Below are 50,973 nucleotides of genomic sequence, written 5' to 3' on the forward strand. Positions count from 1 at the left end.
GGCAGGAGCAACTACTGAAGATTATCCTCCTGGTGTGTATGTCTATTGGAGAGATGGTTTTTATTTGGCTGTAAATTATTCTTCTACCGATTATACCATGCCTATTCCGGAAACCTCTACCGTTTTTGTTGGCGAGAAAACATTGAAACCTGCAGAGGTATTGGTTTGGAATGAGTAAAGGGCTTTTCTAGCTGAATCGGATTTTATGTTCATGTAAAATACAGCTTTCTGAGAGACCCCTATCCATAGATTGCCGGCCTGGTCTTCCAAGATAGCGGTTGTTTTTGTAGTAGAAATAAACGTCGTGAACGCCGGATTTAGATCAATCAAGGTGTTTGTTTCCGGCTGATGATTTTTATTCCATAGCCTTCCGTTCCCGCATAGATGTGATTATCTGCCCTTACATAAAGGCCTAAGACGGTTAAATTGGTAGGTCAGGAGAGGGAATCAGTTCATGTCGAATGTATTAAACAACAGCTTATTGCCATATAGCCATCTTTCGAACACTATTTGTAATAGTTAACAAAATAGGCCTAAAATATTAACAAAAGCGTTCCCTGCTTATAGAGGCTTTCTGCTAGCTTTGTGTCACTTGCTACTTTATAAATCACCCGTTACAACATGTAATTTATTTTCAACGTAAATAATAGACCAAATCACTATGACCCGAAAATTCAGTTTCTATTTTGTCTGCACACTTCTTTTCGTTTTGCCCAAAGCCCTTATTGCCCAGTTCGGTTATAAAAACCCGATATTACGTGGCTTTAATCCAGATCCAAGCATTTGCCGGGTTAATGATGATTTCTATTTGGTTACGTCATCATTCGAATATTTTCCCGGATTACCGATCTATCACAGCAAGGATTTAATAAACTGGCAGCAGATAGGACACTGTCTAACACGCGAATCTCAGCTTCCCTTACATAAGGCATTTTCTTCCGGTGGGCTTTTCGCTCCATCTTTAAGGTACCATAAGGGCAAATTTTATGTAATCTGCACCAATGTATCAGGTGGTGGCAATTTTTATTGCACAGCTGATAATCCTGCCGGTCCTTGGAGCGACCCGATATGGGTGGATATAAAGAGTATTGATCCGGATATTTTTTGGGATGATGATGGCAAAACATACTTTGTGACGCAGGGTAATGAGGGAATACGGATTACGGAAATCGATATTCAGACCGGGAAAACGCTTTCACCCGAACACTTAGTTTGGGGTGGTACAGGGGGACGTTTCCCTGAGGCCCCCCACGTCTATAAAAAAGATGGTTATTATTACCTGTTACTTGGCGAGGGTGGGACAGAGTATGCTCACAGCGCAACCATAGGGCGCAGTAAATATCTCTTTGGTCCTTACGAAAACTGCCCGTTAAATCCTATCTTATCGCATAGCAATCGACTGGGACAAGGTAACCAAATACAAGGAGTAGGGCATGCTGATCTTATTCAGGCAGCCGACAGTTCATGGTGGGCAGTTTTTTTGGGCTTTAGGGTTACGAAACCTTATTCATATTATCATATATTGGGTAGAGAAACATTTCTTGCTCCGGTAGACTGGCCTAAAAACGGATGGCCACAGGTTAATGGAAACGGCACCATAAATATTGATATGCAAGTGCCAACTTTGCCGCTCCAACCGTTTGAAGAACCGGTAAGTCGAACCGAATTTGACGAACCTAAATTAGGCTACGAATGGCAATACCTTAGAAACCCTGTTTCAGCAAATTATTCACTCACCGAACGAAAAGGATTTTTACGGATAAATGCTTCGCCTTTTAAGCTTAATGAGCTGGAGTCGGTTAGTTTTATTGGCCGACGACAAACTGAACACGATTTTACGGCAGAAACTAGTTTGGAAATAGTGTCCACCAAAGAAGAAGAGGAGGCCGGTTTAACCCTTATACAAAACAATACGCATCATTACGATCTTCTGCTTAAACGTAAAGGAAAAAGATTTGCTGTACAGCTTCGCGTTGTAGTTGGCTCGCTTTCCTATCTCGCCGCAGAAGAGTTGATCGATGAACCGACGGTTCGTCTTCAAGTAGTAGGAAAACCTTTGAATTATACCTTTAGCTACTTCAATACAAAGGCCGGTAAGTTTGTGGAATTAAAAAATTTGGATACGAGGTATTTAAGTACGGAAGTTGCAGGTGGTTTTACGGGTGTTATGATCGGACTTTACGCGTCCGCTAATGGACAGAAAACTTCATCAAAGGCTTATTTTGATTATTTTGATTACCGTGTTTCAAAACCGTGAAATGATCAAAAATCAGTTATTACATAATCCTTTGCTCGCAATTTATGATTAAATTAACCATTCCATAAACACGGTTATGAACCGTCCATGTTTAAAATTCATTTTTATCACACAGGGAAATGTAAATTTATTCACGGATTTTAAATATTCAATTGTGTTCATAAGCCCGTCGGGGTTTTAACATGATAAGCTCCATCTGACCGATGGATAAAAAGACCGCTTTGCGGTTCATGAGTACCTTAAATGTAAAACACAAACGAGTAATTATTTACAGATGAAACAAAAATTAGTAAACTATCGTACTGTAGTATTTAATCTCAGCAAATGCGGTCTACCGGCAATACTGATCTGTCTGCTCATTTTTCAGGCGAAAGCACAATATCGTTTTGATAATGTACTTTATGGTGCCGCTTATTATCACGAATATATGCCGTCTGCCCGTTTGGATGAAGACATACGCATGATGAAGGAAGCCGATTTAACAGTCGTGCGGGTAGGTGAATCGACTTGGTCGTTGTTTGAGCCACAGGAAGGTGTTTTTGAGTTCGCCTGGATGGATACCATCCTCAATAAAATGCATGCCGCCGATATCAAGGTTATCCTAGGTACACCCACTTATTCCATTCCAGCGTGGATGGCCCATAAATACCCGGAGGTGTTAGCAGCACATACCGGGGGAAGAAAGGCCTATTACGGTATCCGCCAAAACATGGATATTACCAATCCCATATATCGCAAATTATCTGAAAGAGTGATCCGTAAAATGATGGAACATTTTGCCAAACATCCGGCTGTTATCGGCTTTCAGGTAGACAATGAAGTAGAAGCAAGAGGAATTAACAACCCGGGTATTTTCAGGGTTTTGTTGATTATATAAAAAAGAAATTCAACGGAGACCTTAAATTGCTGAACAAGGAATGGGGATTGAATTACTGGGGAATGAACATCAATACCTGGGACGAATTTTACCCACGTGATGGGGCGACCAACCCGTCGTATAAAAACGAATGGGAACGATACAATCGGTATCGCGTTGCGGAGTTTCTGAACTGGCAGGTTGATATCGTAAACGAGTATAAAAGAAAAGATCAATTTGTTACCCATTGTTTTATGCCGTCTTTCCAAAACATAGATCAACCGGAAAGCTTCAGGCAAATGCAATATCCAGCAATCAATGTTTACCACGACGTACAAGATGGACAAAATGGGCAATTCATTGCCTATTCAGGCGATTACATGCGTACGGTTGCGAAAGGGAATTATCTAATAACTGAAACCAATGCACAGGCTACGGGATGGGATGCCAAAAACCAAAAACCTCCATATGACGGACAACTAAGGCAAAACGTATTTGCCCATCTGGCCTCAGGTGCCAACATGGTTGAGTATTGGCATTGGCATACCCTGCATTATGGACAGGAAACTTATTGGCGCGGAATATTAGGGCAAGACCTACAGCCTAATCGAATTTATAAGGAGTTCGCTGCTACGGCCAAAGAACTCAAGCATATTGGTAAAGACCTGGTCAATCTGAAAAAGGAAAACAAGGTAGCCATTCTGTTCAGTCATGATTCTTATCACGCGTTGAGTTTTATGCCCTACACCGATAAGGACCATTATCCGTCAGGATTCGTTCATCGTGCATTATACAATCAGAATATTGAATCGGATATTGTTCCCTGTGATGAGCAGGCGGATTTTAGCAAATACAAAATGCTGGTTATTCCTCCATTGTATGTAGCGAGCGATCGTTTATTGGAGAAAATCGATGAATTTGTAAAAAATGGCGGCTATGTGGTTATGCTCTATAAAAGCGGATATACCAATGAGCATTCCGCCGTTCGCGCAACACTTGCTCCGGGACCATTGCGAAAGGCCGCTGGCTTTTATTATCAGGAATATGCCAATATTCCCGCTTTATCTCTAAAAAAGAGCGCTTTTGGATTAAGTGGAAAGGAAATAAGCGAATGGTATGAGTTTTTAATACCCGAAACGGCAAAGCCCTTGGCCTATGCCGATCATCCTTTCTATGGCAAATGGCCTGTTATAACCGAAAACAATTACGGAAAAGGAAAATTGGTATATATCGGCACCTATCCTTCACAGGAACTGCTGGAAAAAATTGTCCTACAAACGGCAAAGGATGCAGGCGTCACCACGGTCGCAAATAATTACCGCTTTCCCATTATTGTCCGTTCCGGGAAAAATCAATCAGGCAAAACGATTCATTATATATTCAATTACAGCAATAAAAGTCAAATGGTAAATAATCCTTATCCCGGTGGAAGCGAGCTCCTTTCTGGCCATCAAACCGGTAAGGAAATTGCACTCGATGCATGGGATGTGAAAGTTATCAGTGAGTAAACGGAACATTATACGAAAAAAATAGTTCGTTACAAGCTTCCGGCGATAAACTATTGGATAGGGTCAATCCGTTACCCTATCCATAGTTCTTCTCAGATATTCCTGCTCACCTCCTGAGTTTGTCTCAACTGCTCATATTAAGAGGATCATTACCATTTAAGGGAGCGCTTCATTTTTACTGATATGATTGTTTAAAGTCATTATTTTTCTGTGATCCATTTCCAATCATCTGTTTTGAAGGGCACCGCAGGAAGCCCCTCTTTATTAAATAGGTTTACATCCGGGTTATCGCTCCAAGAATAACGAACCGCTGTAGGATTTGACACTTTATCGGAGTAAACAACTATTGTATTCCCATCCACATAAGCTTTAGCCCATTCAAATTGCTTATCCGCCCCGGCAATGGTGAATCCTTCAATATATCCGTATTTATTATGCAATAATAAGCCGTTCGCTGCATTTTTATAATAGATAATCGCCTTATTCCCTTCAATTTGCATTGATTTGAACACTGGGCCGGTGTATACGATTTCTTTCTTTCCATAATCTTTATTCAACGTTATTAAGGCTAGCCGCATTCCTACATCTTGTTTATTTCGCGGATGGATGTCGTCCGCATCGCCTATATCCGTAATTACTGCTTGTCCGGTTTTTGGTAGGGCTAAGGTTCTGCTTTGTGCCTCTCGGAGTTCCGCCCATGTACTTTCTTGTGGTTTTTCGTCTTTTGCCATAAAGTTTGCCAGTTGTACCCAATAAAAAGGGAATTCGTAACCCCATTTAGCACGCCAGTCGTTAATCATAGTTGGAAATAAGGTGCAATAGTCATAGGCCCGTATGGCATTGTTTTCACCTTGGTACCATATTACGCCTTTAATTGGAAATGGTATAATTGGATTTATCATCGCATTAAAGAGTAATGATGGCTGAACATTCGGGGAGATGTAGGTAAAACCAAACTGTTTGTTTGTTACTGACTCCTTGTAATACCATTCTCTATTTAAGGGATACGCATTACCATCAATTTCTAAATACATATTATCGGCGTTGCCGTAAAATCCTCCACCTCCATAGTTATCAGTTATCCTTACCGTGACTGTATTTATGCCTTCTTTTAATGTGTTTTCAGGAATAACGTAATCTCTGTTAATTGCATGTCCATTGGTAGCGCCGATTTGAACACCATTAACCAGGTAATGTCAGCATCGTCGATTGTACCGAGATGAATGCTTGCCTGTTTCTTGATCACTTCTTTAGAGAGTTTGATATTATATTTGAACCAGATCACCCCATCAACTTCTCCTAGAACCTCTTCCCATAACTGCGGAACCCGCATCATTTTCCAGGAAGATAAATCGACAGGCTGGGTCTCCCATTTTTCTGTTGTTCCTGTTTCTTTGTTCAATGCTTGATAATAGGCGGTTTTCTTTTTTTTATTCTCCTTTGTGAATTCTTCCAGGTTACGGGTTCTAAAATCTCCATAGCGTTCTTTAAAATGTTCAGGTAATACGTTGAAAGCACTCGAACTGGTCCAGGTTTCTATATCCGTTCCTCCCCATGAGGAATTGATAATGCCGACAGGAATACCAAGTTCAACATATAATTTACGGGCAAAAAAATAAGCGACGGCTGAAAAATTGCCAACTGTGGCAGGAGAACAGCTCTGCCACATACCATTCAAGTCTGATTTCGGTTCCGGACTTAGGGCCTTTTCAACATTGAAAGCACGTATTTGTGGATAATCGGCTTTACGTATTTCCGTTGGTGCATCTTTAACATCTTTTACCGTCCATTCCATGTTAGATTGCCCTGATGCAAGCCATACCTCTCCAATAAGTATATTCTTGAGGGTGATATTACTATCTCGCCCTTTGATATGCATTAAATAGGGGCCACCATAAGGCATGGGGTCAAGTTGAAGAGACCATTCGCCTCTTTTATTGGCTTTCACCTTTTTAACCTGATTGATAAAATGAACTTCTATCTCCTCGTTATTGTCGGCCCATCCCCAAATTTTTATAGGAACATCTCTTTGCAACACCATATTTTCTGAAAATATGGCCGGTAGTCTGATTTCTGCTTTAAGAACGGATAATAAAAAAAATAAGTAACAAAAAATGAGGCTGTGTTTCTTAGACATGTGTTTTTACTTTTAGTTTGTTTTACTTTTAACTCGATGGTGTAATCAATCCGTCAAACTTTGACTTCGTTTAATTTTTTCTATTCGAAGACGTATTTCGTGGTTTCTGTCGTTATCCATTTCGGATAACGACATTTTTGAGGGAACTTCCTGACTACAGGCATATAAAGTGCACAATATAAATACGTCTATTAGCGGTTGTTTCATAATTTCTTCTTGAGTCTAAAGCATTTTATTTAAAGGTGATCAACTAATTTTTATTTGGTGATATCAACAATTCTAAAATTATCAAAGTACACATCAACATTTACATCGGCATTGTCCGACTTATTTTTGGTGAAAATGCCGAGGCCGGTATTTGCAATTGCCGCAAAACCCGCATAGTCTGTTGCTGCTGTGAATTTTGATAAAGCGATATCACAGGTTATCCATTTACCCGTTACTGCTTTGTTTGAATTTTTATCTCTGGGTAGGTAATCTACTACCATCTGATCCCCGTTACCTTTCAATTGAATTTCGAATGAGGCGGGAGCTAAAGATTCACTCATATAACATTCAAAACGAAGGACAAGATTCTCTATGGGTGTGTTGGCAGGTATGATATTGGTTGTTGGATATACGGCATCATTGGAAAGGTTGCCCCACCAATATTGCCAAGCGCCGGGCTTACCGAATATTCGGTAGCAGGTCCCGGTTGAAACGTAGGGGATCTTAGACCCGTCGGCAACTACCGCTTCATTATTGTCGCCCCAGCTATACGCACCTATATTGTCCCAGTTGAGCACCACATTTTCAACGGGATAAAATGCTTTGGGTGAATTCGAATTTCCTCCAGCAGCTGTTATCGTAACGACACCTCCTTTGCTAGGTGCTTTAGGTAATCGGAAATATAGTGTATCATTACTATTTGAAACTAGGAGATCAGATGCCGGTATTGTAAATTCACCATTGATATTGAGACTTGTTACATCAATGAAGTAATCCCCTGTAATATAAGCGAGATCGCCTATGATGGGCATATCACTGCTAAATGTTTTAATCGTCGGGGGAACAACATTGGTTGAAAACGGAATACTCACCGAGTCGGTATAACAATATACCACTAAGCGGCCATCCTGCACTCCTGGCGGTATGGCCAAATCAATGATATCGTAATCGTTGCTAACGGTGTAATCCAATACCCCAACACTGGTTCCCGTTGTACTTTCGAAAACTACTTTCTGTATTTCATAAAAATTAGCTCCGAAAATTTTTAAATTTTCGCCAGGTGTTGCCGGATATTTCAACGTTATGCGATGAATTTCGGGTGCCGGTGAATATATATGAAACGCATACTTAGCTACACCCCGATTGGTTTCGATACGGATTTCATTGGAAAGTTCCGGATTGGTGCCTGTCAATATTAAATCGCCAGGAATGGTAAAGATTGCACTGGTAGCGGTACAATAGTTAGTATTGAAACTAACTTCTTGGTCATTAATATATATCTTTTGTATACCTCCCAAGTTGTTTCCGATAACGGCGATCATTTTTCCCGGGAAAGCGCCCGTAAATGTGCTGTCTGCTTTTGTTGGATCAGTAAGCCTTACGCTATAAATTTCAGGCGTTCCACCTGGGGCGTCTTTTTTACTGCAAGCTATAAATGCCGCTATCCCAATCAAAGCGATCCATAGTAATATATGTTGATGGAAAAAATTGAACGTTTTCATCTTTTAGCATTTTATTCGTTAAAGGTATAAGGTTGAGGTTCTTCTTTTAATCGTGGGTTCTGTATCAGATCATTCTCCGGGTAGGGAAAGAAAATATTATCTTTGGTAACGACTACCGGAGTAGCAGGGGGTGTTGGTTCTTCAAAAACAAGGTTCCCGTCTTCATCCTTTGTTATAGAAGTCGTGGTCCACCCTCGTTGCTGATTGTTAAAATATTTCAGCATTTTTTCCGGTTTATAACAATACCAGCTCACCATGTCGTACCAATTGTTATATTCCATCGCGAATTCAATGCGTCTTTCGGTTATGATATCGTCCAACGTAATTGCAGTCTTTCGTCCGATTTTAGCGCGCTCGCGTACTTTGTTGAAGTATGTTAAACCCTCCCCGCCGTCCAGGCTATTATTATTGCCGAGACTTGCCTCGGCAAACGTTAAGTATACATCTGCTAAGCGCAGTATATATGTGTTAAGAGGGGAGTTCATCGATTGAACATATCCATCATTATCGTCATTAGGACCTCCCACGACACCTTTCTTAATAGACGATCCTGTTCCCGTGTAGGTGTAGCCCCCCTTGTCGATACTTATGTATGGATAATGAGCGTACTGTGTGAAATAGGTGGCATTTCTCCGCAAAGAATCAGAACGTTCGTATAATTTCAACATATCAATGGTTCCATTTAATCCCCCTCCCCAAACATTTACGCCCCCGGTTACATCTGATGAAAAGGCTAAATCGGCCAAGAGCGTATTACATACGCCCCAGTCTCCTAATGGTACCCATTGCATAGCAATTAATGATTCGGGATTGTTATTGTGTTTGTATTTAAACAAATCTTCATATTTCGGATACAAGACCAACCCGCTATTCATGCATACATCACCTGCGTATTCGCGTGCCTTTGCCAGATCTGCTTCGTCTCGTGTTCCTCCTTTTTTCCAACCGGAACGGGCTAAGTATACTTTTGCTAACATTCCTTTAGCTCCCCAGCTGTTCGCACGCCCTTTATCCCATGTCGGTGGCAGGTTCTCCACGGCATATGAGAGGTCATTAATGATAAATTGGAAGACATCCTCTTCACGATGGCGGGGCAATAAGGGGTTCTTGATCACTTCTTCATTGCTTTCAATCAGAATAACCGGCCCCCAAGTACGAAGTAAATAGAAATAAGAGATACCTCTCATCAGACGAGCTTCTGCTATTGCTAGATTTTTTTGAGCGTCCGTGACATTCTTGGCCTTATTGTTAATGGCTTCGATGGTTGCATTGGCCATTGTAATGACTCCGTAGAAAGATTTCCACGAGTCGGACAGCCCATCATCTAAGGATGTTACAGTAAACAACGTATAGGAAGGATTCATCCAAGGGTTATAAGCATCGTTTGCCCGTAGGCTGCCAATAGCAACGGCAGGCCGTTTATTATAATCAAACCAGGCCCGATTGTATAAAGGGGCGGTTGCAGCTTTGAGGGCTTCAGGCGATGTGTAAAAAGTTGCGTCAACGTAAGAACCTTCCGGTTCCCGATCAAGAAAGCTTTTACTGCATGAGACAATTAACAGCGCTGACATAAACGTTGTAAGTACATATAATCTTTTCATCTCTTTATTTTTTTATGACTGACGAGTATTCGGTATAAATAATTATCCTATTATTACGTCGCTCGATTTTGTGATACTAAGTGTATTTGCTAGAAGGTTAGGTTCAATCCAAATGTGTAAATTCTTTGAGCGGGGTAACGTGCATAATCAATACCACTGAGTAATACACTTTGGTTATACGATCCGATTTCCGGATCATATCCTTTATACTTGGTAAAAGTGTATAGGTTTTGGATATTCATGTATACTCTTAGATTTTCAACCTGTAACTTAGATAGTAGTTTATTCGGTATTGTATAACCCAAAGAGACATTTCTAATTCGTAGATAGGAACCATCCTCAACAAAACGATCACTCATGCGACTGTTGTCATTTGCGTCACTCACTGTTATGCGTTGTATCGTAGCATCTGGATTTGCAATTCTGACATTTGCGATATCCTGATCAGATCCGTCCGGATTTATTCGTTCAATAATCGCTATGCCCGTCGTTTCTTTCAGCATGCCCGAATTATTCATTGGATTGGTGAAATCTTTACGAAGTTGATTGTATATTTTATTTCCAAATACACCGTTAATAAAGATGTTTAGATCAAACCCTTTATAAGAGAAGTAATTATTGACGCCGAATAAAAATTTAGGCTGGGGGTTTCCAATAAAATCGCGGTCTTGCTCATCAATCTTCCCATCTCCGTTCAGGTCTTCGAAGATGAAGTCGCCTACCCAAATACCGTTTACATCGATGTTTTTGTCTTTAGGGAGTGCGATAGGTATTCTGTTGCCACTTTCATCTAACACAAAATTGTTGTATTGATCTTTCTTATAAAAATCGCTTTCGTCCTGAAACATGCCGATTACCTTGTAGCCATAAAACTGACCAACAGGGCCACCCACCTTGGTATAGGTAAAAGTTTCAGCACCAATCTTTCCCAATATGGTCGCAGTTTCCGTATATAAATCGGTTACTTTATTTCTATTCAGTGAGAAGTTAAGCCCCGATTTCCAGAAGAAGCCTTTTTTATTGATATTGATGGTATTCAACGTAAATTCCAACCCCTTGTTGGTCATTGATCCTGCATTCACCCAAGGGGCAGCAATCAGCCCGCTGATGTAATCGGGAAGAACTGCTTGCATAAGTAAGTTATCGATCTTCTTCAAATAACCATCGGCAATGAATTCGATCCTGTTTTTGAAAAGATTAAGATCTAAACCGATGTTATAAGCGTTAGTTTTTTCCCATTTTAAGTCAGGATTAGCAAAGTTTCCCGGATAAAAACCCGTTCCCCATATAGACGCCGCAGTCGCCATCGTTACACCATAGGCATAGGCGCTTGCCGCTTGATTTCCCACTAAACCCCAACCGAGCCTTAATTTTAAGTTATCAACCGCATTGGCATTCTTTAAAAATGATTCATTTTTCATTTTCCAAGCAGCGGCTAGAGAAGGAAAAGTTCCCCATCGGTTGTTCCGGCCAAATTTATCGGATCCGTCTCTACGGACGGTAGCTGTTACTAAGTAACGATCGCGGAATCCGTAGTTTAACCTTCCAAAATAGGATTCAATGGCTCCAGACGATCGCGAACTGCTATTTCTAGCCGTTTTTGCATCCCCCGCGTCTAACTCATGCACAGAGTTTAGAAAGTAATTGACGCGGCTCCCGGATAGCGACTCCCATCTGTTCTCTTGTGTTTCATGCCCCGCCATTATTGAAAGGTTATGCCAGTCATTGAAATTTTTCGAGTAGGTTAAATAGGTTTTGAGGTTGGTAAAGGACGAGTTACTAGCAGACCGGGAACCTGAAGATTGCTGCTTAAAAGTCCCATAGTCATATGAAGGTGTAAATTGATAGGAATTATTGTAATTGAAGCTGGTATTTCCTTCTATTCTAAGAACTAAATCTTTCAATGGGGTAATATCAGCAAAAGCGCTTATATTGGTCTGTGTACCCTTCGTGTAGTTTTCTCGTGTAAGGGCTTCTTCTACCGGATTTGCAAAATAAGTTCCATACATGTTCTCTTGTTGCGAACCCCAACTCCCGTCCGGATTTCTGGCAGGTACTTCAGGTAGTTGTCTAATAGCCAATGATATAATTCCCCAGTTGTCAATCGTATTTACATTTTCAAGTCGAGCAGTATAGGCACTCACGCCGGTGCTCAACCATTTGTTTATCTTGGAGTCGAAGTTCATCCTTAGCGAATAGCGTGTGAAATTTGATCCTAATGCAATACCTTCTTGATTGAAGTATCCTCCGGTAATAGCAAAGCGATTATTTTCTGTGCCACCGCTAGTGCTTAATTGATGGTTGTGCATCAGTGAAGTACGGAAAATTTCTTTTTGCCAATTCGTCCCTTCTCCCAAAAGAGAGGGATCCATGAACTCTTCCCTTTCGCCAAATCCGATGACGCTGCTGCGCAAATTCTGATAGGTGGCGTATTCCCTTAAGTTTAATACGTCTAAGGTCTTTGGTAATTGTTGTAATCCCAGGTATCCTTCATAAGCAACTTTTGTTTTTCCTGCTTGCCCGCGTTTGGTCGTTATCATCACAACACCGTTTGCAGCCCTTGTTCCATAAATGGCTGTAGCTGAAGCGTCTTTGAGAATTTCCATTGACATGATATCTGCGGGGTTAATTGAAGATAATGCGCTGGAATTGTCGCGCGTGTTACCATCAATAAGCACACCATCAATGACGTATAAGGGTTCATTGCCACTAAATGAGTTTGTTCCGCGAATGCTTACCGATATACCTCCGCCCGGAGCACCCGAATTTTGTGTAACGGCAACTCCGGCAACTCTTCCCTGCAAGGCCTGGTCTAAGGAAGTATTGACGGATTTGCTTATATCGTCGGCAGTAACGGTAATCACAGATCCAGTGAGATCGCTACGTTTCATCGTTCCGTATCCGACAACAACAACCTCACTTAATGCTTGTGTGTTCTCTTCTAAAGACACATCAAGAACAGGGTTCGTTACCACTAATTCTTGTGTAACATAACCTAAATAAGAAAATACCAATGTTTTACCTTGAGTGATTTCAATAGCATATTTGCCATTTTCATCGGAACGTGCACTATTAGTAGTACCCTTAACAAGCACGGATACACCAGCAAGTTTCGCTCCATTGCTTCGATTGGTTACAATTCCTGTGACACGCAGGTTGTTTGTATTTTGCGCTAACAGGGGCGTTAGGCTCAAATAAAAAAACAGATACAGGATCGTCTGTTTCCAATGCCTGATTACAGGCAAAAGACCTTTTTCAGGTAATTTGTTTAAGTTCATGGTTAATTAAGTTTATAACAGTTTTGGTTTTATTGTTACCCAAGTTGGGTCGGTAAAGTTAAATACAGGATCAAATACAGAAGGGTATAGAATGTTATAGATATGATGCGGAAATGTTAATTTTAAATTTTATCAGCTCTTGCATACACTGGTTGGATGCCAAATTTTCAAATCGGGTTCAGTACAATAAGCGTGTACTATTAATCAATTTTCTAAAGTCCTTTAAGCGCATAACGCCCAAGGTTTTTCCTTGGGCGCTGATAAATTTTAACATTTAATGGATGTTAAAATGGATATTTACCCATATTGGCACCCCACATCAAACCATAGAAGATATACGGATCAATTACCGCCATATTGTTGCGACGATCTAAAACTCCCCCTACATCCCACAAGAACGGTGTAAATCCGGCATTTTTCGCCTCTTGAGCCACGCACGCATGAAAACGGTTTCTGGATTCATCGTGCGCTTTCTGGATAGTCGGATCGCTAAAGGTCCTTCTAACAGAACAAAATTCGCCAACAATTCCCGGGATGCCCTGATCGGTAAATCTGCGCTTCATTTTACTGAATTGTTCGCGTACATAATCTTCTCCGCCCCAGTTTGCCCAACGGCCCTCATACTCACCCACCGCGTAATTTTTAAATTCCTCGCCCCAGAAATAGAACATTTTACCCCAATCTTCATCCTTCGGCATCAGACAGAAATTATAAGGAGCATAATAATGTACTTCCATGATCATTCTACCTGCTCCTGTTGGATCATGTGGCAAAGTCATCAGTTCGTCCGATAAATCAATGTTTGTGGCAGGGCCTTGGACAATTAAATTTCTATAGGTATTTCGGCCTCCGCTATTGCGTACCGCGTCAACAAATGTTTGATAATAGGAATGAAGGACGGCCATCTCTTGACTGTTTTTTACATCGGGCTCGTTACTGCTTGCAAATAGTAAATGCTCATCATAATCACGGAAATAAACGGCAATCTGCTCCCATAAGGCTTTTTGTTTTTTATTGACCGATTCTTGCATTTCGGGCGTACAATTTTTTTCTAACCATCCCTCATCCCAATGGATGTTTAATATGGCATACATATCGTTGTTTACACAATAATCGACTACCTCCTTTACACGCGCTAACCAACTTTCTTTTATTTTATAAGTTGTTTGATCCTCTAAGTATTGATTCCAGGAACAGGGAAGGCGGACAGCGTTAATTCCCGCACTTTTAACGGCCCTAATCATGGCTTCCGTAGTGAGTGGATTTCCCCAATAGGTTTCTCCGCCAATCGCTTCCAATGTATTACCGAGATTCCATCCCACATGCATCTTGGAAACTAGTTGAAAGGCATTACTACTCATTCCGCTCATATCTGGCGGTATTTGCTGCTGACGCGTTGACGCAAGTTTAGATCCTATCGCCGCTTTATTGCTTGGAGAAGCGGTTTCATGAATTTTGGCGCAAGAAAGCATTAAGAATACCGGAATAATTCCGCATAGAATTTTTCTCTTCATAAGTTAAGAAATTAGATTAAAGAATGTTTATAATTGGGAGCTTCACGATACTGTGTATAGCAATCGCTTTAAAACCATCAAGGCTCCTTTGAAACAAAAATAGTGGGAGATAACCACGAGCAGATGATGAAATGTATGCAATAGGGGATCAGTATTTCTCTGCAAGGGGATCATATGTTTCTAATTACAGGATAAAATGATTAGCTGCCGATTTACTTGATACTATTTGTTTATTTTGCGTACGCTATTTACCGAATCAGCTAACCGATGAGGAAACCGACATTTTTTTTAATAATATTTTTATTTGGATTTGTACTCACCTATGCTCAACCTTATGAGTTCGCTCACTTTGATAACAGAAATGGGCTGTCTGGTAACGAAGTGCTTAGTATATTTAAAGATAGTAGAGGCTTCGTTTGGTTCGGCACAAGTACCGGTTTAAATCGCTTTGACGGTATCGCATTTAAGACGTTTAATAGTGATGTAAACGGCACTAATAGCTATCTATATGAGAATCTGAGAAAGATTGTCGAAGACGCCAATGGCAATTTATGGCTACAGGGAAACACTTTCCTATTCTATAATTGGCGTACGGAATCATTTACGAGCAATATCGATTCTGTTTTAAACAAGATGGGATTACCTCCATATCCTATTTCCGTACAAGTGGATAAAGACAAAAATTTTTATGTAGCCTACTTCGGAAAAGGAATTTACAAATATGACGTAGGAGCAAAGAAGATATCGCTTTTTAAACAATCACCCTATGCAAAAGATCTTGTTCCATCTCCCATTACTGATATGAAAATTCAAGATTATTTTATGTGGGTATTGCACAGGGATGGTGTCTTAGAGCGGGTCAACACAAAGACGGCGGCAGTTGAGATCCGAAATACCTATATAAAAGAAAAGTTAAAAAGTTCTATCATACCCAAAAATATTTTCATAGACGCAGATAAAGACATTTGGGTATACCCTGGAATTAATGATAAAGGAGCCCTATTCTTCAATTTGAAACAAAATAATTGGACATTATTAGGCGTGGACACCAACCCTGCACTCTCTCATAGCTTCACAAGATGTATTATACAAGACTCGAAGGGTATGATTTGGATAGGCACTGATCATGGGGGGATAAATATTTATGATAAAAAACGTAAGACAATCCGTATCGTTGAAAATAATGTTTATAATAAATATTCGCTGAGTCAAAATTCGATTATCAGTCTTTATTGTGATAATGACGGTATCGTATGGGCAGGCACCTACAAAAATGGTGTGTCTTACTATCATCCCAGCATGTTTAAATTTTGGAAATCGCCTTTATATTACCTATTTATTCGAAATGCGGAAGTTTTTGATTGTAGCAGCCTTTATAAAGATCAGCAAGACAATTTATGGGTTGGTACCAATGGTAAAGGCTTGATAAAATATAACGAACAATCCGGAAGTATGCAACGTTTTCGTGCCAACTCGAACGATGAACAAAGTATATCGTCTGACATTATCACCTCGATTTTCGAGGACAGTCAAAGAACAATTTGGATTGGTACATTTTTAGGCGGCTTAAACGCATATAAGAATCGAGGTTTTAAACAATACCGATTTGATAAAAACAATCCCAATTCTTTATCCAACCAAAGTGTGTATGGTATAGCGGAAGACCATGATCATAATTTATGGATAGCTACACTTGGCGGGGGAATCAATCGTTTGAATCCTGAGCGAAAGGTGTTCACACATTATAATAGGGAGAATAGCCCACTACGTTCAGATTTCATCCTGTCAACTTTTACCGACGCTTCTAAAAAGATTTACTTCTGTTCAGACATAGGCATCTATCGGATTTACAAGAAAAATGAAATTGTTCCTTTTTTTGCCGATTCTAAGCTTCAAGACTCGGTTTCGAGAACGCCTGTACCTCAATTAATGACTGATTCCGAGGGGTTGATATGGACGGCAACTAAAAATGGAATTAACATTTATGATCCCAAGGTAAAGACGTTTCATCGCATAACCACTAACAATGGTTTGTCAAGCAACGATGTGCGATCCTTGGTGGAAGATGGTGATGGAAATATTTGGGCCGGAACAAGTAATGGACTGAATCGTATCTATTTCAACCGTAAAATGCCGGAGCTTAAACCAGCTATTATTTCTTTTGACATCAATGATGGGTTGCCAAGCTCTAGTTTTAATCCCAGTGCTGTCTTTAAAGATAAGAAGGGCATAATTTACATGGGTACTACCCAGGGCTATATAGCATTTAACCCACAAGATATCCCGGTAAACAATTTTGTTCCTACACCTAGATTCACGGATCTTTTAATAGCCGGTCAAGTGATCAAGCCCCATGTGAATTATAACGGGCGCATCATTATTAATAAATCAATAGTCGATCTAGATGAGATCATTCTTAAACATGATGAAACCAATTTCACTGTTCAGTTCTCCGGCCTCAGCTTTATCCATCCTGAAAAAAATAAATATAAATACATGTTGGAGGGCTTAGAAAAGCAATGGAGAGAGATAACGAATGGTGTTGGCGTAGCGTCATACTCCAATCTCAATGCAGGTACCTATAAGCTTAAAGTATACGCAGGTAACGAAGACAATATTTGGTCAGAAAAACCAATAATCCTAAAGATCATTGTTAGACCGCCCTTTTGGTTTTCCTGGTGGGCGTGGACTATTTATGTCGCTACCGCCGGCCTTTTAATTACATTATTCATAAAACATAAGCTGAACAAGCAAAAAGAAAAATTCGAGCACGCACAAAGGCTGTTGGAAGCAGAAAAATTACATGAGGTCGATCAACTGAAACTTAAATTTTTTACAAACATTAGCCATGAGTTTAAAACACCGCTTTCATTAATAATCAGCCCGTTGGAAAAGCTCCTAACGTCTCCTATAAGTCCAGATGAAAAGTCGACATTAAACATGATGTATAAGAATGCGCGAAGGCTTTTAGATATGGTAAATGAAATACTTGATTTTAGAAAGCTTGATCAAAATCAATTGGCCTTGAATTTATCTAAAGGAAATATTATAGAATTTGCTAAAGATATTTGCGCGTCTTTTTCTCCACTGGCTGCCGAAAAATCTATTAAACTCACCTTTACAACTTTTCAGAAAGATTTGTCGATGCAGTTTGATAGGGAAAAAATGTATATGATCATTGTAAACCTAATTTCCAATGCGTTTAAATATACACGTGAAGGACATATCGATGTCAGCATTTTTCTTTCCGAAAAAGTTAGTAATAAAGCGATAGAAAAGCAGCTCTGCTTTCAGGTGTCAGATACTGGGACGGGCATCAAACCGGAATATCTCGGTAAAATTTTTGAGCGTTTTTTTCGTATCGAGAGTGCTGAGGTACATGGTATTCCGGGTACGGGAGTAGGATTGCATCTCGTTAGCGAATTCGTAAAGCTTCATGACGGTGAAATATATGTTGAAAGCGTTGTAGGAAAAGGGTCCGTATTTACGGTATTAATTCCTATGACAAATACCACATTGGACATCTTGAAAAACCAAGATGTCATCTATCCCGGAAGCGTAAAAAATGAAACATCCTTGGATGCTATGGCTGATTTGAATAAATTGCCACAAAATAACGGCTTGCCATTACTTTTGATTATTGACGATAATCAGGATTTCTGTAGCTTCTTAACCGGTCTGTTTTGTAACGATTATCGTATTGTTACAGCTAACGATGGGGAAGAAGGCTATGGTATAGTGCTTGATCAATGGCCTGAAATGATTCTATGTGACCTAATGATGCCGAAAATGGACGGATATGAGTTTTGCAAAAAAATAAAAGAGGATATGCGTACTTCACACATCCCCGTTATATTGCTTACCGCAAAATCATCCGACGAAAACAGATATTCCGGCATTGAAGCGGGAGCAGACGACTATATTTCTAAACCATTCAACATTGAGATTCTTAAACTGAAGATCGTAAAGATTATTGAGAAGCAAAAACTATTGCAAAGCAGGTTCAAAGCAAAGGTTGATATATCCCCTGGCAAAATCGAAATTGTCTCAATGGATGAGAAATTCGTAAAGAAGGCTGTATCTATAGCGGAAGAGAATATAGGAAATCCCAACTTTTTAGTGGAGGATTTATGCAAAGAAATGGGAATGAGTAGGGTTAATTTCTATAAAAAGATAGTGGCATTGACCGATAAGACCCCATCCGAATTTATTCGATTTATTCGCTTAAAACGAGCCGCAGATTTACTCGCAAAAAGCCAGCTATATGTAAGCGAAATTTCCCTTTTGGTAGGATTTAATGAAGCCAAATATTTTAGAAAATATTTTAAGGATGAATTTGGTGTTACACCCAATGAGTATAAAAAGAATGTCTCGAAGTTGCATGGCGATTGACCATAACGGAAATACAAAATAGAGGTTTTGATACCGCTCCGTACCGTTAGATTACTAGATTATAGCCTACAATTATCTTTTCAATAGCACACCATTTAACGCTTATTTTAACCGTAAGGGGGATCTATTATGTTGCATTTTTCCCGGGTTTTCACCCGCTATTTTTTTGAAGAGGCGGTTAAAATAGGATATGTTTTCAAAGCCCAGTTGATAAGCAAGTTCTTTAATGCTAATGTGCTTCACCAGCAGCATCAGTTGTGCTTGTTCTATTTTTTTTTGATTAATATATTTTCTAGGAGTACAATGCATTTGTTTTCTGAAAAGGCGAATAAAGTGATCTGTCGTTAAACAGGAGGCCTGTGCAAGCTCCTCGATTTTTATTGGTTTATCCATGTTACTATGAATGTAGTGAATAGCTTTCAAAATGCGTTCGTCCAGATCTAAGTTCCTATCGGCGGCCCCTGTTAAAAAGCGTGATAGGATTTGTTTTAAGATGCCTTCGGTTTCCATCTCTAAGGCAGGGGGTGTATGCGTTTGTTGGCTAATATTCTTTATCAACGTTGGCGAATTATCATAATCTTTCGGATCATAAGCTTGTAGTTCAAGCTTGGGATTGATAGCTGCTAAACGTTTGATAAGGAAAATAATTAACTCATCAGCTTTGATTTCGACAGGAAAATCGAGGATGTCGAAAATACTCAGCTGTTTACCTAAAGTTTCATAGATGTGAATGTAATAAAGTGACAGCTTACCGGTGCAGCTATAACTATGTTTGGTATGAGGTGGTGTTAGGTACAAATGTCCTTCTTTTAGTGTATATGAATGATCTTCACGTACGATTTTGGCTGACCCGCTTTCGATGAAATGAATACGGGTAAAAGGACTATGTATATTTTTCCAGTTCCAATCCGCATGATGGACGGCCCGCCCGACATTCAATAAGATAAATTCTCGTTTAATCTTCTTTTCATCCATACGATCCTTATGTTTTCTAAATATAATAAGAAAAGTCGATAAAGTACAGCTTCCAATATGAATAAAGGATAAAATATGGGAACTAGGGCAAAGCTTAACGTAAAGCAAAAATCGATAAAGTGAAATAATTTGTCGATAATAGACATTGTGGATAGCCTCGATATCCTTAACTTTGAAAAGCATTGTGACACCATATTGTAAAACCATCGAAACAAATTTTTAACATTCACCTTCATACCAATAAAAATACTTAAGACAAGAAATTAATGGAAAGAAGAACCGTAATAAAAGCCCTTGGAATGGCCATTCCCTCGCTTTGGTTGAGTAAATCAATTGCTAGGTCGACCTTTAACACCTTGCATCCCCATGCACCGATTGCGAAAGTCGATTTTAAACCGGAATGGAAGTCGTTGGAACAGTATCAGGTTCCCGATTGGTTCCGTGACGCGAAATTCGGTATTTGGGCACATTGGGGCCCTCAATGTCAACCCGAAAGAGGCGACTGGTATGCAAGAGGTATGTATCAGGAAGGGAGTGATCAATATAAATACCATGTGGAGAAGTACGGTCATCCTTCTAAGTTCGGCTTTAAAGATGTAATAAACGAATGGAAAGCGGATAAATGGGATCCTGAAATGTTATTGGACCTATATAAACGTGCCGGAGCACAATATTTTGTGGCGCTAGCTAATCACCATGATAATATGGACCTTTATGATAGCAGCCATCAGCCGTGGAATTCTACCAAAATTGGTCCAAAAAAAGATTTGGTTGCGGGTTGGGCTAAGGCTGCCAAAAAACGTGGATTGCGCTTCGGCGTAAGTGTGCATGCCGCGCATGCCTGGACCTGGTATGAAACTTCCCAAAGAGCCGATAAAAATGGCCCGCTCAAAGACATCCCTTATGATGGAAAACTCACGAAGTCTGACGGAAACGGAAAATGGTGGGATGGTCTTGATCCGCAAGAGCTGTATGCGCAGAACCACCCTTTGAGCGAAAACAGCGAAGACCACAACATGATCCACCGCCAATGGAGCTGGGACGTGAGCTCGGGAGTGAGTGTTCCTTCCAAAGCTTATTGTGAAAACTTTCATGATCGGACGGTTGAGCTAATCGATAATTATGACCCTGATCTGGTTTATTTTGATGATACGGTACTTCCGCTCTGGCCAATTGATGATGCCGGACTGCGTATTGCAGCTCATTACTACAATGTCAATCAGCAAAAAAATAAAGGAAAGCTGGAGGCGGTTATCAATGGTAAAATCTTGAATGAACAGCAACGGAAATGTATGGTATGGGATATTGAGCGAGGACAAAGCGACAAAATCGAAAAAGAGCCCTGGCAAACCTGCACCTGTATAGGTGCTTGGCATTATGATAGACGAATCTATGATAATAAAAGCTATAAAAGTGCCAAAACGGTAATCCATATGCTGGCAGATGTCGTTAGTAAGAACGGTAATCTCTTGCTGAGTGTGCCGCTTCGTGGTGATGGTTCCATCGATTCGGAGGCACGGAACACAGTGGAAGGAATTGCTTCCTGGATGGGCGTTAACAGTGAGGCTATCATTGGGACAAGGCCTTGGAAGGTTTTCGGGGAAGGCCCGGCCATGGAAGGCGTTGCTCCACTGTCCGGCCCTGGTTTCAATGAGGATAAGAACAAACCGTTAACCGCCGCCGATATCCGCTTCACAACGAAGAACGGGGTAATATATGCCATTTTAATGGGATGGTCTGAAACCGGCAACGTTTTGATTAACAATTTGAGGGCAGATAGCCATAAGGTAAAGAAAGTAACCCTTCTAGGTAGAAGCAATGAACTAAAATTCGAACAAACTATAGCTGGGCTAGCAGTGACATTGCCTGAGATCGCCGAAAAGGACGAACCGGCTTATGTACTTAAGATCACTTAATATATCGTAAAAAGTTCTATATAAATTATTGGTTATTGGTGAAAGTGTGCCCCGTAAGGGGCATCTTTTGTTTTAAGATAATCAAAATCGATGCCTGTATTATAAAGCGCTCTCGTTTGTTCTGTGTGAAAAGGAGTCCGTCAAATGATCAGACCTATTCCCGTCAAGAAAACGCATTAATGCTAACGTTGGCGTTAAATAATGCCTGAATCGACTGCTTTTGTTGAAAAATGATGTTTTTTGACATCTGATTAAACATTTTTGCTAGGAATGTCAACATTTTTATAGGTTGTTCCTGAGCCTGTATAAATATTTTTGTCTTGCTGTGATCATCAAATTTAGTATAAGTCAGCCTAATAAGTCGTCGATTTTTTTGCAGAATATTTTTACCGATCGTTGAATTTTATTAGTCGGGCTTTAAAAACGCTGTTCACAATTTAACCTATGTTATAAGCTAACAATTATTTTATGGAACATCCAATTTTACAAACTTATGTTATGGGGCAATGGCGCGGACTGAAGCATTACGGTCTTGCTTTTATAGTCGCCCTTTGTATGCTACCAATCATGAATGCACAAGCGCAGCATGCGATAAAAGGAAGGGTAGTTGATGAATCCGGAAAAGGCTTTCCCGGTGCTAGTATTCAAGTAAAAGGCACTTCTATCGGAACTAAAACCAACGAAGATGGGTATTATTCCCTGAATGTACCCGATATAAATGCCGTTTTGGTTTTCTCTTATATCGGTTATGTGTCGAAAGAAGTAAAAGCAGCTGGACAAAGCTCACTAAACGTAGACCTTGCTCCAAATGCCGAAGCGCTTTCTGAAGTCGTAGTGGTAGGCTATGGTACGCAACGAAAAGAGTCAGTGACAGGTTCCGTGGCATCAATTAGCGGAAGCGATCTAAACCAGGTACCTACGCCGAATATTTCACAAGCCTTGCAAGGCCGTTTGCCAGGCGTCCAATTAGCACAAACATCCACCCGGCCAGGGGCAACAATGCAGATCCGTATCCGCGGTACCCGTTCTTTGACAGCAGATAATAATCCACTGGTTGTTTTGGATGGTATCCCGTTTCCGGGCTCACTTGGAGATATTAATCCAAATGATATTAAAAGTATAGACGTGTTAAAAGATGCCTCTGCGACGGCTATATATGGTTCGCGAGGTGCAAATGGGGTGATTTTGGTTACCACTAATAAAGGGCAGCAAGGTGAGCAGGCAAAGTTTAGCTATAACGCTTACTATGGCGCGCAAACCTTATTTGCCAGATACCCCATGATGAATGGGGAAGAATTTGTAGCCTTACGTAAAGCTGCCGGTATCTTTTCAAATGGTGTAGATGAGGCCGATAACGTGAACACCGATTGGCAGGATCTGAATTACCGGACCGGAGCAGTAAATAGCCACGATATCGGAATTTCCGGTGGTACGGAAAAGGGGAGCTATAATGTTGGGGCTGCATTTTATCAGAACCAAGGCTTGATTCCTACGCAACAATATAAAAGATATTCGTTACGTAGCTCAATTGACCAAGGGATTGGTAAACATTTTCGCGTGGGATTCACAACGAATAGCAATTATAACATCAGCGCTGGTAATCAACTTGGCTTATTTGGTGTATTGGCTGCCTCGCCGATCCTCAACCCTTATAATGAAGATGGCACGCTAAAAAGAACCGTGAACGCCTCTTTAGGCGATAATTATGTGTTGACCAGAAAGGTGGTAGAGGGGCTACATGACGACGGAATGTGGATCAACGAAACCAGAGGCTTTGCAACCTATAATTCGATGTATGGTGAGGTGAATATCCCTTGGGTGGAGGGATTGAAATACCGTGTTAACCTTGGTCTGGATTTTATTCAAAGTAATAATGGTAATTACACGGGGGAAGGAGTCAATAACGTAAACCCGCAAACAATATCTACTGCGGGAATCAGTAACGCGCATACTTATCATTGGACCGTGGAAAACCTGATTACTTACGATAAAACAATAGCAGAAAAACATCATTTGAATTTCACCGGACTTTATTCTGCGGAACGGCAAAAGTATAATTCTTCGGCAATGTCCGCGAGGGATATTCCTTCTGAAGCTTTCCAGTTTTATAATTTGGGGCACGCCACCGGAGAAATTACCATCAATCCGGATCAACAGAATTATACCTTATGGGGCTTGATGTCCTGGATGGGAAGAGTCATGTATGACTATGATAATCGCTATATGCTATCAGCTACCCTGCGCTCGGATGCTTCTTCAAGGTTAGCCCCCGAACATCGCTGGCATACATATCCGGCGGTATCTGCTGGATGGAATGTTGCCAATGAATCGTTTATGAAAGGGATTGATTGGATAAATATGTTGAAGTTACGGGTGGGCTATGGACAAACATCCAACCAAGCCATTGCTCCTTATGCTACATTGGGGCGTCTAAGTACGCGGCCTTACAATTTCGGTGAGGAAAATTATGCCGTTGGATATTATGTGACTCAATTGCCGAATAGCAACTTGGGCTGGGAATTTTCGGAAACGTGGAACTACGGACTTGATTTTTCGCTGCTGAGTAATCGTTTATCAGGAACAATTGAATATTATACAACGCATACGAAAGACTTACTGCTTGGTGTCGGTTTACCGCCAACATCCGGCGTGCAGAGTTATACGGCTAACATCGGACAGACACAGAATAAAGGGATCGAGTTGACATTGAATGGGACTATCTTAGCCGGCGGACGAGATGGTTTAACTTGGGATCTTGGGGTCAACCTTTATGCGAACCGAAATAAATTGACCGCGCTTGCATCAGGTGCCACACAGGATGTGGGCAATTCCTGGTTTGTTGGCTATAACATCAATGCAATCTATGATTATGAAAAAATAGGTCTGTGGCAAGAGGGCGATCCTCACTTGGATATTTTGGAACCGGGTGGTAAGGTCGGGATGATTAAGGTGAAGTATACCGGCGGCTACAATGATGATGGTACGCCTGTTAGGCCTATTAATGCGGACGATCGACAAGTGATGAATGTTGATCCGGATTTTGAAGGCGGTTTTAATACACGATTGGCGTACAAAGGATTCGATTTAAGTGTGGTGGGCTTTTTCAAAAGCGGCGGACTACTGGTGAGTACTTTATATGGGTCAGGAGGGTATTTGAATACACTTACTACGCGTAATAATAATGTGAAAGTCGACTATTGGACTCCGGAGAATACGGATGCGAAATATCCTAATCCAGCTGGACCGCTTAGCGGCGATAATCCGAAGTATGGTAGCACATTGGGTTATTTTGACGCTTCATTTTTGAAGCTACGTACTATTTCTTTGGGGTACGACTTTAATCGAAGTTTAATTAAAAGCCCGAACATGCGCTTACGTGGATACTTTACCGTTCAAAATCCCTTTGTTATGTTTTCACCTTATCATCGTGAATCAGGCATGGATCCGGAAACGAACTCATTCGGTGACGAAAATTCAGCTGTATCGTCTTATCCGAACCGGATTTTGACAATTGGAACGAATGCACCTGCAACCCGCAATTATGTGGTAGGGCTCAATCTTGTTTTTTAATGCCTTGACGGTTAACCATTAAAGAAATAAAAAATGAAAGCGATTATAAATATAAAAAGTTTTCTCGGTACTGCCTTGGCGGTATTATTAATGACTGGTTGCTCAAAAATTTTAGACGAGCAGCCGCGCAGTATTTTTACTCCCGATTACTTTTCTACCGAAAAAGGTGTTTTGGGTGGCATAACGTCTATGTATGCACATTTACGCTATTTATATGGCGAGGCCTACTATTATAACTCTTGTATTACCGGTACGGATGAAGCGACCTATGCGCAGAGTGCAGATGGGAACTTTAGAGATATGGACCTGTCGGGTGTCGGTCAGATTAGTGCCACAAGCCATCCTACGAGTTTTGTTTGGAATGTAAGCTTTCCAAATATAAACACGGCAAGTGGAATTATTGAAAATGCAGCTAATGTAGGGGTGGCTGAATCAATTGTGGCAGAGGCTCGGTTCTTTCGTGCATTTGATTATTTCTTGCTGGTGCAAACCTATGGGGGAGTGCCGTTAGACTTAGGAGCCGGTGAATTGAAATTTAATACCAATCCCGTTCGTTTTTCGGTTCGTAATACCGTGCCGGAAGTGTATACGAAAGCGATTTTTCCCGATTTACTCTTAGCGGTGGAAAATCTACCGAATGCCGGACGGGTAACGGGTGGTGTAACGAAAACGCTTGCTCGACTTTATTTAGCGAAAGCCTACCTTACCTATGCGTGGTGGCTCGAAAACCCAAATAATATCCCTACATATCCCGAAGTTGGTAGGACAGACCCCGATGGACACGACGCTCAATGGTATTTTCAGCAGGCTTATAATATAGCCGTAGAAGCAATTGACAACCCGGGACCCTTTAGTTTACAACCAAGCTATTATGACATACATATCGGATCAAACGATCGCAATAGTGAAATTTTATTGTATGCGGATCATACGGAGAAGAGTGCATTTTACAATGGAGGAAGCTTAGAATATGGAAGCGGCGGTGCACCTGATAATTTCGCTGTTTGGATGTTTACCTGGAATTATACCCTCCTTAGAAGTGGTAGCGATGCTTCGTGGTCGAATGCCGTGAGCTCCGTGCAACGCGAGGCCGTGCAGTCGTTGGGCCGCCCATGGACGCGGATGGCGCCAACCATTGACGTCATAAAAAATACCTTTGCGGATAAAACCAATGATTCGCGGTATGATGGTACTTTCGTGACCGTTTATCGTGGGAACTGGCCAAAGGCCGGTGTTTCCCAAGCGGTGTTATACAATGCGAATAACTTGCCTGTTAATCCGGGGGATCCGATATTGACTTTTTTGACGGAAGAACCTGAAACGCCAATTGATTATGCTAACTGGGCCTCAAAAAGTAATGTAGGAGCCGGTGCATTACCGGGACGGGCAGATTTCGTTATTTCTCCCGAAGGGGTCAGTAGGCTAAGGTATCCGGGCCTTTGGAAGTTAGGAACCTACCGCACAGATAACGGCGACGGTTTAGGTCAACCTAATGCGGGAAGTACTCGGCCTTTTAATATCGCTAAATTTTCTGAACTTTACTTTATTGCTGCTGAGGCAGCTGTTAAGGGGGCTGCCGTACAGGGTGGTAAATCGGCCAGAGAACTGATTAACGTAATACGGGCGCGTGCAGGAAAATGGACATTCGATAATGCGGGAAATATGGAAAAGATAGCCGATTACAGTGCGCAGATGACTGCAGCTACGCCTACTACGATTGATATTAACTATATTTTGGCCGAACGTTCCCGGGAGTACTATGGAGAAGGTTACCGTTGGTACGATTTGGTGCGGACTCAGAAATGGGCTGAATTGTCGGCTAACTATCGTATAGGAGGCAATGGTATTGGCGATCATACGCCGATGACCGTGACACGGAGCATCCAACCTTTCCATTATTTGCGTCCTATACCGCAAGGTCAATTAGATGGTATGCAAATGACGGAAGCGGAAAAAGCTGCGTATCAAAATCCGGGATATAACTAGGAGTAGAATAATGAGAGACAGCTCATGGTGGGCTGTCAATTAAAATAGACCATGAAAAGATTGTTCCTTTTAAGTGGGGCGGTATTGATGATATTGATGCCTTTAAGTAGCATAGCCCAAAATGCAAAAGCTCGAAATCCTGTTATTTTTTCGGATGTGCCGGATATGTCAATGATTCGTGTTGAAGATACTTATTATATGAGTAGTACTACCATGCACATGAATCCCGGGCTACCTTTGATGAAATCCAAAGACCTCATCAATTGGGAGCTGATTGGCTATGCTCATAAGGCTTTGGCCGATATGGATGAACTCAATCTGAATCATGGCAAAAATACTTATGGTAGAGGTTCTTGGGCCAGTAGTCTTCGATACCACAAGGGGGTTTATTATGTAAGTACATTCGCGCAGACTACCGGTAAAACCTATATCTATATGACTAAAGATATAGAAAAAGGTCCTTGGGAGGTAAAAGAGTTCAAGCCGATGATGCACGATCATACCCTCTTTTTTGAAGATGATAAGGCTTATATGATTTGGGGCAGTGGCCAACTGCATATTGTTGAGTTATTGCCGGATTTTTCCGGCATAAAGCCTGAAACCCAACATGTGTTGATCGACAATGCAACGTTGCCAAGTACACCGAATGGAACGCGGGGCGGATTGCCGGCAGAAGGTTCTCAGCTATTTAAGGTAAACGGGAAATACTATCTTTTTAATATATCCTGGCCTCCGGGAGGCATGCGTACGGTCATTGTTCATCGCGCTGATCAGTTGATGGGACCTTATGAAGGGCGGGTGATGTTGCAAGATAAAGGCGTAGCACAAGGGGGCTTGATTGAGAGCACTCATGGCGAATGGTACGCTTATCTGTTTCAAGATCATGGTGCGGTTGGTCGTATTCCGTTTTTAGTACCCGTTCAATGGAAAGATGATTGGCCAATATTGGGCATTGATGGTAAGGTACCCCAAGAGCTAAATTTACCTGCAAGTAAAGGCTTGGTTCCAGGCATCGTTAATTCGGACAATTTCAGTCGCAAAAAAGGAGAAATAAAATTACCTCTAGTATGGCAGTGGAATCATAACCCGGTGGATACGCTTTGGTCCGTGACCGAGCGTGAGGGATACCTCCGGTTGAAAACCGGTCGCATTGATACCAACTTCTTACAAGCAAGAAATACATTAACACAGCGGACAATAGGTCCTGCTTGTAGTGCGAGCATTGCCATAGAAGTGGCCAAAATGAAAGATGGCGATTTTGCCGGCTTATCTCTTTTACAAAAAAATTATGGAATAGTTGGCGTCCAATCAGTGGGTAATCAAAAATATTTGGTCATGGTTAATGCTTCGACCGGTAGTCTTAAGGAGTTTGCAAAAATTCCCTTGGATCAACAACGCGTATATCTGAAAGCTGCATGCGATTTCAGGGATAAGAGGGACGTTGCCAATTTCTTTTTTAGTCTAGACGGGGAAAAATGGATATCGATTGGAACATCTTTGAAAATGTCTTATACCTTGCCCCACTTTATGGGTTATCGGTTTGGATTGTTCAATTACGCAACTAAAAATACCGGAGGATATGTAGACATTGATTTTTTTGACTATAAGGATAAATGATAAAGACAAATAACATGATAGCGATTCGGTCTATTTTTAGAGCTTTGTTACTTACGATTTTAGCACTGCAGATAAGTTTTTCGTTGATTGCTGCAAGCGTTGATATACCTGCATATATTGACTTCACTGAACAACCGGGCTACTTGCCTCTGGTAAAAGGCGGCAACGCAATTCCCATTATAGGGGGAGGAAACGAAGATGACGCGGTTGTCCGGGCAATAGATCAGTTGCGGCAAGATTTTGAAAAGGTAACCGGTGTTGAACCCATAGTGACACCCGATCAAGTGTCGGCAGGGAGTAAAACGCTGCTTTTAATAGGTACCTTGGGCCGGAATCCATTGATCGATCAATTAGTAAAACAGAAGAAGCTTGATGTATCTGCAATCCGTGGGCAGTGGGAAGCATCGCTGACACAAACGATAGACAATCCATTACCTGGTGTAGAAAAAGCATTACTTATTGTGGGAAGTGATCGGCGTGGAACGATCTATGGCATTTATGAGTTATCTAAACAGATGGGCGTATCGCCTTGGTATTGGTGGGCGGATGTTCCTATTCAGCGGCATTCCGCGGTGTATGCCCGCTCGATAAAGACAATCAGCCAACCGAAGGTTAAGTACCGTGGTATTTTTTTAAATGACGAAGCTCCTGCATTATCCGGTTGGGCTAAAGAAAAGTTTGGTGGCTTTAACCATGAATTTTATGAGCATGTTTTTGAGCTTATTCTGCGTCTAAAAGGCAATTACCTCTGGCCGGCTATGTGGGGAAGCGCTTTCTATGATGATGACCCCGAAAATGCAATTTGGGCCGACAGAATGGGAATAGTTATGGGAACATCGCATCATGAACCACTGACCCGAGCTCATGATGAATGGCGCCGTTATGGTAAAGGACCTTGGGATTATCAGCAGAATGCCGAGAACCTTCGGGATTTCTGGCGAAGTGGCATTCGTAGGATGGGAGCTAGAGAAAGTGTTGTCACCATCGGTATGCGTGGCGACGGTGATGAGCCGATGAGCGAGGAGAGTAACATCCAGCTGCTGGAGCAAATTGTGAACGACCAGCGCAAAATTATTGCCGATGAGACCGGCAAAGTTGCGAAAGAAACACCTCAACTTTGGGCCTTATATAAGGAGGTGCAGGATTATTATGATAAAGGAATGCGCGTACCCGATGATGTAACCCTATTGCTTTGCGACGACAACTGGGGAAATATACGGAAGCTACCGGATCCGGCTGCAAAAAAAAGGAGCGGCGGTTATGGGATTTACTATCATTTCGATTACGTGGGCGGTCCCCGCAATTCCAAGTGGATTAATGTCAGTCAGGTGCAACGCGTTTGGGAACAGATGAACCTGGCTTATCAATATGGAGTGGACCAGATATGGATTGTGAATGTAGGTGATTTAAAACCGATGGAATACCCGATTTCATTTTTCCTGGACATGGCATGGAACCCAAATCAGTTTAACGCGTCCAATTTGCTACAGCATACTGAAAGCTGGTGTGCACAACAATTCGGTGAAAAGTATGCAAAAGAATCGGCCCGTTTGATCAATACTTATACAAAATATAATCATCGGATTACACCTGAATTGTTGGACGAAAACACCTACAGTTTGGAAAACTATGGTGAGTTTGAACGCGTGGTTGAAGACTATCGTAATTTATTGATCGATGCCATGCGACTTTACTACATATTGCCTCAACAGTATCGGTACGCTTTTGACGAATTGGTCCTGTTTCCTATCAATGCATGTTCTAATTTATACGAAATGTATTATGCAGTAGCCAAAAACCGATTTTTCGCGAACAAAAATAATGAGCGAGCTAATTATTGGGCCGATCAGGTTAAGCGCTGTTTCGAACGCGATTCAATATTAACCGTACATTATAATAAAGATATAGCGAATGGCAAGTGGTCGCATATGATGGATCAGATTCGGATTGGCTATAAGATTTGGCAAGAGCCTCACAAAAGCACGATGCCTGATGTAAGTTATTTGCCTATGACGAAGCCGAAACATAAAATTTTTATAGAGGCCGACGGTTATGTATCGATGGAGGCTGAAAATTACCATATCGCTAGTGGGAGCGACAAGGTTGCATGGACGATCATACCGGATCTAGGAAAAACGTTTTCCGGTGTAACAACCGCTCCGGTGACCAATACCCCCAATGAACAGGTATACCTTGAGTATAAGATAGATCTCCGGGCGACAGGAAAAGCAAAATTGATTGTTTTAACTTCGCCAACTTTAAATTTCAATGCGAATAAAGGTTTACGTTATGCCGTGTCTATGGACGGAGGGGCTGAGCAGGAGGTGAATATCAATGGGCATTATCGGGGAGAGCTCGGTGAATGGCAGGCGAAACGGATCATAGAAACCGCTACTACACACCTTATCGAAAAGGCGGGGCTTCATACGATTCGCATCCGTCCGTTGGAACCAGGTATTGTGTTTCAGAAGATTATTTTGGATGTAGGGGGATTAAAACCATCATATTTAGGTCCCCCACAAAGTGAGTACAAAAGAGATGATTAACGCTTAGCACCTGAAGATGAGAACAAAGGATCATACAGACAGAAGACGAAACAATAATAGAATTATATGATGAAGAAAATTAAAGGCACACCGTTACGCTTTCCGATCAGTCCTATTTTTTTAATAGTATTTTTTGCGCTTTTACCTTGGCCTTCACAAGCACAGGTAACCAATAGTTCAGCGGATCCGTTCGATTCCGCTCCGCTTTTCACCTATTTTAAGTATGAGGGAAAGGATGAAGTTTATCAAAAAAATCCGCTGAAGGCAAATGAATTCTATACACCAATATTACAGGGGTGTTATCCAGATCCGAGCATTACGCGTAAAGGTGATGATTATTACTTAGTGAATTCGTCTTTCGCATTTTTTCCGGGTGTTCCTATTTTTCATTCCAAGGATTTGGTTAACTGGAAACAAATTGGGCACGTTCTTGATCGGCCTTCGCAGCTGAAGGTAACAAATGCGGGTATGAGCGAGGGAATATATGCGCCGGATATTAGCTACAATCCTCATAACGAGACCTTTTATATGATCACAACACAATTTGCGGGGGGGATAGGAAACATGGTGGTAAAAACGAAAGATCCTCTGAAAGGGTGGAGCGACCCGATCAAACTCGATTTTGAAGGAATTGATCCAGCGCTGTTTTTTGACGATAACGGAAAAGCTTACGTGGTTCATAACGATGCACCCGAGAAGGGTAAGGAGCAATATAATGGTCATCGGGTTATAAAAATATGGGATTATGATCTGGAACGTGATCAGATCATACCGGGTTCAGATAAGGTGATTGTTGACGGAGGTGTAGATATCAGTAAGAAGCCGATCTGGATAGAAGGCCCGCATCTCTATAAAAGAAATGGGCGGTATTATTTGATGTGTGCAGAAGGTGGTACCGGTGATCAACACAGTGAAGTTGTTTTTGTTAGCGATAACCCTAAAGGACCTTTCGAACCAGCACCTAAAAATCCGATTCTGAGTCAACGGCATCTGCCAAAGGATAGGAAAAATAAGGTCGACTGGGCTGGACATGCCGATTTGGTGGAGGGTCCTGATGGGAAATATTACGGCGTTTTTTTGGGTGTTAGGCCTAATGAGGCAAACCGTGTGAATACGGGACGTGAGACTTTTATATTGCCGGTAGATTGGTCAGGTGTGTTCCCGGTGTTTGAAGGGGGGCTCGAACCGATGCCTGTGAAATTGAAAATGCCATCAGGTGTGGTCAACAAGACCGGAAAAAATGGCTTTCTACCTAATGGGAATTTCGCGTTCATTGATGATTTTAAGGGAAAGACCTTGGATATGCGATGGATCGGCGTAAGAGGCCCTCGGGAAAACTTCGTCCAAACGGGTAAGGAAGGACTACGAATAACGCCTTTGGAAACCAACATTAATGAAATAAAGCCCACATCGGCCTTGTTTTATAGACAACAACATAAGGATTTTTCGGCAACAGTTCGTATGACCTATCAACCGATGTCCGAAAAGCATTTGGCAGGGATTACTTGTTTACAAAAGGAAACGTTTCATTATGTTTTTGGTATTACGAAAAAAGGACAACAACATTACCTGGTTTTACAGCGTACAAGGAATGGCCAGTCCGAGCTTATCGCGCAAGAACGAATTGACATAAGTAAACCAATTGAACTGCAAGTTTCGGCGCAAGGAGATCGCTACCAATTCAGCTATGCTTTTGATGGAAAGAATTTTAAAAATTTGGGTGGAGCTGTTTCGGGGGATATCCTGTCAACAGATGTAGCCGGTGGTTTTACCGGTGCACTCATCGGACTATATGCGACGAAGGCAAATGATATAAGCCCTAAGAGCGATTGACCGCTGAAGGCGGCATGATGCTTATAAAAGCAAGCAAAAAATGAATAAAAGAAAATAATTGGATGAAAACAACAAGTTGTACTCTTTTAATTGGGCTAATTGCATTGACATGCAGTTGTTTAGCACAGGATAAGCTTGGAGCTGCCCCAGTGGACTTCGATAAACCGCAGACCAATATTCCACATGGTAAAATTGATACCTTATCTTATCCGTCTGCCGTGGTTGGTAAAGATCGCAAAGCACTCGTATATACGCCCCCCGGCTTTTCAGCTAACAAAAAGTATCCGGTTTTATATCTTTTGCATGGCATTGGTGGTGATGAAAAAGAATGGTTTGTTAATGGGCAACCGCATATCATCTTGGATAATCTATACGCAGAGGGGAAAATAGAGCCAATGTTGGTTGTACTTCCGAACGGTAGAGCTATGGAAGATGATCGTGCTATTGGCAACGTTTTCGATAGTGTAAAGGTACAGGCATTTGCTCGATTTGAACAAGACTTGCTCCAGGATTTGATTCCTTTTATCGAGCAGAATTATCCGGTGTATACCGATCGGGAGCATCGTGCATTAGCAGGGCTTTCAATGGGAGGCGGGCAGTCTTTAAATTTCGGCCTTGGCAATCTCGAAAGCTTTGCTTGGATAGGTGGTTTTTCGTCGGCTCCTAATACTAAAACACCTGAAGAGCTGGTTCCTGATGCCGCTTACGCTAAAAGCAAACTGAAACTTTTGTGGATTTCCTGTGGAGATGAAGATCGCTTAATCACCTTTAGTCGCCGACTGCACGATTACTTAAAAAAACACCAAGTGCCCCATCTTTATTATGTTGAATCCGGTGGGCACGATTTTAACGTATGGAAGAACGATCTCTATTGGTTCAGTCAAAAAATATTTAAATGACCATTGTGTCTCGCAGAAAGTCGTTGAGTTTAAATAAAAATGATTATCGGAAAGCTATCGGGGATATAGCTTTTAAAAAGAAACATTTTCTTTAGTCACTTTTTTCCGCAAAAAAGTGACGCAAAACTCGTCGCTTTAAAATTTACAGGAACGACAGTGCCTCCCAGTACTACTTGTAAATTTTAGAGGCGACATATTGCAGAACGGTGGGTTTTTACTTTTAACCGAACGTATTATCTTTAGTCTTAAATACAGTCCCGCGCTAGGAAAAACGGCCTTGGAGGATATCGACGCAACGAGCAGTAAAGCATTTGCACCCTCGCTCATATTGCAATCCCCAAGCGGATTGAGGAAGTGAAACGGCTCCAATACGCGCCAGTGATGCTTTGCCATCGGTTGCAAGGTAGCCTACACACGCCTTGACTTTTTGTTCTTTTTGTGTTAAGACAAAAAGAACACGATAGATTTGATTAAGAAAACCTTCTTTTAATATAAACACCTTCTTCTGTATATTGAAGCGAAACCCTTGTTTAAGTGCAAAAAGCCGATGGTCACATATATAAATTATAATACTTATCTCTTGTGAATACCTGTTAAAATTGCCAACGTTGGTTATTTTTGTAATCTATTAGTAATGAAACAGTTATTTTTAGTGTCGCTAAAACGTTTATCGCATATTTTTATGTGAAAATCCAATTCTATTTGCTTACTTTAGCATCAACTAACTAATTAATTCAGTTTTTCTGAAAGGAGCCTGTTATGATGCGAAGTATTACTGGTCATTACGTTATACTGGTCTTTTTTTGCCTATGTTGTTTTTGTGTTGTAGGCGGTCATGAACTACCTACAGGGTTTAAAAGCTACTCCACCAAAGACGGTCTTTCATCTAATACGGTATATGGTATTTGGAAGGATAGTTTTGGTTTGTTATGGCTGGCTACCGAGGATGGCCTTAATCGCTTTGATGGAACAAATTTCAAAGTATATCGACATAACCCCCAGGAAGAAGAAAGTCTTCGAGCAAACCACATTACGGCTTTATACGAAGCTTCGAATGGATGTCTTTGGATTGGAACCAATGGCGGGGCATTAAGCTTTTACGATCGTAGCAAAGATGCCATCATTAACTATAGGGGACAACCGCTCCGTAAAAAATTCAGTACAGCTATTACGAGCATCGGAGACGATAGTCGAGGGAATATTTGGGTTGCTTCGTATGGGGCTTTATATATCTTTAATCCCCATACGAAACACCTCGTTGATCATGACGACTATGCTAAATTGATGGACACTTTTTCGGGAAAGAATACATTGGTGATTTTTAGAGATAAAAAGCAACAAATGTGGATTGGCACCGATAGTGGTCTGTACGTTTATAACCATAAACTCGAATTATTAGCGACTTTTAAACATCGGGAATCCGACAAGGGAAGCCTGGCAGACGATTATGTAACTGCCATAACAGAGGATGGGATGGGACAACTCTGGGTTGGAACAATGGGAGGGCTCGGTATGCTAGAGAAAGGAAAATGGACGTTCAGAAATTATTATTCAACCTCGGCTCCATTGAAAATCAGTAGCGATAAAGTATACGCTTTGGCGCCTGACGGCGTAAATGGTCTTTGGGTAGGTACGGATGAAGGTTTAGATGTATTAGATGTGGCGTCTTTAAAAATCCGGAGCTTTAGACCGGATAAACGGAATATGCAGAGTTTAAGCAGCCGATCAATCCGTTCCATCCTTATTGATAAAGCAGGAATATATTGGGTGGGCACTTATCAGGGCGGACTCAATAAATATGACAAAAACCTGAGTCAATTTAATTTAAAGGAATGCAATATCTTCGACCCTTATGGATTACGTTCGCCGATTGTAACGGCTTTTGCCGAATATGGCCAAAATGTATTTGTAGGCACCGATGGAGGTGGTCTGCATCTATATGACCGTTCCTCGAATTTGTTGCAACATATAGAAATACCCAAGCCAAAACGTGATTGTGCGCACGATCTGAGTGTCCTGGCCATGGAAATGGGACATAACAATCGTTTGTGGTTGGGAACCTATATGGATGGCTTATTTTCATACAACCCCGAGAGTAAACGCAGCAAGCAATACATAAAGGGCAAGGGAGCGAAGCATTTAAACCATGCCGATATTTTTTGTTTAAAGGAAGACAGAAAAGGCAATCTCTGGATTGGAACAAATGGAGGAGGGCTTAATTTGCTACATGTCGACGAGGAGCGTATTGAGAAATTCGTCCACACAGCTATACGCGAAGATGACCCGACACAGCCTGCCAGTAATTACATTCGATCCATTGAAGAGGATCGAGGTGGTCGCATTTGGATCGGTACCTTTGGCTCCGGCATCTCCATCTTTAATCCTGAAAATAAGAGGTTTTCATTTTATAATAAAGCCAATAGTGGGTTGCCGAGTAATTACGTGTTAACCATTAAGGAGGATCGAGAAGGAAATATTTGGGTTGGTACAGCGGGCAACGGGATCGGATATCTAAAGAAAGGAACCGGGAAATTTATCACCTTGTCAGAAAATGATGGCTTGATCAATGGCGTGGTTCAGAAAATTCTTGAGGACCACTCGGGTAAATTGTGGTTCAGTACCAACAAAGGATTAAGTTCATACGATATAAAAGAAAATAGTTTCAAAAATTATTCTTATCATGCCGGTTTACAGACGGGATCTTTTGTATTGGGCTCCGGTTTGTGTCTTAGTGATGGTGAAATTTTCTTTGGCGGACAAAAAGGATTCAACCACTTTAATCCTTCCCAACTAAAGATAAATAAGAATGTGCCACCGGTAATTTTAACAGACTTAAAGATCGATAACCAGCGCATTTCACCTTCAAAGGAGGGCCCCATTCGCAGTTCCTTATTAATGGCGAAAGAAATTCAATTAAAATACAAACAGAACTTTTTGATCTCCTTTGAAGCATTGAATTTTACAGTAGCAGAAGAGAATCGATATCGATACAAACTGGAAGGATTTGACAAAAATTGGATTATTGCGGGTAGGGAACATAGTGCTTACTATACAAATTTGGATCCGGGAGCGTATACATTTCATGTGCAAGCAAGTAATAACGATGGGGTTTGGAATAAAGAAGGTAGGTCCATACGCGTGACTGTCGCACCACCTTTCTGGCGTACTATATATGCTTATATGGTGTATATGATAGTGATTGGAGGTGTTTTATTGTATATACGTCATCGGGGCATTAAAAAACTGGAGGCAAAATTTGCCTTGGAGCAGGAGCGTCTGCAGGCTAAACAGCTATTAGAACAAGAGCGTAAGGAAGCTGAGCATCTACATCAATTGGATCGGATGAAGATTAAATTTTTGACCAATCTGAGCCACGAATTTCGCACGCCAATTTCGCTCATTATGGGGCCTGTTGATAATTTGATAGCACAGACACAGGAACCAGGGCAATCTAGCCAGTTGAATTTGATTAAGCGAAATGCTCGTCGATTACTGAATCTGGTGAATCAACTGCTTGATTTTAGAAAAATGGAAGAGAAGGAATTACGGCTGCAATGTACACCGGGCAATTTCGTTTCTTTTATAGAGGAGATTAGTGATTCTTTTAACGATCTGGCCAGTCGAAAAAAAATCGATTACGCATTTTATACCTCCTTATCGTCGGTTTCCGCTTGGTTCGACCATGATAAGATTGAGCGGATCTTATTCAATTTACTATCCAATGCTTTCAAGTTTACACCAGAGGGAGGGGCCATATCTTTAAATTTAGAAAAAATTGAAAGTGGTGCGAACAATGAATTCGTATCATTACATGTTGCCGTGAAAGATTCCGGCATTGGTATTCCCAAAGAAGCTCAGCAACGGATATTTGATAGTTTTTTTCAATATGATTCAGGTGCAATGATACTGAATCAAGGTACCGGTATTGGCTTATCTATCGCGCGGACTTTTGTAGATATGCATGGTGGTAAATTGCAAGTAATAAGCGAGCCTGGTAAGGGAAGCATTTTTTCTTTTGATGTAAACCTTAAACGCGTAACGTCAGATTTAGACGAAACAGTGTCGGCAGCATATGAAACAAAGCCAACCACACCTTATGACAAGACGCCCATGGAAAGTGAGCTGCTTACGTCGCATGCTTCCGTTTTGATTATAGAGGATGACGATGATTTCCGCTTTTATATTAAAGATAACTTAAAATCCTACTATAGAGTGTTTGAAGCCGCAGATGGAAAGGAAGGATGGCAACGGGCTCTTTTTCACCACCCGGATATTATCGTTTGTGACATTCAAATGCCGGTGATGAATGGGCTGGATTTAGTTCGGAAATTGAAGTCAGATAAGCGAACGAAACATATTCCGGTTGTTTTGCTAACGGCATCAAATGAAGAAAAAGGATTGTTGCTTGGTTTGGAATCCGGAGCGACCGATTACATGACTAAACCTTTTGACTTTGCTGTCTTGCAGACTAAGATAGCTAATTTGTTGTCTTTAAACCAGGCATTTAAAGATGCCTATTCTAAACAAATCAGTATAACGGTTCCTGAAGACGAAGTGGTATCCGAAAGAGAAAAATTCTTGCAGAAAGTGGTTGCCTATATCCACGAAAATATGGGCAATAGCCAATTATCAGTCGAAAGTGTGAGCGCACACCTTTTTATTAGCCGAGCATCTCTATACAATCGATTATTGGAGTTTACCGGTATGACCCCTGTAGAATTTATACGTGCCGCAAAACTAGAAAGAGCAGCCTATTTACTGGAGAAAAGCGATATGAACGTTGCTGAAGTTGCTTATGAAACGGGCTTTGCCAATCCCAATTATTTTACCAAAGTTTTTAAAGCAAAGTATCAGCTGACACCTTCAGAATTTATTCAGGCAGTTTCAAAGGGCAGGAATGTGATGATGCAGGAGGAGAAATAAAGGAAGGGGACGCTCCCTATTTTCGTCTTTTCAAGGAGGGACGACGAAGCGATCGCTGGATTTAAACATTTTTATCTCTTTTTTCTCGATTAGCATCGGCGTAATCATTCGGTTAACGGATATTTTTGATAAATACTTCTTGTCAATAGATCCATAACTGAAATATTATAGCCATATGTTATATCGGAAATCAAAAACAAACGCAATCAATTCATCTCCTACAAACGCCATTTGTTTATTCTTATTCGTGCTTTTATGTGTGCAGTCGCTGATGGCCCAAAATAATACAAAAGGATTGAAAGACTATTATCAAGAATTTTTTCCTATAGGCGTAGCGGTCAATGGGCGGTCGCTTGCAGGACAAGAGGCCCATTTATTACTACAGGAGTTTAATAGTATTACGCCAGAGAACGCCATGAAAATGGAAGTGATACACCCCCGAAAACTGGAATATAATTGGGCTCTTGCTGATAGTATCGTTGCCTTTGCGCAGAAAAATCGATTGCGTGTTAGAGGACATACACTGCTTTGGCATGAGCAGGTCCCTGATTGGTTTTTCCTTGATGATCAAGGAGCTCCTGTGACAAAAGATACTTTATTAAAAAGGCTGAAAGATCATATTACTACGGTGGTTGGGCGTTACAAAGGGAAAGTTTATGCTTGGGATGTGCTGAATGAAGTTATCGATGACAATCCGAAGCAGTTTCTGCGTCAGTCTAAGTGGTTGGAGATTGCCGGTGAAGAGATACTGGCGAAGGCGTTTGAGTATGCGCATGAAGTTGATCCGGATGCGCTCTTATTTTATAACGATTATAACAGCGAACGTCCGGAGAAGAGAGAGCGGATATATCGTTTGGTGAAAAAACTAGTGGATGACGGTGTCCCTATTCATGGGATCGGGTTACAGGGGCATTGGTCAATTTTCGAGCCTTCTACTTCTGATCTGGAACAAGCCATTGAACGTTACGCTTCACTTGGTTTGCAGCTGCATTTTACCGAACTGGATGTGTCCGTGTATCCTTGGGAAAAAGAAAGAAGAAGGAAGCGCCCGGGTGAGATCGATGCTTTAACCCCAGCGCTTGAAGAAAAGCAAATAGCACAGTATGAAATGATCTTTTCCGTTTTCAGAAAATATAAAAGTCATATTACCAGTGTGACCTTCTGGAATTTATCGGACCGTTATTCGTGGTTAGATCATTATCCTGTACAGGGTAGGAAGAATTATCCCTTGCTATTTGATCGCAATCTTGAACGTAAAAAAGCTTACTATAAAGTAGTTGATTTCAAAAACTAGTTTGTAAATCGATATTTATCATACGCATTTAAACCATATGCGAAGCTATCGTCAAGGATCAATTGTATTCATTGTATACCTTCATTGTGATAGAAATGGCTAAACCCTGTCAAGGAGCTTGTTTACTTAAATCGATCTCAAATGGCGAAGCAGGTAAACCAGCAGTATTGTAAAGTCCCGCGATGGGATTGTCTGCCCAAGCATATCGAACTTTTGCTGGTTGTTGTATCGCTGGAGCGGAAAGAATGATTGTGTTGCCACGAACTTCCGTTTTAGCCCAAACAAATTTGCCATCCGTACCGGCTAATGTAAAACCTAATAGATTGTTTTCAGGTCGCAAATCCAAGGCAGCTCCTTGGTCATCAAAGTTAAGTTCGACTCGATTGCCCTTTACTTTCCATGATTTTAGTATAGGGCCTGAAGCCACCATTCCTTTCTGATGATATACATTTTTCAAGGCTAATAAGGCCAGCCGCTTCCCTATATTTTTCTTGTCCAGGGGATGTATGTCATTCCATTCTCCCAAATCAATGGCCACAGCCATGTTGGTATGAGCAGTTTTTAAGCCAAGTCGTTGCGCTTCGCGTAAATTTGCCCAAGCGCTCTCGGTAGGTTGTTGCTGTTTGGGATTATAGTTTGGTAGTTGCACATATAGAAAAGGCAAGTTCTGATCGTTCCATTTTTTTCTCCACTCATTGATTAAATCCCTAAGCAAAGCAGTATAACTTTGATAAGTTGCGATATTCGATTCACCCTGGTACCATAATATGCCTTTGATGCTATACGGAAAAAGAGGGGCTGCCATTGCATTAGATAGCCCGGTTGGTTGGTATTGAAAGGTGACAAGATCTGTTGGGAAGGCTTGTGTAAGGGCACCGACTTGAAAGCTCCAATCTCCTTTTAGGCTGATGGTGTCAGAATAGGTTGTTAGCGCATAATCTTTATCCGGTATAAATTCACCATGCTTGCTTTGAGTTACTACACGAACCACCAAGGTGTTTTTTCCCGGCTTTAAAAGCCCGGGCGGGATCTTATAGCGCCGTGGTGGGTATTGATATCCGGTAGAGCCAACTAAAACACCATTGATATAAGCTTGGTCGCTATCTACAATTCTTCCTAAGTGGAGCATTGCTTCTTTCGTAAGAAGAGAAGATGGCACGTTAAAATCTTTTTTCAACCAAACGCTTCCACACTCATCCCATTTCCCTGGTATTTGAATAACCTGATCTGTTTGAAACGTATAGGAACTTTCATACCATTTTGGAACTCCCGTTAATCCTTTATCTTTTGCATCCAAAGTCGCATGCCAAATTTCGGTTTTTCGTTTATCGATTTTTTTTATACTATCGACTAATAAGCTGTCTTGATATCGTTGTGTTTTGGCCAATAAATCAGGATATTTCTGTATAGCCTCTTCCGATAACCAAGCCTCAATCGGAGAGCCTCCCACAGCACAGTGAATGATGCCAATGGGAACTCGTAGTGTTTCTTGCAAATGTTTAGCAAAGAAGTAGCCAACAGCTGAGAAGTTGAGTACTTCATCCGGCGTAACTGATTTCCAGTTCCCTGACGCAACGTCAGTTGCGGTAATATTAAAATCATAACGTAAAGGCACTTTGAACTGGCGAATAGTAAATGACTCGGCCGTATCGATTTCCCGCTGATATTTTGGCGCTACCCTTGAAATCGGTAGTTCCATATTCGACTGGCCAGAGCAGAACCATACGTCGCCCAATAAGATGTTTTTCAATTGGATGGTATTCTTGCCCTGAATAACCATGTCATAAGGTCCACCTGCCGGCATTGCGGGTAGGTAGACCTGCCAATCACCCATTGAGTTGGCTTTTGTTGTGCGTTGATGACCTCGGAAGTTTATTTCTATCAATTCTCCAGGATCTGCCCATCCCCAAAGATGAATGGGATGATCGCGCTGAAGCACCATGCTATTACCAATGAGCCTCGGTAGTTTAATTGCCGCCTCTGATGTTAAGGATATGAACGTCAAGAAGCTAAATAAGCTAAAAAGGAGCTGGTATTTGCCTGATATACGGCGGTTGTGCGCTTCATGTACTAAGATGTGATTCACGATATGTTTTTATTGATTCAGGGCTGTATTGGCTTTAAATGGATCGATCATTCCCAATGTTCCGTCTGGATTGTGCTTAAGCTCCGTTACTTTTATATTCCGTAAATGTGTTTTTCCCGACAACTCCGTGTCATGATAAAATATATACCATTTTCCTTTGAATTCTATAATGGAGTGGTGCGTCGTCCAACCTTGAACAGGCTTCATAAAATGACCGGCATAAGTAAAAGGGCCCATAGGAGAATCGCCTATCGCATAGGCTAAAAAATGGGTGTCGCCGGTAGAATAAGTGAAGTAATATCGGCCTTTATATTTATGCATCCAGGCACCTTCGAAGAAACGTCGATCATGATCGCCTCCTAAAATAGGCTTCCCGGCACTGTCGATAAGCATTGCTTTCCCAACGGGGCCGTCAAATTCTGTCATATTTGATTTCAGTTTTGCTACGCGGCAGCTAATAGCGGGTGCATCATCCTGCTTTAAGTCGGTCAATGAGCCGTTTGCTTGGTAGGTGCCGGTTTCCCAACGCTGCAGTTGCCCTCCCCAAATACCGCCAAAGTACATATAGGCGGTGCCGTCATCGTCTACAAATACGGCTGGATCGATACTACAACTTCCTGCTATCGGTTCTTTGAAAGCTTTGAAAGGGCCCGTCGGCTTGGTGGCTGTTGCTACACCGATCCGGAAAATATCTTCTTTATCCTTTGCGGGGAAATATAGGTAATAGGTGCCGTCTTTATAAGCGGCATCCGGAGCCCACAGCTGTCGCTTTGCCCAGGGAATATCTTCAACCGATAGGGCAACACCATGATCGGTTACCGATCCATTGATACTATCCATCGATAAGATATGATAATCACGCATGGCAAAGTGGTCTCCATTATCATTTTCAGTCGTTCCCGCATCAATATCATGTGAAGGATAAATATAAATTTTACCATCAAAAACATGGGCAGATGGATCGGCCGTGTAAATAGAATGAATCAACGGTGGGGATAAGAAGCTTTGCTTCTTCTGTTCTGCTTCGTCGCTTTGTTGTGATTGCTGTTGTTGATGATTTCCGGAGCAAGCATAGATAAATGGAACGGCTAGTAGCCAAACGGACATCTTTTTTCTCATATTTATTGATTTCTTATTTTTGTTTAAACGGATATTAGTAACCTGGGTTTTGATTTCCACTGATTTGTGGGTTGTTGTCAAGCTCGGCTTGAGGGATGGGCAATAACTCATCTCTGCCTGGACGGAAATAAGTGATGGGCTCGACACTAAAGTATCCCTTTGGCCGCCAACGTAAGATATCGATATTGCGTAACGATTCGTTTGATAATTCAACGGACTTTTCGTGTATAATGGCTTTGATTACATCCTCCTTGGTAGCGACCGGGAATTGAGCGGTAGGGTAGGGAGGCATTGCAACACTTGCTCTGGCGCGCACTTGATTTAAATAGCTCACTGCTGCAGTCAAGTTGCCCAGTTCTGCTTCGCATTCTGCTAAATTGATCAATACTTCGGCGTAGCGAATAATTCGCTGGTTATTGCCGCCCGGATGATAACTAGCTCTGCTTTTACTTTCCTTGTAGATAATCATGAACTTTCGAAAGCTAACCTTTTTCCGGACGCCGTTTACAATGGACGAATTGTTGTTTTGATCGGCATCGGTAAGTATATCGGCTCCGTTATTATATCGATCACCTGTTTGATAGAAGCTGTAAGAGAATCGCGGATCCGTTTTTTCGGCACCAGTTTCCGCATTTTCAAATTCATTTAACAGCTTGTTCGAAGGAATTAAGTTGCGCCACGCAACGGGGTTATACTCTTGATTCCGTATGGTTGATTGAGCCGCATTTGGTGTGTCATCAGTACTCCAATTAAAATCATTGTCGCCTTTATCGACATAAACAATTTCGAAAATCGATTCACTGTTAAATTCCGTTTCCTCTTCAAAATTATCTAGATAACGATCGGTTAAACGATAACCATCTGCACCGGCAGTTGGAATTTTGAGAAGAGCTTCTTTAGCACCGGTATAGTCGCCCTGTTGCATCAGCACGCGTCCGAGTAAGGCATTGGCTGCTGCATGGGTTATTCTGCCGTTTTCTGTACCGGATTTACCTGGTAATATATTCGCAGCCTCTTGTAGGTCTTGCACGATAAATTGATACACGGCGCCAGCTTCCGCTCGTGGTTGATAATCAGAAGGCGACTTAACGGTTTCGGTGTACATGGGCACAGCCCCCCACTTCGATACTAGTTCAAAATAGGCCCAGGCGCGTAAAAATTTAGCTTCTGCTAAACAGCGATCGCGCAATGTCGGATCATCGCTTACATTAGGTCCGTTTTCAATAACGGTATTGGCTCGATGAATAACGGTATAAAGTCCATTCCAAACAGCATTCATCACACTATTGGTGGGGTCGACGTTTCCGTTTAGTATCTGCGCTCTGGGAACTTCAAGTTGACTGCCGCCGGCAGCAACGTCATCACTACGTAGATCATGAAGAAAATACCATTCGCGGGCAACCAAATTGATACCTCTTACGGTGGCATAGATCGCATTGGTGCCTGCTTGCAACTCGCCGGCTGTTTTAAAGTATTGATCGGTTGATACCACATTTTCATTGTTAGTGTTCAATGCGTCTTTTTTACACGCATATAAACTGAACCCTATTGAAATTGCAAGGAATTGTATGATTCGTTTTTTCGTCTTCATCGGATTATAATTAAAATGATGCCTGAATGCCTAATTGAAATGAGCGCGGACTTGGATATTGTCCATAGTCGACACCGTTGGTCAGCGTACCGTTTTTGGAACCGATTTCCGGATCCAAGCCGGTATAGTCTGTTATCGTGAACAGGTTTTGGGCGGATACGTAAAAACGAAGTTGGCTGATGCTTGTCCAACCGAGTCCTTTTATCCATTGTTCAGGTGCAGTGTAACCAAGCATAATATTCTTTAATCGCAAATAAGATCCATCTTCAATCCAGCGGGTAGAAGGCCGTACGTTTTGATTAGGATCTCCGTTTACGGCACGCGGAATGGAAGTGTTGGTGTTTTGCGGAGTCCAAGCGTTCAAGACCGATTGATCTGCGTTGAAAAGTCGCGGCATACCTTCACGAATAATGCGGGCGGCATTAAAAATGTCGTTGCCTTGTACACCTTGAAAAAATAAGGCAAGATCAAATTGTTTATAGTTGGCCGAAAAATTCAATGAATAACTGAATTTAGGCATAAAGCTGCCAATAAAGGTTCGGTCTCCATCATTGATAACGCCATTGCCGTCTAAATCTCTGAACTTCAGGTCGCCAGGTGCCGCCCCATTCTGCCTGGCATGTGCTTCAATTTCTGCTTCGTTTTGAAAGATACCGTCTACAATATATCCGTAAAATGATTGGACAGGCTGGCCAACAACGGTATTGGTAAGCGGACCACCCCCTCCAAAGTCGGCATCCCCACCTGCTGTGATCGACGCATTTTCGCTATTTAGCCGTAGAACTTTATTACGGATGATGCTCATTAAGCCGGTTATATTCCAGGTGAAATCACCGCTGGTTTTATGGTATCCCAATTGAAATTCAAATCCTTGATTTTGCATGGCCGCTACATTTGCTAAGGTGCCTGTACCGTTAAAACCAAAGCTAGTGGGGGTGGGCACGGTCAGAATCAGGTTGTCCGTTTTCCGTTTAAAATACTCGGCTACTAAGGTGATTTTGTTGTCTAAGAAACCTAAATCTAAGCCAATATTGGTTTGTTTTGTTTTTTCCCAAGCTAAATCCGGATTACTCAAACCGTTATAGAATGATCCATTGCCATTTACAATGGTTCCATTGAACGGATAAGTAGCCTGATTGCGTTGAATAGGTTGTAAGTAAGGGTAATTGCCGAGTAAGACGCCGTTGATGCCGGTGATACCATAACCTCCGCGCACTTTAAATTCGGAAATCCAAGGTGTGTTCTCCATGAAGGATTCGCGATCTACCTTCCAGCCGGCGGAAACGGCCGGGAAGTTTTCATATTTGTTGCCGGGAGCGAAAACAGATAGTCCATCCCGTCGGATGGAAGCGGTGAATAGGTATCTTCCATCATAGTCGTAAGTTACGCGGGCCAACATAGAGCGGATCAAATTGGTTTCGTATAAACTATTTGCCGTAACATTGGTAGCTCCGTTAAGTGTTTTGACGAGATTGGTGCTTTGGTTGCCGCTGGCTGTTTCGTTGCGATAACGTTGTCCTTGGCTTTCGTAAACAAGAGTAGCACCTAGGTTATGGTTATTGAAAGATTTGTCGAAACTCAGCTGTTGAGTGAAAAGATGCGTAGTATATAATTGTCGTTGATTTTCAATCGTAGCGATATTGACAATGGAGGTACCTCCGTCGTTATGTATAGGGGTGTAATTTTGTATGGCAATGTTAGAATGATCCACGCCATAAGTAGACGTAAATTTCAACCAAGGTGTGAGCGTCAATCTTATATAAGCCGTTCCCAGGATACGAGTGGTATTGTTGATGTTTTCAACCAGATTGGCTATTTCTACGGGATTGATCGGATCGGATGCATCGAAGCTGTTTTGGGGGCCCATGAAGCCGCCGAGATTGTGAGGATTATACACCGGTAGGTACGGTTGCATACGGATCATGTTCACGATGGGGGTACGATTGCCGGCAGGTACATCAAAACGTTGCTTGGATTGACTGTCAACGGTTCGAATCCGTTATTCTCCACGCTTTTCAAATTCAAAAGTAAAAATTCAAAATTCAAAAACGCGGTACGCCGGTCGTTTTTACTTTTTGATTTTGACTTTTTAATCTGAAAAAAAAGTTCTTTGACATATCGGAAGAAAAAACACAAGAGAAGACAACAGCAGAGACGTTTCTTTCCTACGGGGAAGGGACGTGACACAAAAGCATCCCCGTACGGCAAAAGGGTACGGGGAGAAGAAAGTAAGAAAGGGCACACGGGGGATGCCTAGGCTCTCGGAGGCGATGAAGGACGTGATAAGCTGCGATAAGCGCCGGGGATCTGCAAATGAGACCTGATCCGGCGATTTCCGAATGGGGAAACCCGGCATGTTGAAGACATGCCGTTTAACAACGCGAACGCGCCGAACTGAAACATCTAAGTAGGCGCAGGAAAAGAAAATAATAATGATTTCCTGAGTAGTGGCGAGCGAAAGGGAAAGAGCCCAAACCGGATATGTTACGGCATATGCGGGGTTGTAGGACCACAATGTGGCACGGTCGGAAGAAGTGGAAGGGTCTGGGAAGGCCCGCCGTAGAGCATGAGAGCTGCGTACACGCAATGAGGACCGGCCTAGTGAGTTCCTGAGTACCGCGGGGTCGGAGACGCCCTGTGGGAATCCGGCGGCACCATCCGCCAAGGCTAAATACTACCGAGAGACCGATAGTGGACCAGTACCGTGAGGGAAAGGTGAAAAGAACCCCGAACAGGGGAGTGAAAGAGAACCTGAAACCGTGTGCTTACAAACTGTCGGAGCCCTTTATGGGGTGACGGCGTGCCTTTTGCATAATGAGCCTACGAGTTACACTTCACTGGCGAGGTTAAGCGGTTAAGCCGCGCAGCCGAAGCGAAAGCGAGTCTGAACAGGGCGTACAGTCAGTGGAGGTAGACGCGAAACCTTGTGATCTACCCATGGGCAGGTTGAAGGTGCGGTAACACGTACTGGAGGACCGAACCGATAAACGTTGAAAAGTTTCCGGATGACCTGTGGGTAGGGGTGAAAGGCCAATCAAACTGGGAAATAGCTCGTACTCCCCGAAATGTTTTTAGGAACAGCGTGGACATTGAGTCTTCCGGAGGTAGAGCTACCGATTGGGTGCGGGGGAGTCACATCCTACCAAATCCAGACGAACTCCGAATACCGGGAGATATGGTCCGCAGTGAGGCGCAGGGTGCTAAGGTCCTGCGCCGAGAGGGAAAGAACCCAGACCACCGGCTAAGGTCCCCGAGTGTACGCTAAGTTGAACTAACGAGGTCCGGTTGCCCAGACAGCTAGGATGTTGGCTTGGAAGCAGCCATTCATTTAAAGAGTGCGTAACAGCTCACTAGTCGAGCGGCCGGGCGTGGATAATAAACGGGCATTAAGTGTACCACCGAAGCCGTGGGATAGAAATATCGGTAGGGGAGCATTCCGGCGCGGGAGAAGCGGTTACGTGAGTATCCGTGGACGTTCCGGAAAAGCAAATGTAGGCATAAGTAACGATAAGGCGGGCGAGAAACCCGCCCACCGAAAGACCAAGGTTTCCTGATCAACGCTAATCGGATCAGGGTAAGTCGGGACCTAACGCGAACCCGAAAGGGGCAGCGGATGGCCAACGGGTAAAGATTCCCGTACTCTTGTATGCTGCGAAGCGGGGACGGAGGAGTGACACCGCCGCGCACTGACGGAATAGTGCGTTGAAGGCCGTAGGTAAACGTGACCCAGGCAAATCCGGGTCGAGTGCCGAAGGCCGAAAGTACGGCAAACCTCCGGGGGCGCCGATAGCGCGGGTAACCATACTCCCGAGAAAAGCCGCTAAGCTTCAGGCATATAAGACCCGTACCGCAAACCGACACAGGTGGTCGGGGAGAGAATCCCAAGGTGCTCGAGTGAATCATGGCTAAGGAACTCGGCAAAATGGCCCTGTAACTTCGGGAGAAGGGGCGCTTCCTCCGGCGACGGAGAAGCCGCAGTGAAAAGGCCCAGGCGACTGTTTAACAAAAACATATGGCTTTGCCAAATCGAAAGATGACGTATAAGGCCTGACACCTGCCCGGTGCCGGAAGGTTAAGAGGGGATGTCAACCTTCGGGTGAAGCATTGAATCGAAGCCCCGGTAAACGGCGGCCGTAACTATAACGGTCCTAAGGTAGCGAAATTCCTTGTCGGGTAAGTTCCGACCTGCACGAATGGTGTAACGATCTGGGCGCTGTCTCGGCCATGAGCTCGGTGAAATTGTGGTACCGGTGAAGACGCCGGTTACCCGCAACGGGACGGAAAGACCCCATGAACCTTCACTATAGCTTAACATTGGGACTGGGTGCAGGATGTGTAGGATAGGCGGGAGATATTGAAGCGGGTTCGCCAGGATCCGCGGAATCGTCCTTGAAATACCGCCCTTTCTGTATCCGGTTCCTAACCCCCCTCCGGGGGGGACATTGTTTGGTGGGTAGTTTGACTGGGGTGGTCGCCTCCAAAAAGGTAACGGAGGCTTTCAAAGGTAAGCTCAGTACGCTTGGTAACCGTACGCGGAGTGCAATGGCAAAAGCTTGCTTGACTGTGAGACATACAAGTCGGACAGGGTCGAAAGACGGACATAGTGATCCGGTGGTTCTGCATGGAAGGGCCATCGCTCAAAGGATAAAAGGTACTCTGGGGATAACAGGCTGATCTCCCCCAAGAGCTCATATCGACGGGGAGGTTTGGCACCTCGATGTCGGCTCGTCACATCCTGGGGCTGGAGAAGGTCCCAAGGGTTCGGCTGTTCGCCGATTAAAGTGGCACGCGAGCTGGGTTCAGAACGTCGCGAGACAGTTCGGTCCCTATCTGTTGTGGGCGCAGGAAGTCTGAGTGGGGCTGACCTTAGTACGAGAGGACCGGGTTGGACCGGCCGCTGGTGAATCTGTTATGCCGCCAGGTGTACGGCAGAGTAGCTATGCCGGGAATAGATAAGCGCTGAAAGCATCTAAGTGCGAAACTAGCCACGAGATGAGACTTCCTTACAGGGCCGTGGGAGACTACCACGTCGATAGGCGGCAGGTGTAAAGGTAGAGATACCACAGCCGAGCCGTACTAATAGCCCGAAGCTTTCTCAAGCGCAGCAGGCTGTTGTCTTCCTGTTTTTTTTCTTCCGTTATATATGTCGACCGGGTTATAAGTTGTAGGTTATAGGTTATAAGTTGCAGGTTATGGGAACTTAAAACGAATAACTTAAAACGTAAAACTCAGATAAGATATTCAGGTGCCTATATCGGCGGTGTCCACCTCTTCCCATCCCGAACAGAGAAGTTAAGCCCGCCAGAGCCGATGGTACTGCAGTAACATGTGGGAGAGTAGGTCGGTGCCGATCTTTACAGAAGGCC

At 42.4% G+C, this 50,973-nt stretch carries 25 protein-coding genes and 2 rRNA genes (1 of these 27 only partly in view); 16 read left to right on the forward strand and 11 right to left on the reverse strand.

Features of this window, described 5'->3' with window-relative positions; translation table 11 throughout:
• The 4 genes from QT327_RS09000 to QT327_RS09015 form a co-directional block, all read left to right on the forward strand.
• Positions 1 to 178: the end of a beta-galactosidase gene (locus QT327_RS09000; RefSeq protein WP_289552640.1), read on the forward strand. It extends 1,913 nt beyond the left edge of the window; 178 of the gene's 2,091 nt are visible here — the last part of the coding sequence; its start codon lies beyond the left edge, outside the window; its stop codon occupies positions 176 to 178.
• 483 nt (positions 179 to 661) lie between these two features.
• A complete protein-coding gene (locus tag QT327_RS09005) occupies positions 662 to 2,257 on the forward strand; it encodes a glycoside hydrolase family 43 protein (protein WP_289552641.1) in 1,596 nt (531 codons plus the stop codon).
• 274 nt (positions 2,258 to 2,531) lie between these two features.
• On the forward strand, positions 2,532 to 3,134 hold the full coding sequence (locus QT327_RS09010) for a beta-galactosidase (protein WP_289552642.1): 603 nt from the start codon (positions 2,532 to 2,534) through the stop codon (positions 3,132 to 3,134).
• A gap of 26 nt (positions 3,135 to 3,160) precedes the next feature.
• Positions 3,161 to 4,621, forward strand: coding sequence for a beta-galactosidase (locus QT327_RS09015; RefSeq protein ID WP_289552643.1), 1,461 nt, complete (start codon positions 3,161 to 3,163; stop codon positions 4,619 to 4,621).
• Positions 4,622 to 4,821: 200 nt separating this feature from the next.
• Here the strand turns inward: QT327_RS09015 and QT327_RS09020 are convergent, their stop codons facing one another.
• The 6 genes from QT327_RS09020 to QT327_RS09045 all read right to left on the reverse strand — a co-directional run bounded on the left by QT327_RS09020 (position 4,822) and on the right by QT327_RS09045 (position 14,860).
• Entirely contained in the window at positions 4,822 to 5,655 is an 834-nt protein-coding gene (locus QT327_RS09020) for a sialate O-acetylesterase (protein ID WP_289552644.1), read from the reverse strand.
• A gap of 77 nt (positions 5,656 to 5,732) precedes the next feature.
• Positions 5,733 to 6,758 carry a sialate O-acetylesterase gene (locus tag QT327_RS09025; protein ID WP_289552645.1) on the reverse strand — a complete coding sequence of 342 codons (1,026 nt, stop codon included), beginning with the start codon at positions 6,756 to 6,758 and terminating at the stop codon, positions 5,733 to 5,735.
• A 257-nt stretch (positions 6,759 to 7,015) separates the two neighbouring features.
• Positions 7,016 to 8,467: a glycan-binding surface protein gene (locus QT327_RS09030; protein ID WP_289552646.1), complete on the reverse strand. Its 1,452-nt coding sequence runs from the start codon at positions 8,465 to 8,467 to the stop codon at positions 7,016 to 7,018.
• An 11-nt stretch (positions 8,468 to 8,478) separates the two neighbouring features.
• Positions 8,479 to 10,068, reverse strand: a complete 1,590-nt coding sequence (locus QT327_RS09035) for a RagB/SusD family nutrient uptake outer membrane protein (RefSeq protein WP_289552647.1) — start codon at positions 10,066 to 10,068, stop codon at positions 8,479 to 8,481.
• 89 nt (positions 10,069 to 10,157) lie between these two features.
• Complete coding sequence (locus tag QT327_RS09040; protein WP_149105515.1) at positions 10,158 to 13,346, reverse strand: SusC/RagA family TonB-linked outer membrane protein; 3,189 nt, start codon at positions 13,344 to 13,346, stop codon at positions 10,158 to 10,160.
• A 284-nt stretch (positions 13,347 to 13,630) separates the two neighbouring features.
• A complete protein-coding gene (locus tag QT327_RS09045) occupies positions 13,631 to 14,860 on the reverse strand; it encodes a glycoside hydrolase family 5 protein (RefSeq protein ID WP_130857162.1) in 1,230 nt (409 codons plus the stop codon).
• Between the two features lie 267 nt (positions 14,861 to 15,127).
• Here QT327_RS09045 and QT327_RS09050 point away from each other — a divergent pair, with 267 nt between their 5' ends.
• On the forward strand, positions 15,128 to 19,252 hold the full coding sequence (locus QT327_RS09050; protein WP_289552649.1) for a hybrid sensor histidine kinase/response regulator transcription factor: 4,125 nt from the start codon (positions 15,128 to 15,130) through the stop codon (positions 19,250 to 19,252).
• Positions 19,253 to 19,354: 102 nt separating this feature from the next.
• Here the strand turns inward: QT327_RS09050 and QT327_RS09055 are convergent, their stop codons facing one another.
• Positions 19,355 to 20,227 (reverse strand): helix-turn-helix transcriptional regulator, encoded by an 873-nt coding sequence (locus tag QT327_RS09055; RefSeq protein WP_168204554.1) that lies wholly within the window; start codon positions 20,225 to 20,227, stop codon positions 19,355 to 19,357.
• 266 nt (positions 20,228 to 20,493) lie between these two features.
• Here QT327_RS09055 and QT327_RS09060 point away from each other — a divergent pair, with 266 nt between their 5' ends.
• The 9 genes from QT327_RS09060 (at position 20,494) to QT327_RS09100 (ending at position 40,811) form a co-directional block, all read left to right on the forward strand.
• Positions 20,494 to 22,143, forward strand: a complete 1,650-nt coding sequence (locus QT327_RS09060) for an alpha-L-fucosidase (protein WP_168204555.1) — start codon at positions 20,494 to 20,496, stop codon at positions 22,141 to 22,143.
• A gap of 468 nt (positions 22,144 to 22,611) precedes the next feature.
• The gene (locus QT327_RS09065; protein ID WP_130857165.1) at positions 22,612 to 25,713 is read left to right on the forward strand and encodes a SusC/RagA family TonB-linked outer membrane protein; all 3,102 of its coding nucleotides are present in this window, start codon (positions 22,612 to 22,614) and stop codon (positions 25,711 to 25,713) included.
• Between the two features lie 33 nt (positions 25,714 to 25,746).
• Positions 25,747 to 27,699, forward strand: coding sequence for a RagB/SusD family nutrient uptake outer membrane protein (locus QT327_RS09070; protein WP_013665920.1), 1,953 nt, complete (start codon positions 25,747 to 25,749; stop codon positions 27,697 to 27,699).
• Positions 27,700 to 27,750: 51 nt separating this feature from the next.
• Positions 27,751 to 29,316, forward strand: coding sequence for a glycoside hydrolase family 43 protein (locus tag QT327_RS09075; RefSeq protein WP_149105518.1), 1,566 nt, complete (start codon positions 27,751 to 27,753; stop codon positions 29,314 to 29,316).
• A gap of 14 nt (positions 29,317 to 29,330) precedes the next feature.
• Positions 29,331 to 31,862: a glycosyl hydrolase 115 family protein gene (locus QT327_RS09080; RefSeq protein WP_149105519.1), complete on the forward strand. Its 2,532-nt coding sequence runs from the start codon at positions 29,331 to 29,333 to the stop codon at positions 31,860 to 31,862.
• A gap of 66 nt (positions 31,863 to 31,928) precedes the next feature.
• Complete coding sequence (locus tag QT327_RS09085) at positions 31,929 to 33,695, forward strand: glycoside hydrolase family 43 protein (RefSeq protein ID WP_149105520.1); 1,767 nt, start codon at positions 31,929 to 31,931, stop codon at positions 33,693 to 33,695.
• A 62-nt stretch (positions 33,696 to 33,757) separates the two neighbouring features.
• Positions 33,758 to 34,594: an alpha/beta hydrolase gene (locus QT327_RS09090; protein WP_013665924.1), complete on the forward strand. Its 837-nt coding sequence runs from the start codon at positions 33,758 to 33,760 to the stop codon at positions 34,592 to 34,594.
• A 759-nt stretch (positions 34,595 to 35,353) separates the two neighbouring features.
• On the forward strand, positions 35,354 to 39,517 hold the full coding sequence (locus QT327_RS09095; protein WP_149105521.1) for a hybrid sensor histidine kinase/response regulator transcription factor: 4,164 nt from the start codon (positions 35,354 to 35,356) through the stop codon (positions 39,515 to 39,517).
• A gap of 175 nt (positions 39,518 to 39,692) precedes the next feature.
• Positions 39,693 to 40,811: an endo-1,4-beta-xylanase gene (locus tag QT327_RS09100; RefSeq protein WP_149105522.1), complete on the forward strand. Its 1,119-nt coding sequence runs from the start codon at positions 39,693 to 39,695 to the stop codon at positions 40,809 to 40,811.
• 109 nt (positions 40,812 to 40,920) lie between these two features.
• Here the strand turns inward: QT327_RS09100 and QT327_RS09105 are convergent, their stop codons facing one another.
• The 4 genes from QT327_RS09105 to QT327_RS09120 are packed head-to-tail and all read right to left on the reverse strand — an operon-like array spanning position 40,921 to position 47,603.
• Complete coding sequence (locus QT327_RS09105) at positions 40,921 to 42,897, reverse strand: sialate O-acetylesterase (protein ID WP_210421308.1); 1,977 nt, start codon at positions 42,895 to 42,897, stop codon at positions 40,921 to 40,923.
• Between the two features lie 9 nt (positions 42,898 to 42,906).
• Positions 42,907 to 44,016 (reverse strand): glycoside hydrolase family 43 protein, encoded by a 1,110-nt coding sequence (locus tag QT327_RS09110; RefSeq protein WP_246860269.1) that lies wholly within the window; start codon positions 44,014 to 44,016, stop codon positions 42,907 to 42,909.
• A 34-nt stretch (positions 44,017 to 44,050) separates the two neighbouring features.
• Complete coding sequence (locus tag QT327_RS09115) at positions 44,051 to 45,607, reverse strand: RagB/SusD family nutrient uptake outer membrane protein (RefSeq protein WP_149105523.1); 1,557 nt, start codon at positions 45,605 to 45,607, stop codon at positions 44,051 to 44,053.
• A gap of 10 nt (positions 45,608 to 45,617) precedes the next feature.
• Entirely contained in the window at positions 45,618 to 47,603 is a 1,986-nt protein-coding gene (locus tag QT327_RS09120) for a SusC/RagA family TonB-linked outer membrane protein (protein WP_289554417.1), read from the reverse strand.
• A 226-nt stretch (positions 47,604 to 47,829) separates the two neighbouring features.
• Here QT327_RS09120 and QT327_RS09125 point away from each other — a divergent pair.
• A 23S ribosomal RNA gene (locus QT327_RS09125) occupies positions 47,830 to 50,706 on the forward strand.
• A gap of 142 nt (positions 50,707 to 50,848) precedes the next feature.
• Positions 50,849 to 50,960: ribosomal RNA gene (gene rrf / locus QT327_RS09130) — 5S ribosomal RNA — on the forward strand.
• Positions 50,961 to 50,973 lie beyond the last annotated feature (13 nt).

The organism is Olivibacter sp. 47 (assembly GCF_030372825.1).
Taxonomy (GTDB): domain Bacteria; phylum Bacteroidota; class Bacteroidia; order Sphingobacteriales; family Sphingobacteriaceae; genus Olivibacter; species Olivibacter oleidegradans.

Bases quoted from the DNA above. Each gene is read 5' to 3' on its own strand.
- QT327_RS09045 (WP_130857162.1), bottom strand. From the start codon at position 14,860: ATGAAGAGAAAAATTCTATGCGGAATTATTCCGGTATTCTTAATGCTT.
- QT327_RS09075 (WP_149105518.1), top strand. From the start codon at position 27,751: ATGAAAAGATTGTTCCTTTTAAGTGGGGCGGTATTGATGATATTGATG.
- QT327_RS09050 (WP_289552649.1), top strand. From the start codon at position 15,128: ATGAGGAAACCGACATTTTTTTTAATAATATTTTTATTTGGATTTGTA.
- QT327_RS09010 (WP_289552642.1), top strand. From the start codon at position 2,532: ATGAAACAAAAATTAGTAAACTATCGTACTGTAGTATTTAATCTCAGC.
- QT327_RS09065 (WP_130857165.1), top strand. From the start codon at position 22,612: ATGGAACATCCAATTTTACAAACTTATGTTATGGGGCAATGGCGCGGA.
- QT327_RS09070 (WP_013665920.1), top strand. From the start codon at position 25,747: ATGAAAGCGATTATAAATATAAAAAGTTTTCTCGGTACTGCCTTGGCG.
- QT327_RS09110 (WP_246860269.1), bottom strand. From the start codon at position 44,016: ATGAGAAAAAAGATGTCCGTTTGGCTACTAGCCGTTCCATTTATCTAT.
- QT327_RS09100 (WP_149105522.1), top strand. From the start codon at position 39,693: ATGTTATATCGGAAATCAAAAACAAACGCAATCAATTCATCTCCTACA.
- QT327_RS09005 (WP_289552641.1), top strand. From the start codon at position 662: ATGACCCGAAAATTCAGTTTCTATTTTGTCTGCACACTTCTTTTCGTT.
- QT327_RS09025 (WP_289552645.1), bottom strand. From the start codon at position 6,758: ATGTCTAAGAAACACAGCCTCATTTTTTGTTACTTATTTTTTTTATTA.
- QT327_RS09085 (WP_149105520.1), top strand. From the start codon at position 31,929: ATGATGAAGAAAATTAAAGGCACACCGTTACGCTTTCCGATCAGTCCT.
- QT327_RS09060 (WP_168204555.1), top strand. From the start codon at position 20,494: ATGGAAAGAAGAACCGTAATAAAAGCCCTTGGAATGGCCATTCCCTCG.
- QT327_RS09095 (WP_149105521.1), top strand. From the start codon at position 35,354: ATGATGCGAAGTATTACTGGTCATTACGTTATACTGGTCTTTTTTTGC.
- QT327_RS09030 (WP_289552646.1), bottom strand. From the start codon at position 8,467: ATGAAAACGTTCAATTTTTTCCATCAACATATATTACTATGGATCGCT.
- QT327_RS09020 (WP_289552644.1), bottom strand. From the start codon at position 5,655: ATGTATTTAGAAATTGATGGTAATGCGTATCCCTTAAATAGAGAATGG.
- QT327_RS09080 (WP_149105519.1), top strand. From the start codon at position 29,331: ATGATAGCGATTCGGTCTATTTTTAGAGCTTTGTTACTTACGATTTTA.
- QT327_RS09090 (WP_013665924.1), top strand. From the start codon at position 33,758: ATGAAAACAACAAGTTGTACTCTTTTAATTGGGCTAATTGCATTGACA.
- QT327_RS09035 (WP_289552647.1), bottom strand. From the start codon at position 10,068: ATGAAAAGATTATATGTACTTACAACGTTTATGTCAGCGCTGTTAATT.
- QT327_RS09040 (WP_149105515.1), bottom strand. From the start codon at position 13,346: ATGAACTTAAACAAATTACCTGAAAAAGGTCTTTTGCCTGTAATCAGG.
- QT327_RS09115 (WP_149105523.1), bottom strand. From the start codon at position 45,607: ATGAAGACGAAAAAACGAATCATACAATTCCTTGCAATTTCAATAGGG.
- QT327_RS09055 (WP_168204554.1), bottom strand. From the start codon at position 20,227: ATGGATGAAAAGAAGATTAAACGAGAATTTATCTTATTGAATGTCGGG.